Below are 57,671 nucleotides of genomic sequence, written 5' to 3' on the forward strand. Positions count from 1 at the left end.
CACTGGCTCGAACGTGCCGGCCCGGTCCCGGGGCACGGCCAGCCGCATCGGGCCCACTCCGGTCTGCACGGTCTTGTCGATCTTGCCGTTGCGAGAGTTGCCCGTCCCGTTGCCGGCCGGATCGTGCTTGCCATAGCCCAGATGCGTTGACAGCTCGACCTCCAAGGCCCGCTCCAGCACCGCCTTGACCAGCTCGCCCAGCATGGAGCCCTCAGGGGTCAGCCGCAGCCCGCCCGCCCCGTCTCGCGAGCGTTCCAGTATCAGGTCCAGCACCTGGTCGCCGAGCAGCTCGCGCAGCAGCGCCGCGCCATCGGGATGGGGGGATCTTTCCCCACCATGATGAGCAGCCCGTGCCAGGCTTCCCGTCTGCTCGTGGTTGTGGGCGAAACTGGTGGTCAGAGTCGATGTTCCCGTGTGCTCGACATGATGGACGCTCCCCCGAAGCGTTAAGATGATCTACCTACGCCCATTTACCCATAGCGATTATTTCCACACTTAGAGTGACACTCTCCCGCCAAGTGCTGTGAGATCGATGCGGAGGTTTCGGAGGTGCGCTGTCCTGATGGGAGCTGTCTTCTCGCGGGCCAGCTCATTCAACGGCTCCCTCATTGATCATCGCCTGCCAACGTTTTGTCGGTGGTCCCGTCTACGCTTCTCATGGTCGCGTGACTTCCAACGGTTCGGGCGGGTGGTCTGGGTGTCGGGTGGTGCGGTCTCTCCGGAGGCGACGGGCGGGGCTGGTGTGATCTTCGAGTACCGGCTCGCGGCCGTGCTGCTGAGCCGAATGTTGCGGGGGGCGCATGTCCCGATCGGCATCCAACTGCCCATCCAGCGCGTCGCCCTGCAGCAGAGGGTCGCCGGTCACGCCTTCGACGACATAGTGGTGGGAACGGACACGGCAGGCCAGGGTCCCACCATCGAGATACAGGTCAAGAAGCGCCTGTCGGTTACCGGCGGCAACCCGGAGTTCGTCAAGGTCATGTCGACCGCGATCGAGGCGTGCCGCTCCCATACGGAGGAGTTGAAGGACGGCCGCCTGCTCCTGGGCCTGGCGGCCGGTGACCCTGTTGGCGACTTGGAAGCCCTCGCCGAGCTGACCACCATGGCCCGCGCCCATCCAGACACGGTCTCCTTCGGCCGACTGCTAAGCGAAGGGGTCACCCGCGCCAGCCTGCGAAGCCGTCACGACCATGTCGTGACGGCCGTGACCACTGCAGCGGCGACCGGTAGCCGCTTTGAGGCCGAGGCCCTGACCCACCAGGTCCTCTCCGCCCTGCACGTGTGGCCCGTGCAGGTGGGTCGCGACGGCCGCGACTGGCGCGCGGAACTCGACCTGATCCCCAACCTTGCCTCTGCCGCGGGTCTACCGGCGGACGCCGTCCTCGGACGCCTCTACGATCTCGCCCAGGAGGCCGGACCCCGAGCGGGCGACCTTGACCAGCACATGATCTGCGCCGAACTACTGCGAAGGTACGGGCTCGATCTCACACACGCGGTCGGAAGTTCCCCGGAGACCAGAACCACGACCATCAACATCACCAATTCCGGATCTGGAACGGTCTTCTCCACCGCCGGAAATCAGGTGTTCAATGACCTGCGCATCGGTCGGTGACGTCGCCGTTCATTCGAATTGCCGAGGTTAGAACCGATGACGACGCTGGAAGTATCTGTCAGCGACACAGCCACGGCATTCGTGGCCGGGGTCCAGCACTTCAACAACTACGGCGAGGACCTGGTCGAGGTCCGTGCGATTACGGACGGCGAGCTTGCGGTCTGCGGTGACGATCGCTTCGTCGCTCCCGACAGTGAGGAATGGGACCGCTTCGGCCCTCTACTGCGTGAGCACCACGTCGTGGTCCTGCTCGGCGACGCCGGTACGGGACGCCACACCGCCGCCTTGCGGCAATTGCTGGACCGTTCTCCGCGCGAGAAACTCCACGAGCTCGAACCCACCTGGTCGCGGCCCCAACGCCGTCTCCTGCCTCCGGCAGAGGCTGGACATGGCTACGTCCTCGATCTGTCCAACGCGACGGAGGAGCCCGCAGAGGACTTCGGCAAGGGGTTGCTGTCCTGGCCGCGGGAGAGCGCAGCCTTCATCGTCGTGCTGGTGACCGGCCGTGTCTGGGCCGGGCCGTGGACCCAGCACCTCAAACACCTGCTCGTGCCGCTACCGTCCCCGGACGCCCACGACCTTGTGGAACAGCAGCTTGTCGCCTTCGGCCTCAAGGACCGTGCTCACCTGCTCGACGAGGAGCCCCTGGCCAAGATCTTCGGCTCGTCGCCCCGGGCCGAGGACGCTGCCCGGCTCGCCGAGATCATCGGGAAGTCCACCAGCCTGAAGGCGGAGGACATCGCCGACGAGTACAGCGGTTGGGAGAGCTGGCTGGAGAAGAAGTTCCCCCGACCGCTCGGAACTCGTACCCTCCTCTGGTCCGCGGCGCTCTGCGATGGCGGACGCACGCTGTCGATCCTGCAGATGTCCGAGGCCCTGCGCGTAAAACTGGGCGACAATCGGGGGCCGGCGGCGGTACTGGCCGACACCATCGCTTCGAAGCGGCTGGAGGAGGCCCACATCATCCGGCGCGGGGACAGGGCCTACCTGGCACCCAACCATCATGGCCTCGCCACCGCCGCGCGCCGGCATCTGTGGGACGAGTTCCAGCTGTACCGGGAACTGCTGACCGAGTGGGCCGTGCAGCAGGCGGCAGAGCTGCCGCCCGACGACGCTGCCAGAGTCATCGACGCGCTGCTGGATCTGGCGCTGCACTTCCGGGACGGCGAGATCATCAAGCGGCTGCGGCACGTGCTCCTCGCGAACAATCGGTCGTTCCTGGCCCAGGCTCTCTCCAACGCAGCCATCGACCCGAGGTTCGGACCGTACATTCGCGCACGCCTGTACACCTGGCTGGCCTACAACCCGCCACAACAGCTGGTCGAACTGGTCGCCGAAGTGTGCGGCGGCGTCTTCGGCAAGAAGGAGCCCACAATGGCTCTCGTACGTCTCCAGCGGGCCGCTCTCAAGACCAAGGAAGTGGACAGCGAGATCCTCGCAAAGGCGTTCACCTCACTGGGTGGAAAGCACCGTCAAATCGTCTTCGACACGGTGATCGGTGGATGGTTCGACAAGCCGGTGACCGAGCGTGCGGGCATCGTGGCCGTCTTGGGGCTCGCGTCCACCGACGAGGGCATCATCGCCCTATGCGGCCCAGACGGAGCCGACATCTCCGACCCACGCGACCGGTTCGGGCTCATTGCCACCTTCAGGCGGGCACTGGATCGTGAGGACACCCGAGAAGCGGCTGTCCGAGTCATCGGAACGTGGAAAGGCGTGGCCGAGCGAGGGCTGCTACCGGAAGACCTTGTCATAGAGGTCCTTGGAGCGTCACTCGCGCCCACTCTTGAGGACAACATCATGCAGCGCTACCTGGAGACCGGCGCGCTGGACGTCAGGACGTTCTGGGGCAAGGTCTTCCTCAAGGCGGCGCAGTGCCTCGCGGAGCAGGAGAAGTATCAGACGGTCTGAGGCGGCCCTTCTTGCACCCGTAGGTGCCAGAGGTCGCAACCATTCTCGCTCCATCGCTCCGATTTTCGGCACGGAAGGCAAAAAGATCGTGTCGACATGAAAGAAGTCGACGGCCAGCAGCCCTTGCGCTTGGGCGCGCAGGAAGGTCCTCCATGAGGTGTCGGCATCTCGTGGAGCCGGGCCAACCCTCCGGCTCCGCAGGATTCAAACCCGGGCGGTAAGAGCCGGGACAGCGCGGCCAAGATCGCTCGATCGGCCCCGTCCGGCTTCGGCCGGGTGACTGCCTCCGCAGTAACGCCACTTCATGACGCAGCACCATGATCTCGACATCCTTCGTCGCCTCGTCTCGGCCCAGCAGCACCAGCCAGCCGAACAACCGAATTATGATCAAATACAGGAGACGGACCGACACAAGAACCGATCTTGCCCGTACCGCCGCATCAGGTCGACTTGCCGGTCAAGCGCCCTGCCATGACTTTTGAAGCGGTACAGCAGCGTGCGGCCAGTACTGGCCGCCTGTGGGGTGCCGGTTGCGGCGGATCTCCCGGCTGATGGTCGAGGGTGCACGACCCAGCTCGCGCGATCTCCCGGATCGACGCCTTCTCCCGCACTCGGTCGGCGATGTAGATCCGCTCGTCGTCCCGCAGGTATCGGGACGCGTCCGAAGGGGGCACCGTCGGTCGTCCGGTCGGCGGTGCCCCCTTCTCTTTTGCCTTGTTCGGTGCCGAGCCGTTCCGCCACCGCTTCCCGGTCCTGATGTTGATCCCCACGATCCGGCACGCTTCGCGGCTGCTGAATCCTTGATCCATAGGCCGGAAGTATGCCTCCCGCTCACAGGTCAGCTTCTTCGGGCCTTGCCGCTCCCGGCTTGCCCTGATCTCGAAGTCCATCGCACTCCCCAAGCTGGGGGTTGCGACGACCGCTAGAAGGGAGGAAAAGGAGCGCTGTGTAACCGCGATCACGCGGCGGTCCGCCCGCTCCCGGCTCGGAGCGGGCGGTGGTGCGGCTAGGCGCAGTTGAAGCCGATGATCTCGCTCGGGATCCTGCTGGCGCAGCCGGGGCCCTTGTTGGGGCCAGCCAAAGGTGAGCCCAAAGTCATGCAACGGTCGTACTGACCACCTAGGCGACGGAGAGTCGAGAGGTCATCCGCAGGGGGCGGTGGTGACGGCGGAGGTGTTCGGGTCCGCGGTCAGACACTGGCTGAGCCCATTGCTCCGGGTCCAGATCTTTCCTTGCGGTACGCCGTCGAACTCCATGAACCAGTACTGCCCCGGGGTGCTGTTGCCACACGGGGCGGTGGTGACGGCGGAGGTGTTCGGGACCGCGGTCAGACACTGGCTGAGCCCACTGCTCCGCGTCCAGATCTTTCCATGCGGCACGCCGTCGAACTCCATGAACCAGTACTGCCCCGGGGTGTTGTTGCCGCACGGGGCGGTAACGGAGGTGTTCGCGGTCAGACACTGGCTGTGCCCGCTGCTCCGCGTCCAGATCTTTCCATGCGGCACGCCGTCGAACTCCATGAACCACTGCTGCTCCGGCGTTTGGGCCGCGGCAAGCGATGGGTTGACGAGAGCCAACCCAACCGTCGCCGCGGTGACGGCCAGGGTCAGACCGGCCAGCGAAAGCTTGATCACGAGGGTGCCCCTTTTCGGGTCTCGGAAGTGGTGACTTCTCAGAACTATCACTCTTTGTAGTCGATCAACTGCATATCGTTATCTAGTCGTCTCCGAGCCTCGCTGGTGGCGCCGAAGCCATCGCCAAGGTCACCGTGGTCTTGGCAGCCCGTCGCCGTTCCCATTGATCAACTGAGTGGCGGCTTGCCGGAGCCATAGGAGTTCCGGGCTCTCTTGATGAAGGTCTTCTGCTGGTGCTTGAGGCCTGCTGCCTGGCTGCCACCACTGGGTCGTCGGCGTTGTACAGCCAGTCGCGTAGGTGGAGGCGTCCTAGAAGAAGTGGTAGACGCGATCATGTGCCTCGTCGCTATCGATAAGGTGGGCCGCCGCGCGGAATTCAGAACCGCTCTACCCCTCCACGTGATCCCCGAGATGGGGCGCCAGGGGAGACCGTGGGGGGACCTGCACTCTCACGCGACCCCGATTCAGGGCGGAAACCCCGACACGACCGCCCGCGAAAGCCTCGCTCCGACCAGCGGAACCCTTGATCCCGCGACACATCCCGACACCGCGTGCCACGCAAAACCACGGCCTCATAAGCCGTGGGTCGTGGTCTTGTGATGGGGACGTCACCCGGCCGAGAGAGGCGAGGTGCTTTTCGTCACGCCGAGAACGACCCGGAGGAGCATCGCGCCGACGTGGCCATCGTGTCCCCTCACCAGGAAGATAACGTGCGCCGCTACGGCGACTACATCCACGACCTGCACGCGTCGCTCGACGGCATAGAGGTCCACCGCGACCTCGGTGAGGAGGCCCCGAGCCGGGCTCCGCGCAGCGGGTGGGCGCCGGTCAATTCCTCGCTGCCCTCGATGACGAGGGGGCTGCTTCAGCCCGATGCCTTCTGTATTCGGCGGAAGGCGCCGGGGGTGGTGTGGGTGTGGCGGGCGAAAAACTTGCCGAAGTTGGGGGGTCGGTGAAGCCGAGGCGGCGGCCGATGTCGGCGACGGGGACCTCGGTGTAGGCGAGCAGGCGTTTGGCCTCAAGGACGACGCGGGCGTCGATGAGGTGTTTGGCGGGGTGGCCGGCGGCGGCGACGCACGCGCGCGTGAGGTGTTTGACGGTGTAGCCCAGGCGGGCGGCGTAGTGCTCGGCGGAGCGGGTGAGGGCGTAGGAGCGTTCGAGCTCGGCGTGGAATCGGCCGAAGAGTTCGGCGGCGGCGGAGTCGACGCGGCGGTCGTCCTCGGTCGGCAGCCGATCGATCCGCAGGAGCAGGACGGCCAGCAGGTGGCGGAGCAGGGCGACGGGCATCGCGTGGACGGACGCGGCGCGTTCAGCGGCGATCTGGTCGATCGCGGTGGAGATAGCGGTGAGGTCGGGTCCGGCCGGGGTCCAGCGGGGAGCGGCGAGCCAGCCGGTGAGCCGCGGCCCTGCGCTGTCGAGATCGGGTGGGAAGTCGGCGGTGAACAGGACCACCTTGCCGTCGAGGCTGCCGGGGTGGTGGAAGCGGTGGGCCTGTCCCGGCCGTATCCACAGCAGGGTGCCAGGCGAGCAGGGGTGGGAAGCGAAGTCGATCTCATGTCGGCCTTCGCCTGCGGTGATCAGGATGAGGATGTGGAAGTCGGCGCGGTGAGGTGAGGCCAGGGCGTGGGCCGGGATCCGGCCCGCGATGGGCGACGACCTCATCAGCCGCCTGCTCACCGAGCGGGTCGCCACGGGCGAGCTCAGCCGCGAAGAAGCCGCCATGAACGGCATGATCCTGCTGTTCGCCGGACACGAGACCACGGCCAACATGATCGGCCTGGGCACGCTGGCGCTGCTGCAGAACCCGGACCGGCCGCTCGGATCCGCGACACCGACGACCCCGCCGTGGTGGCCAACGCCGTCGAGGAGCTGCTGCGTTATCTGTCCATCGCCCAGGACATGATCGTACGGGTGGCCACCGAGGACCTCACCATCGGCGGGCAACTCGTCCGGGCCGGCGAAGCGGTGACCGTCAACCTGCCCGCCGCCAACCGGGACACGGCGTTCCTCGACCAGCCCGACACCGTGGACCTCGGCCGCAACACCCGCGGCCATCTGGCCTTCGGCTACGGCATCCACCAGTGCCTCGGGCAGAACCTGGCGCGCGTGGAACTGCAGGTCGCGCTACCCGCACTGCTACGCAGGCTGCCGGGGCTGCGCCTGGCCGTGCCGCTGGAGGAAGTGAAGTTCCGGCACGACATGTCCGCCTACGGCGTCCACGAACTGCCGGTCGCCTGGTGACACCCGACAGCCCTTCCGCTGCCGGCAGGAAGTCAGAACCGATGGATGCGCTGAACGGCAAGGCCGTCGTCGTGACCAACGCGGGCACAGCTCTGGGACGGGCCCTCCCCATCCGGGCTGCGGCAGCAGGAGCCGGAGTCACGGCGAACAGGCTCGCGCCCGGCGCCGCCGCGCAGATCGACGCCGGGGCGCACGTGTACGTCTGCGGCGACGCGACCGGCATGGGCCCGGCCGTCGAAGAGGCACTCGGCCGCATCGGCGCCACGATCTCGGACGACCAGGACGGCGACGGATGGCTGCGGGAGATGCGAGCGGCGGGACGCTATGCGACGGACGTGTACTGACGCGCCATCAGGTTGACCGGCACGGAATCCGGCCCCGCTCGGGCCGGTGCGGGACGCCTTGAGGTTCACCCACGCAGGGGATGGGGCTCCGTCACGGTAGAGTCCTGGGGGACTTTTATCAAGGTGGACGGCATGTGTGAGTAAGGCCAATGAGCTGATCGGCGCGGCGATGGAGGCGCTTGCCCGCGAGGATCAGGCGTCCTTCGACTCCGCCGCCGCCTTCCTGGCCGACCGGGACGACGCCGATCGCGTGCTGGTGGAGGTTGTGACCTGTGCGATCTCGGGGTTGTGGCGCAACGGCTGGCAGCCCGCCGACGTGGTCAGGATCGCGGCCAGGCGGCTGACCGACTGGCACGGGCGGGCGGCGGCTGACCTCATCGCCTGGGAGATGCGGGCCTACGCGCCGGCCATGGTGGATGAGCGCTGGCGCGACCAACTCGCCGGCCTGCAGGCCGCGGTGTGGTGGAAGGGCGGCTACCTGGCGGCGCGGCAGGCGCGCGGCGGGGCCGGCCGTCTGATGACCGTCTCCGGCGTGCTGGAACTGCTGGGGTTGCTGACCGGGCTGCCCCGGCTGGAGTCGTTGAGCCCGCCGCCCGGGGCCGCTCGCCGTACGGTCCAGGCACGCTCGCACGCGGTCAGCGAGAAGACGCTCGCGCGGGTGCGGGCGCTGCTCGCCAAGGCGGAGTCGACGACGTACGAGGCGGAGGCGGAGACGTTCACGTCGGCGGCGCAGAGCTTGATGGCGAAGTACAGCATCGACGCGGCGATGCTGGACGCGCGACCAGGCGGAGGCGAGGCCCCGGCGGGCATCCGGGTCGGCATCGACGCGCCGTACGAGCAGCCCAAGGCCGTGCTGCTCAACCTCATCGCCGAGGCCAACAGGTGCCGGGTGATCTGGTCGAAGGAGCTGGGGTTCGCCACCGTGCTGGGGTTCTGGGCGGACCTGTCCTGGGTGGAGATGCTGTTCACCTCGCTGCTGGTGCAGGCGCAGACCGCGCTGGTGAACTCGGGCACCAGAAAGCACGGCACCGGCCGATCGAGGAACAAGACATTCCGCCAGTCGTTCCTGTCGGCGTTCGCCTCCAGGATCGGGGAGCGGCTCGCCGAGGCCACGGCGGCCGCGGTCTCGCAGGAGAGCGCCAGCCGGGGCACCGACCTGGTGCCGGTGCTGGCGGCCCGTGAGCAAGAGGTGGAGCAGGCGGTCGAGCGCATGTTCCCGAACCTGATCTCGCACGCGATCCGCACGTCCTGGGACCGGGAGGGCTGGGCGGCCGGCCGTACCGCCGCCGATCAGGCCAGCCTCGGGGCGCGAGACCGATAGCGCTCCGGGTATGGTCGATGCCTCTATCGGTCCTCCGAGGAACTCGCACGAGAGGGATCGGGAATGGCGGCAGGCGAAGCGCAGGCCGGTTCCCGCATTGACCCCGGTCCTCCAAGAAAGGTACCGCCGAGGGGAAGCGTTCCTCGGTGCCGGATCGTGCCCGCTCCTGCCGAAGGGTTGGTCATGACGAGACGACGTACATCGCGGTTGGCTCGGGTGACGACGGCTCTCGCCGGCGCGATCGTATTGATCGCCACGGACCCTTGCTGCCGTGCTGAGCTGCCCGGCATCGAGCAACGCTCTGAGGGGGCATCGCGCCGAGGTCGATCCTCGTCCCGGTCTCGGCGTGCAGGAGGTCGGTAGACGATCGCCACAACTGGGCGCTGCGGCTAGTCAGACTCCGTTGCAAGCCGGCCTCGTGGCGCATGTGCTGTCGGCTTTCCGGGTACCCACACATCAATCCCCGGCCGGGGTCGGGCGAAAGACGATCTCCCCCGTCGCGCGGGCGGGGAGAATAGTGTGAGGTAATGGATCGACGCATCTTCGGTCTGGAGAACGAGTACGGCGTCACGTGCACCTTTCGGGGTCAGCGCAGGCTGTCTCCGGACGAGGTGGCGCGCTACCTGTTCCGGCGGGTCGTGTCCTGGGGCCGATCGAGCAACGTCTTCCTGCCCAACGGCGCCCGGCTGTATCTGGACGTGGGCAGCCATCCCGAGTACGCCACTCCCGAGTGCGACAACGTCGTGGAGCTGGTCACCCATGACAAGGCCGGTGAGCGGATCCTGGAGGGGCTGCTGGTCGACGCTGAGAAGCGGTTGCGCGAAGAGGGCATCGCCGGCGACATCTACCTTTTCAAGAACAACACCGACTCGGCCGGCAACTCCTACGGCTGCCATGAGAACTACTGTGTGGGCCGGCACGGGGAGTTCGGGCGGCTGGCCGATGTGCTGATCCCGTTCCTGGTCACCCGGCAGATCATCTGCGGCGCGGGCAAGGTGCTGCAGACGCCGCGCGGCGCGGTCTACTGCGTGTCGCAGCGCGCCGAGCACATCTGGGAGGGGGTGTCGTCGGCGACGACCCGGTCTCGGCCGATCATCAACACCCGGGACGAGCCGCACGGCGACGCCGAGCGGTTCCGCCGCCTGCACGTCATCGTCGGCGACTCGAACATGAGCGAGACCACGATGTTGCTCAAGGTCGGCGCGACCGACCTGGTGCTGCGCATGGTGGAGGCTGGGATTGTGATGCGCGACATGAGCCTGGAGAACCCGATTCGGGCGATCCGCGAGGTCTCGCATGACATGACCGGGCGGCGGCGGGTCCGGCTGGCCAACGGGCGTGAGGCGTCGGCGCTGGAGATCCAGCAGGAGTACCTGGGCAAGGCCAAGGACTTCGTGGACCAGCGGGGCGGCGACGTGATCGCGCGGAGGGTGCTGGAGTTGTGGGAGCGCACCCTGCGGGCGGTGGATACCGGCGACCTGGACACGGTGTCCCGGGAGATCGACTGGGTCATCAAGTACCAGCTCATCGAGCGGTATCGGAAGAAGTACGACCTGCCGCTGTCCTCGCCCCGGGTGGCCCAGCTCGACCTGGCCTACCACGACGTGCACCGCAAGCGCGGGCTGTTCTACCTGCTGCAGCGGCGCGGCGCAGTGGAGCGGGTGGCCTCCGACATCAAGATCTTCGAGGCCAAGTCGGTGCCGCCGCAGACCACCCGGGCGCGGCTGCGCGGCGAGTTCATCCGCAAGGCGCAAGAGAAGCGGCGCGACTTCACCGTCGACTGGGTGCACCTGAAGCTCAACGACCAGGCGCAGCGCACCGTGCTGTGCAAGGACCCGTTCCGCAGCGTCGACGAGCGGGTGGACAAACTCATCGCCGGCATGTGACCGAGTGGAGCCAAGGTTGGACGGGATTTCGTCTTTCCAGGGTCTGGAAGCCGCCGACGGCGGTTCGGGCGGCGCTGCCCCCGCCATGCCGCCCAGGCCGATCGCTTGCCCCCGCGACACGTCCGGCTCCAGACAGCCGGACGCGAAGCTGAGGAGACGTCAGGAGATGGTGAGCGTGCCGTTCGCGTTACGGGCGCACGTGACGATCGCGCGGGGCGCCGCGGTGAAAGCGCCGGTCAGGCACTGGCCGAGGACCGTGTGGCCCGCGGCGTTGGGGTGCCACGACTCCTGGCAGGTCTGGAAGTAGGTGACGCAGGTGTTCGCCGCCCGCTGGATGCCGATCTTGTCCCAGCCGGACAGGCTGGTGATGAACGTGCCGGACGGCCCGTCCTGTATCCGGATCGGCGTCGCGAGCGCGCCCTCCGGGCTGTCGGGGTTCTCGCAGAGCCTGGCCCCGTCGAAAGCCCTCTGGACATCCAGTACGCGCAGGTCGGCCGCCGGGCGTTCGGCGGCCAGGGTGGCCTGCACGTTCTTGACCAGGGAGCCGAGGTTCTCGGAGAACACGTGCCCAGGGGCGAGGCTCGCACGGTGAATCGGGCACCCGGCGGCGTAGCGCTCGGCGCCCAGGGCGCGGAACTTGTCGCGGGTGTCGGTGCGGCCGTCCTCGTCGTAGTACTGCGGGGCGATGTCGGGCGGCAGCGGGTTGGTGTAGGTCTGCAGGATCACCTCGTGGGTGCCGTCGGCGTCGATCTGGGCGAGGGTGTCGAGGATCTGGCGCAGGGCCGCGGTGGTCTCGGTGGTGGCGGCGGCGACCTCGGCGTCGGTGGCCAGGTCCGAGGCGCTGCAGGGTCTCTGCGGCACCTCGCCCTTCAGATAGGCCCAGAACTCCCACCAGCCTGTCCAGGCGTCGGCGATGAAGCGGTTAGCGCACAGCGTGGCCACGTCACCGAAGGTGAACTGGGTGTTGTTGGAGCCGAGGCCGACGAGGACGACGTCGATGTCGTGCGTCTGGGCGAGGGCGCGCAGCTGATCGAGTTGCGAGGCGACGGCGCGGCCCTCGGCGCGGGCGCTTGAGGGGGTGGCGATGTCGGCGGGCTGGGCGCCGGAGCACGCGAGGTTGAAACGTTGCTGAATGCCCGGGAGCGACGCCGTGAACACCGAGGCGTTCGCCGAGCGGTGACAGAAGTAGGCGTTGCTGTTGGGCGCCGACCAGCCGGGGAAGGCTTGTGCCGTACCGGAGGTGTCGACGACGGGCTGGTAGTCCCCCGCGCCCTCCCCGCTGACAAAGCTGTCGCCGAGGGCGACGGCGGCGGTGGGCAGAGCCGCCTGCGCCGGTCCACTCTGCACGACCTGGATGCCCGCCGCGCTCACCAGGAGCATGACAGCTGCGGCGGCACGCTGGAGGAACCTCATGGCCACCTTATTTCCTACTAAATAAGTACGAAATACGCATGTGTGGATCACAACATGCCGCACCAGCGGCGTCAACATGCCCGCCTCGTTGAGGTCGGCCACATCCCGGTGAGGCTGGTGTCGCGGTGTCCGGGGCCGTTGGTGCCGGGACTGGTGTGGCCGGTGCCCGTTGTAGTGGATCAGGCACTCGCGCAGCATGAGCGTCAGATGGCGTTCATCCTGGGCGTCCGCGGCAGGGTGGTGATGGCCTGAAGCCCTTCGGCTGTGCGGACCTCCCGCCATGCGGAGGTGAAGAGCCAATCGTGATCAGATCAGTGTCAGTGGGAAGCTTCATGGTCGTCCGCGCATCAGAAGGCCGGGAAGGCCCAGCCCGAGGGATGGAACGGCTCGCGTTCGCCACGGAAGGCGAGGGAGGCGGCGGTAACCGCGCCGCCGCGCAGTTCCTCGACCCGGCCGACGGCCGCCAGGGACGACAGGGTGGTGCCGCCCAAGTAGGCCGCACCCAGTTCGGCGGAGGTCAGCCGCAGGTCGGCCCGGGCGCGGGTGCGTTCGCAGGTGACGGACTCGCCGTCGGCCCCCAGGTGGTAGCGCCCCGCGTTCCATGGACAGAACGTGTCCTGGACCTCCAGAACCAGGTCCAGCGGGGTCGAGTAGCGGCGTACCGCCAGCGCCCGGTCGACGTCCGCCAGGCGGACCCAGAGGTTGTCGATCACGGTGGCGCGGGCCGCACGCGGGTCTGCCAGCAGGTGCTTCAGCGGCTCGTCGATGGCGCCGTCGTAGCTGAGGTGGGTGTGAGCGTCGAGGTCGATGAGGAAGCGCCACAGGGCGGCGTACGACTGCCTGGTGGTGGCCGCGACCTCGATGACGTGCGCCGATCCCGGCTTGGAGCGGTAGAAGGCGTAGCCGCTGGCCTCGCCGCCGGGCTCCAGGTGGACGGCGCAGCGCAGTGCTGTCCCACCGTCGCGCACGCGCTCGCCGTCGGCCAGCCGGGCCTGCCAGAACTTCTCCGTGCGGTCGACCCAGCCGACCGCCGTACGGCGGGCGGTGTCGTAGATCTTCTCCAGCAGCGGCCGCGCCTTCTGACCGCTGAGCAGGCGGATCGTTCCGTCGCCGAAGTCGATGCCGGGTCGCAGGGCCATGAACCTTTTGTCCGCCTGGATCTCGGCCACATGGCTGGCGACGCCGTACCCGAAGCGGCCATAGATGGTGGCCTCGGCGGCGTTGAGCGCGGCGATCGGCTCGCCACCCGATTCATGCAGGTCGGTGAGCTGCTTGCGCATCATCGCGGTGAGGATGCCGCGGCGCCGGTGCGTGGGCAGGACCGCGACCAGCGTGACGCCGGCGACAGGTGTGGCCGCGCCGGGGACCGTCATGATGCGGCCGTAGATCGACGCGCCGCCGACGATCTCCTCCCCGTCGTAGGCGGCGATCGTGCGTTCGGGCTCGATGGAAGAGGCGGCGTTCCTGAGGCCGCCCTCGTACCAGTCCTGGCCGTAGGTCGTGGTGACCATGCGAGCCCACGCGTCGAGCTCATGGGCGCCGATGGTGCGCAGCGGGTAGGTGGCTGTCATGCTTCGAGCGTGGCCGGATAAACACACATGACGCATCGGGTGATCTGTGTATTTATATGCTGGCGCCGTGGTGGCGGAGCGCGTGGTCAGTCCGGTGTTCGTCGGCCGGGGCGAGGAGTTGTCGGCGCTGGCGGCGGCCCTGGACATGGCGGTGGAGCAAGGGCCGGCGGTTGCGCTGGTCGCCGGGGAGGCCGGGATCGGCAAGTCACGGCTGCTCGCCGAGTTCGCGCGGTCCCTGGGCCCGGAGGTACGGGTGGTCGAGGGCGCCTGCGCGGAACTGGGCAGTGACGGCCTGCCGTACGCGCCGTTCGTGACGGTGCTGCGCAGGCTGATCCGGGTCGAAGGGGTCCTGCCAGGGCCCTACCGCCAGATCGCCCGCTGGTTCCCCGAGCTCGGCGAGGCGGGTGAGGCGGAAGGCGGTAAACACCGGCTGTACGAGGAGGTCCTGACGCTGGTCGAGCGGGTGGCCGCGGATCGGCCGGTCGTCGTCTCGATCGAGGACCTGCACTGGGCGGACGCCGCAACCCGCGAGCTGCTCGGTTTCCTGGCCAGGAACCTGGCGCAGGCCGGCGTGCTCCTGTTGATCACCTACCGGCCGCCGGGGAACGGCGACGGACTGCTCGGGCCGCTGCTGTCCGAGGTCTCCCGCCGCCCGCGCACCACCACACTGCGGCTGGATCGCCTGGATCGGCAGGAGGTGGGCCGCCAACTGGCCGCGATTCTCGGCGCGGAGCCGGACGCGGCCACCGTACGCCGCGTGCACGAACGCAGCGACGGCAATCCGCTGTTCGTCGAGGCGCTCGCCCGTGCCGGTGAGCGGACCCCGGACAGCCTGCGCGACCTGCTGCTGTATGGCCCGCGGTCGCTGCCGGGCCCGGCTCGCGAGCTGTTGCGCATCGCTTCGGTGGCGGGCGGCCGGATCGGCCATCGGCTGCTGGCGCGGGTGGCCGGGCAGGACGGGGCCGGGCTGGACGTCCTGCTGCGGGAACTCGTCGATCGCGGCCTGCTCGTCACGGCAGGCGACGGATACGACTTTCGCCATGCCCTGATCCGGCAGGCGGTGTATGAGGATCTGCTGCCCGGCGAGCGGGCGCGCCTGCACGCGCGCTACGCCGCGGCCCTGAGCGACTGGGGCGCCCACGCGGAACTGGCCGCGCACGCCTACGCCGCCGGGGATCGCGGGCTGGCCCTGTCCGCCGCTTACCTGGCCGCGGGCCAGGCACGCGGGTCCTACGCCTACGAGGAGCAGGTCCGCATGCTCGACCAGGTCCTCGAACTGTGGGACCCGGAGGCACGACTGGGCGCCGACAGGATCGACGTCCTGACCGGCGCGGCCGAGGCGTGCATGCTCAGCGGCGACTACGCCCGCGGTATCGACTACGCCACCGCCGGGCTGGCCGCGGTGGATGAGCGGCGCGAGCCCGAGCGGGCCGCCCAGCTGCTGGAGCATCGGGGCAGGCTGCGGCACCGGCTGAACGCGACCGGCGTTTGCGACTGGCGACGCGCCCTGAGCCTGCTCCCTGCCGACCCCCGCAGTCTTCAGCGGGGGCGGCTGCTCGGGGTGCTGGCCATGGGCCTGCTGCCGGAGGTGGGCAAGGCTCGCGAGCCGTTCGAGGAGGCGCTCGGCATCGGCCGGCGCACTGGCGATGCCATGGTCACCGTCCGCGGGCTGCTGGGCGTCGGGTCCATGACGGGCGACCTCGGGATGCTGGCGCAGGCCCGTACGCTCGCCGAACGGCTCGACAGCCACGACCTGCTCATGACCGTCCCGATGTACGAGGCCACATTGCACACCAAGGCCGGCGACCAGCGGCGCGCCATCGAGGCGGCCTGCGACGGCATCCGCCACGCCCGCCGGTACGGACTGGGCCGCAGCCGTGGCGCGGAGCTCGCTCGCTACGCCGGGCGCGGCCTGATCCTCGCCGGGCGGTGGGACGAGGCGGCCGCCGTGCTGGCCGAGTGCCTGCGGGAGGATCCACCACCGCTGTCGCGGCAGGCCGTGCGCGCCCTGGCCGGCTACCTGTCGCTGCTGCGCGGGGACCTGGCCGCGGCGGCCGCCGCGGCGGCCGCCGTGGAGCACGCCGACAGCGCAACCCTGTTCCCCCGCCATCAGCTGCTCTGCCTGCTCGCCGTCGCCCAGGGCGACCTTGTGCGTGCCGATCTGCTCCTGAGCCGGGCGCTGGCCGATCCGGCGCTCTCCCAGGTCTACAGCAGCGATGCCCGGCCGGTCCTGGTCGCCGGCGCGCTGGCGCAGCGCGTACGGCTCGCCCAGGGCACCGGTGCGGACCTACGGCAGCGGGTCGCGGCACGGCAGGCCGAACTCGCCGCGGCTGATGCGGCGCTCGGCGTGGACGGGCCGCTCGACCGGGCCTGGCAGATCATGCTGCACGCGCTGATCGAGGACGACGGCTGGGACCCCGCGGCGGCTGCCTGGCGGGAACTGAGGCAGCCGTACGAGCTGGCGCTGAGCCTGTTCCACGGCGCGCGAGCCGCGCTGGCCGCGGGCGACCGGCCCGGCGCGACGGCCCGCCTCAGGGAAGCCGCGCAACTGGCCGAAACCCTGGGCGCCGCGCCGCTTGCTCGGGAGATCGCCCTGCTCGGGCGGCCCCGACCGGCCCAGGACGGGCTCACCGAGCGCGAGCGTGACGTGCTCCGGTTGATCGCCGAGGGCCTGAGCAACCGGCAGATCGCCGCCCGGCTGCACATCTCACCGAGTACTGCCGGCGTGCACGTCTCCCATATCCTGACGAAACTGGGCGCGGCCACCCGTACCGAGGCGGCGGTCATCGCCTTCCATGACGGGCTGGCGAGGCCAACCACCATAAAGGTGCCGGTCCGGTGGCGATGACCTTTACGCCATCCGGCGGAGGGGACGGATGATTCACCTAACGATCAACGCTCAGCCCCGTGGCCCTTTCTGGGGTGTTTCGGCCGCCTCCCGAATCCCGATCGTCGGTGAATGACGCCACTCCGGCGAGTTCGGTGCGGTTGGCGACACCGAGCTTGGCGTAGATATGGGAGAGGTGGGTCTTGACGGTGCTTCGGCTCATGAAGAGTCGTGCTCCGATCTGCGGGTTGTTGAGGCCGGTGGCCGCCAGCCGTGCCACGCTCAGCTCGGTCGGGGTGAGGCTGTCCCAACCGGCGGCCGGCCGGTCGCGGGTACCCCGGCTACGGCGGACGTAAGCGACCGCGTCGTCGAGGGACAGCTCCGCGCCCGCCGCCCATGCCGTCGCGAACTGTTCACCGAGCGTCTGCCTGAGCCGGGCGAGCAGTTCGTCGTACTCACGTCGTTCGGCCACGCGCCGTGGATATTCCAGGGCCGCGCGTGCCGTGGTGCTCGCGGCCAGCGTCCGCACCGCGTTAGGCGGGGCCAGCCAGGCGGCGATCGCGTCCAGGCTGTCCACCCAGAACGTGCGCAGTCCGTGGGCGACGCGAATGGTCAGCGCCTCGTGATGCAGGTCGGGGTCACCGGTGAGAAGGGCCTGTTGCTGCAGCACGTCCGCGAGGACGCGTGGCATGCCGAGTTCGCCGGCGATGGCCGCCGCTCGGTCGAGCTCACCGCGGGCGTCTTCGTACCGGCCGGCACGCCGTAGGGCCTCCGCGTAGCCGGCGTGCACCTGCGCCGCGAGGTAGGTCGGCGCGACGTGCTCGGCCTGGCGCACATCGTGCTCGAACCAGCGCAGCGCCCCGTCGAGATCGCCGCCGGCCACCAGCACTTGTGCGAGTGCCGACCCCATGCCGGGCACGAAGACGGCTGCTTCGGCGTTCTCCATGAGCAGTAGCAGGGGCCGCATCGCCTCCAGCGCCGCGCTCACGTCTCCGGACGCGGTGTGCGCCGCGGCCAGGGCACCGCGTGCCATGCCGACGCGCAGGTAGTCGCCGAGCGGCTCGGCGAGTTCGAGCGACTGCTCGGCCAGGCGGCGGGCCTCGGCCGGCCGACCGCTCGCGAGCGCTCCGCTCGACAGGTACGCCAGCGTGGTCGACGCTATCCCGCGGTGACGGTGGCGCAGGCCGTCGAGTGCCGCCTCCAGCAGCGGGCGGGCCTCGTCGTGCCGGTCCTGCAGCTGTCTGATCATGCCCTGCAGCGCCAGCTGAGAATGCTTGAACAACTGGTCGCCCGCGAGGTCGGCGGAGCGGATCGCCTCGACGGTCAGGTCCCAGGCGGCGGTGAAGTCGGTGTAGAACCGGCCGACCGCTGCCAGGGAAAGACACTGGCCGCGCAGGCTCTCGTCACCGTGGGCGGTGGCCAGTTCGAGCGCCTGCCGTGCCACGTCGTATTCCATGTCCAGCGGGCTCGTGGTGTCCGCGACCAGCGCTAACCCGGTGAGCAGCCGCGCCTGCAGCAGCGATCGGTCCGCCGGCACGCGGTCGATGGCGCGGCGCAGGAACGCGATGCCCTCGTGCCCGTGTCGATGCAAATGCCACAACCACGACAGCTCGGCGGCGAGGCGGCGTCCCCTGTCGGGATCGGTGGCGGCCAGCCCCCATTCCAGGGCGGCACGCAGGTTGTCGTACTCACCCTCGAGCCGGGCGCGCCAGGCGTCGAGATCGGCGGCCCGCTCGGGCCCGCCGGCGCCGAAGGCCAGGAAGTGGCCGAGATGGCGGTCGCGGACGAGGTGGACCTCCCCGGCCTCACGCAGCCGATCGGCGGCGTAGTCGCGGATGGTCTCCAGCAGCAGGAAGCGGGCCACGCCGCCGCGGGTCTCCGCGACCACCAGCGACTTGTCCACCAGCCGGCCGATGCTGGCGAGGACGTCGTCGCGAGCGACCTCTCCGCCCGCGCAGACCGTCCGTACGGCGTCCAGGTCGAACCCGGAAGGAAACACCGCGAGGCGGCGGAACACCGCACGGTCCGGCTCGTCGAGCAGGTCGTGGCTCCAGGCGATGGACGCCGCCAGGGTCTGCTGGCGCGCGGCGACGCCACGCGGGCTGCGGACGAGCAGGCCGAACCGGTCGTCCAGGCCGCGCTCGATCTGTTGCGGAGTGAGTGAGCCCAACCATGCGGCCGCGAGCTCGATGGCGAGCGGGATGCCGTCGAGCCGGGAGCACAGCACCCGTGCGGCGGCCTCACCCTCCTGGTCCAGGCCGAACAGCTGCCGCACCTGGCGGCCCCGCTCGACGAACAGCCGCAACGCCTCGTCCGGGGCCAGCGGTGGCACCCGCCAGACCACCTCGCCCGGCACGGCCAGCGGCTCGCGGCTGGTGATCAGCACCGACAGCTCCGGGCACGACGACAGCAGCGCGGCGGTCAGCTCGGCGGCGCCGTCGATGACATGCTCGCAGTTGTCCAGGCAGAGCAGCGCGCGGCGGCCGCGCAACTGCGCCGTCATCGACCGTACGGGGCCTTGGAGGGGTTCGACGAGCACGCCGAGCCTCGCCGCGACCAGCTCGGCGAGCCGCGCCTGGTCGCTGACGGCCGCCAGCTCGACCCACCAGACACCGTCCGGCCGGCGCGCGACCTCGGCGGCGGCGATCCGCGCGGCGAGCTGGGTCTTGCCCACGCCGCCGGTGCCGGTCAGCGTCACCAGCCGCCCGGTGTCCAGCAGCGCGCGCACCGCGGCCAGCTCGGACCGCCTGCCTACGAAGGTGGCGAGCTGGACGGGCAGGTCAGGGGGCATTGCGGACGTCATGGCAGGGCTCAGTCTGCCATCGAAGAGCGGAAATCGGCCACCGGAGAGTCCTGGCCTCGGCCACCTGGCCGATGTTCTGTTCAGCCGCCGAAGGCAGGCTTGCCGCGAACAGCCGAACTAGACGACCAGGGAGCGACGTGATGGGGTCCGTCATCTCGTGCTGGGCACCCCGGCGGTCATCGAGGGCAAGGGCGTCACGCACCTGCGCTACCCGATCCACCACTGACACAGCCGCAACTCGAACGGAGACATCATGTCGGATATATCGACATACCGGGATCGGATGCCCGGCCCGCTGGAAGTTGCCGCGGACAACCCGCGCTACTTCACCGTACGTTCGGACAACCGGGCGGTGTATCTCACCGGCTCGCACATCTGGAACAACTTCCACGACGGCATGGGGCCCGGCGCGACCGCACCGGCCGAGCCCGAGAAGATGGACTACAGCGCCTACCTGGACTTCCTCGCCGCTCGCGGGCACAACTTCATCCGGCTGTGGCGCTGGGAACAGTTCCAGTCGCAGGCCGCCGGCGGCGCATACCACCTGAACATGAGCCCGCAGCCATGGCCGCGCACGGGGCAAGGTACGGCCAAGGACGGCGATGCGAAGTTCGACCTGTCCCAGTTCGACCCGGCCTATTTCCAGCGGCTGCGCGAGCGGGTCACCGCCGCCGGCCAGCGCGGCATGTACGTGGCGGTGATGCTGTTCGACGGCTGGGCACTGCACCTCAGCCCGGTGCCGGACAACGTCGAGGGCCATCCCTTCCACGCCGGCAACAACGTCAACGGCATCGCCATCACCTCGATCCTCGACCACCAGGTCCTGCCCCTCGACCCCGCCGTACAGGCGCTGCAGGAGGCCTACATCCAGCAGGTCGTCGACACCGTGCACGACCTGCCTAACGTCCTGTACGAGGTCTCCAACGAATCGTCCGGAGGTGGCGCGGTCAGCCCGGAGATGGCCGACGTGCTCGGCGTACCGCTGGAGACCGAGTGGGGTGACTCGACCGGCTGGCAGTACTGGGTGATCAATTTCGTTCGGCAGTACCAGCGGCAGCAGGGATATGACCCGCGCCCGATCGGCATGACCATGCAATTCCCGGTGGCCGACCAGACCCTGGTCAACGCGCCCCTGTTCGACGGACCCGCCGACTGGATCTCGCCTGGCTACGACGACGAGATCTACCGCGAGGGCGGTCACCCGTCCGCCCCGGGCGGCACACCGTCGCGATGGCTGGACAACCCGCCGCCCGCCGACGGCCGCAAGGTCCTGCTCAGCGACACCGACCACTTCGCCCCTGGCCAGGGCGACGCCCTCTGGGTGTGGAAGGCGTTCCTGCGCGGCCATAACCCGATCTTGATGGACTACGGCCTCATCGACGGTGTCCCCTCGGCACAGGACGCCTTCGAACCGGCCCGCCAGGCGATGGGCGACACCCGGCGCTACGCCGAGCGGATCGACCTCATCGGCATGCCCCCTCGCGGCGACCTCACCTCCACCGGCTACGCGCTGGCACACCCCGGCAAGGAGTACCTCATCCTGCGGCCGGCCGGGACCAGCGAGGTGTTCACCGCCGAGTTGTCGGCCGGCGGCTACACAGCCGACTGGTACGCCATCGACGAACGGACATCCCTGCCCGGCGACGAGATCACGGTGCCGAGCGACGGCCTGGTGAAGTTCACCGTACCGTCCACGATCCACGGCCCGGCCGTGCTGCATCTGGCGGCCACCACCATCCGAGACCAGTGACCGGCATGTGGGAACTGGTTCCCCGGCTGCTCGCCGAGCTATCCCGTCACACGTCTCGTCCGGCTCTCTCGCCACCTCCAGAGCTCAGGTGCCGAACCAGTGCGTCGAGAACCACCAGGTCTTCCCCCGGCTCGATCGTCTGCGGGTTCAGCGCGATCGCGTCGTCGGGTACGCCGAACACGCCGACCGCGATCCGCGGGTCTCCGTCCCACAAAGCCCGCACCAACCCGTCCCGGGTCCAGCCGCTGGTGGTCAGCAATCGGACAACCGCTCGCCCGTGCGGCTGGCCCGCCTCACTCGGGTACCCACGCTCGGCGACGACACCCGGCACTCCGCGCAAGCCGACGATCCACCGGTCGACAATCTGCTCATAGCTCGCGAGCAGTGCCTCCTCGTCCTGCTCCAGCGTCCACTCGACCGCGGCGTACAGCCCGAGCAGCTCTTCCTTCCCGACCTTCATCCCGCGCCCGATCTGCTGATTCGGCGACGCGTGCGCCCGGCACCTGTCGACGATCCACCGTTTCCCCAGCACGAGCCCGCTGGACTGCGGTCCGCGCAGCCCTTTCCCGCCGCTGAAGATCACGGCATCCGCGCCGAGCTCCGTGGTGAATCTCCACAGCGAGGAGACGGGTGGAATCTGGGCCGCCGCATCCACGATCACCGGCACAGCCGGTGGACCGGCGAGTTCCCCGGCGACTCGGATCACGTCCTCGATCGGCAGAGCATCCGCCGCGTAGTGGGCGCCAGCGAACCACAGTACGCAGGCGGGGCGTCGTACCAGGGCGGCTCGGAGCTCCTCGATCGACGGACCGACTTCTACGATGCGGGCGCCGGTCAGGCGGGCCGCGTAGTCGTAGCCGTTGCGCTGGCCGGTGAACATGACGACCTCGGCATCGGCCGGGAACGCCTGCGCGGGCTCACCGACACACGACGCGACCGTCAGGGTGATCGCCGCCGCGGCGCCGGACGTCACGCAGGCCGCCTCGTTGCGGGTGAGCGCGGCCAGGCGCTCGCCGACGCGGTCGTGGAGTTCGGGCAGGTCGACGAAGTGGGCTGCCGCCTCCGTCATCGCCTTCAGCGCCGAGGGCGGCATCAGCGAGCCGCCCAGTGCGGTGAGTGTCGCGGAGGCGTTGATGACCGGCCGGACCCCGAACGGATTGGTCATGCGAGGAATCTCGACATCGGTGGTACGCCGGAGAGTTCGGCCAGCCAGGCATCCAGGAAGTCGTTGTCGGTGCCGTCGAAGTGGGTCAGCTTGTAGACACTCGCGGCAGGCAAGGCCCCGATCAGTGCGGCGCACCAGTCGGGGTCGTCGACGGCGAGCAACGTCCGAGCGGTCACCGCGGACGCGTGCCGGACCGGGTCGAAGTAGGCAAGAGTTTCGTCAATGATCCGCGCCGACGAGCCGGCGCGGAGGTGATCGTTGAGCTCCTCGAGCGGATAGCGGCTCGACTTCAGCCGTGCCTCTGCCGCCCGGTAGAACAGCAGCTCCGAGAGCAGGACCGCGCTGAACCCGGGCCGCCGCGCGGCCGTCAGCAGCGCCAGATCGTCCCCGCTCACGGCCACCCGCGCCGGATCGACCTCCTCCAGGCTCATCAGGAACTCCGCGGCCCGCAGGCAGTCCGCCGCGATCCCGCGATAGACGTACGACGCCGGGTCGTCGATGCCCATCGTCAGCAATCCCGGGTACGCCGCCGAGAACCCTTCGTCGGCCAGCCGCTGACCACGGTGCATCAGGGCGAACACGACGTACCGGCTGCGATCGTTCGGGTGCGGCACGAGGTTGACGCTCCCGTGGCGCGGCGTCCGCAGGAGCGCGGGGAAGGGCCCGTCACCGGCCGGGATGCTGAGATGACCGAAGACGCGGTACGGCCCGGTGCTGGTGAGCCGCACGGTGTAGCTGGTCGCCTCGTCCGTGCTCTGCGCCGGCACCAGGTCGAGCCCGGGCCGAGCGGAGATCGCGGCCAACTCCTCGTCGACGCCGGACCAGTAGCTGTCGAAGTCCATCGGTTCACCGTCCCGGCGTGAGGTGTTCGGCAAGGAAGTCCTCCACGATCCGCATCACGCCCGGCAGCCCGGCGTGGTGCGCGCAGTGCGGGTAGGCGTGCAGGGTGGTCTCACAGGTCAGCACCCGCCGCAGCGCGAACCCGGTCTCCGGCGGGCACACGTCGTCCTCGAGCCCGAGGTACAGCAGCGTCGGCGCCCGCACTTTCGGCGCGAAGTTGAGCCCGTCGTAGTACGCGACCGTCTCCCGCACCCGGTCGACGTCCTTCGGGTGCACCCGCAAGTACTCGTTGATCTCCTCGTACGGATACGACCGGGTCAGTGTCGGCGCGGTCATGATCCCGCACAGGTACGGCGCTCCCGCCGCGACGCACCGGATCACGTCCGGCATGAGCGCGGCCGTCGAGATCCCGAGGCCACCGCCCTGACTCGACCCCTGCAGTCCGATCCGCAGATCATCGACTTCCGGTCGATCGAGCAGGACCTCGACCGCCCGCACCACGTCGAGGTAGAACCCGCGATACCCGTAGGTGTTGTGGTCGATGATGTTGTGCGTCAGCAATCCCGGGTAGCCCGGGTTGAACACGTCGTTCGAGCGCAGCTTTCCGCGCGGCGCGACCGCGAGCGCGGCGTACCCGAGCTCGGACCATTCCTTCGGGATCGTCGGCTCGGAGATGTAGCCGGGGATCGTCACCAACGCCGGGTGCGGGGCCGGCCGATCGCGCGGGACGGTGTACCAGCCCGCGATCCGCAGACCGCCGTAGCTGGTGTAGCGCAGATCGTGGACGATCACCTTGTCCGTGGACAGCGATGGCATTTCGGTGAGGACCGGGTCCAGCGGGTACGACGCGCAGTCCGCCAGGCCGGCCGCCCAGAAGTCGTCGAAGTCGTCCGGCAACTCGACCTCGACGATCGCGTTCTCGGGGTCTCTCAAGAGTGTTCCTCTCGATGGGGGGCGTGCAGGGCGGTGCCGTCGGAGGCCTTGAACAAATGCAGGCGGTTCTGGTTGAAGCCGACGTACACCGTGCTGTCATGGCCCAGCCGGAACGGCACCGGGACGCGGGCCTTCAGCAGCTCGCCGTCGATCCGGACCGTGACGAGCACGTCCGGACCGAGCGGCTCGGACACGAACACCTTCCCGGGCAGATAGCCCGCGACCGGGGTCGGCGACAACGTCACGTCCTCCGGCCGGACGCCCAGGATGACGGCCGGGTCCTCCGGCGAAACGTCGTACCGGCCCAGCTCCTGGCTCAACGCGCCGCTGCGGAAGGTACGGACGCCCTCGACGTCGGCCAGTTCACCGGTGACGAAGTTCATCGGCGGCGAGCCCATGAACGACGCGACGAACCGGTTCGCGGGCCGTTCGTAGATCTCCCCCGGCGTCGCGCACTGCTGGACGACGCCGTCGCGCATCACCGCGATCCGGTCCGACATCGTCATCGCCTCGACCTGGTCGTGGGTGACGTAGATGAACGTCCGGGCGACGTCCACGTGCAGCCGCTTGATCTCCGCGCGCATCAGCACCCGGAGCTGCGCGTCCAGGTTGGACAGCGGCTCGTCGAGCAGATACGCGCCGGCGTCCCGTACGATCGCGCGACCGAGCGCGACCCGTTGCCGTTGACCACCGGACAGCTCGCGCGGCTTGCGATCCAGCAGGTCCTCGATGTCCAGCGTCCGGGCCGCCCGCAGCACCTGCTCCTCGATCGTCGCCTTGGGCACCCGCATCATCTTCAGCGCGAACCCGATGTTCTGCCGGACCGTCTTGTGCGGGTAGAGCGCGTAGCTCTGGAACACCATCGCGACGTCGCGCTTGTTGGCCGGCAGCCAGGTGACCGGCTTGCCGTCGAAGAAGATGTTGCCCTCGGAGGCCCGTTCGAGGCCGCAGATCATGCGCAGGGTCGTCGACTTTCCACAACCGGACGGGCCGACCAGGGTGAGGAACTCCTGATCCTCGATGGTCAGATTCAGGTCCTTCACCACCGTCTTGCCGCCGAACGACTTGGTGACGCTTTCGAGTCGAACCTCTGCCATCTGTCAGCCCTTCACGGATCCGGCGGCCATGCCCTGGACCAGCTTGCGCTGGAAGAGCAGGGCCAGTGCCAGGGGTGGGACGACCGCGAGCACGCCGGCCGCGGCCATCACGGTGAACTGGGTGTTGAAGTCGGTGGCGAAGTTCGCCGCCACCACCGGGATCGTCTTCGCCGCCTTCGTGCTGGTCAGGAACAACGCGAACATGAACTCGTTCCACGCGGTCATGAACGCGAACACCGCGGCCGCGACCAGCCCCGGCGCCGCGACCGGCAGGAACACCGACCACATGGTCCGGAACCAGCCGCACCGATCCACCCGGGCCGCCTCCTCCAGCTCGCGCGGCACCGAGCGGAAGAAGTCCTTCAGGATCCAGATCGTGATCGGCAGCGCGAACGTCGTGTACGAAAGGATCAGCGCCAGGTAGGTGTCCAGCAGCCCGAACGTCCGCATCAGCAGGTAGAACGGGATGATGATCGCGATCCCCGGCACCATCCGGGTGAGCAGGTAGAGCATGAGCAGCACCTGGCTGCCACGGAACTTCAACCGCGAGAACGAGTACGCCGCGAACGTGGCCAGCGCGAGATTCAGGATCGCCGTCGAGGTGGCGACGATCAGGCTGTTGCGCAAGGAGTACGGCGTCTCGTCGATCGCCCGGCCGCCGACGAGTTGCTGGGCCTCACTCGGATGAATGAAACCGAGATAGTTCTCCAGCGTCGGGCGGGCCGGAATCCAGTGCGGCGGAACGGAGATCGCGTCCACCTCGTGCATGAAGCTCATCGCGACGATCCAGTAGAACGGCAACACCAGATACAGCGCGAACACGACCGCCAGCACGTACAGGACGATCTTCTTCCAGGGGATCCGGTAGCGCAGGGGAACCTTCACCACGGTGCTCATACCTCGAAGTTCCCCTTCCGGTAGAGCAGGCCGATGTAGGCGACCGAGATCAGCAGGGTGATCGCGGTGATCACCCAGGCGTAGGCGCTGCCCAGGCCGAAGTCGGTGAAGGTCAGGACGGTCTGCACGTTGAGCAGGGCGATGGTGGTGGTCGCGTCACCCGGTCCGCCGCCGGTCAGTACGTAGATGGTGTCGAAGGCACGGAAGGCGTTCATCGTCTCGAGGATCAGCACGATCAGCAGCGGGTGCAGCAACCACGGCAACGTCACCTGGACGAACCGCTGCACCGCACCCGCTCGGTCGACGGTGGCGGCGTCGTACAGCTCTGAAGGGATCGTCGACAATCCGGCGAGCAGAATGATGACCGAGAACGGGAGCGTGTTCCACACCTGGGCCAGCGCGGTGAACAGGAACGCGCCGGTCGCGGACGTCAGCCAGGCGTGATAGTCGTCGATCAGTCCGAGCTGCGTCAGCAGCCCGTTCAGGGCGCCGGTCTTCGCGTCGAAGATGGTCCGCCACATCAGGCCGTTCACCACCCCCGGCATCGCCCAGGGCAACAAGGCCAGGCTGAGCAGCAGACCGCGGCCGCGGAACCGCTCGTTCAGCACCAGCGCCAGGATCAGCGCGAGTACGACGGTCAGCCCGAGCACCACGACGACGAACAGGGCCGACACCTTCAGCGCGGACAGGAAAGCCTGATCGCTGAGCAGGTCCTGGTAGTTGTCGAAGCCGATGAAACTCTTCGCCCGCGGGCGCTTCAGGTTGTTGCGTTGCAGGCTGACCCAGAACGAGTACGCGATCGGGTAGGCGACCAGCAGGGCGATCACGATCATGGCCGGCGCGTTCAGCGCCCAGGCCTTGGCATTGTCGCCCAGCGGCCGGCGTTCGGCTTGGACGGCCATCCTCAGCTGTACTTCTTCTTCAGCGTGGCAGCGGACTGCGCCAAGCTCGCCACCGCCGCGGCCGGCTGCGTCTGATTGCTCAGCACGCCCTGAACGACCTTGTGCATCTCGGTTTCGAACTCGGTGTACCACGGCACGCCGAGCACGTTGCGCGGCTTGGCGATCTCGCCCAGGTGGGCGTAGATCGCCGGGTCGGCGAACTTCTTCAGCGACGCGGTGATCTCCGGGTCGGTCGCCATCGACCGGTAGGCGAACCCGAGACCACGCTGCAGGAACCAGAACTTCGCGGTGTGAGGCTGCTTGTTCGCGTCGAGTCCGCCCAGGTAGGTGAGCAGCTTGAACGCGTTGTCCTTCACCTCGGTGTCCTTGGCCAGCGCATAGAGCCGGGTGTTGCTGACCGTCCCGTGCACCTGACCGTCGAGGCTCGGGATCAGCGCCATCCGGATCTTGCCCGCGGCCTTGGACTTGGTCGCGTCGTTGTAGTCGCGGCTGGCGTACCGCGCGCCGATCGTGTACGCGTACCGGTTCGCCTTCATCGCGTTGTCGATCGGGACCGCCAGCAGTTGCAGGCAGGCCGGGTCGATCACCTTCGACTTGTTCGCCGCCTGCTGCAGCCAGGCGAAGACGTCCTTCACCACCGTGTCGGTGGTGTTCATGATCGGCGCCTGCTGGTCGTCGAACATGTTGCCGCCGCTGCCGAAGACCAGCGCCCACACCCAGGACCACCAGGTGTCGGACAGTTGCGCCGGTACGCCGATCGGGTACTTCAGGAGGCCGGCGTTCTTGATCTTGACCGCCTGCGCTTCCAGTTCCTCCAGGCTGGCAGGGGGTTTCGTGATCCCGGCCTTGGCGAGGATGTCGGCGTTGTAGGTCAGGCAGTTGGAGTCGGTGTAGTACGGCAGGCCGTAGCGCTTGCCCTGGTACGTCATCGCGGAGGCGTTGCCCGGGTAGATCGCGGCGTACACTTCGTCGACGCCGGCCATGCCGTCGAGCGGCTGCAGGTAGTCCCCCTCGACCCAGCCCGCGAGGGAATCGTCGTACACGTAAAGGGCGTCCGGGCCGCCGCCGCCGGTGAACTCGGCGACTACTTTCTGAACGTACTGCGCACTCGTGACCGGGGTGTAGTTGACCTTGATGTTGGTGGTCTTGGTGAAGTTGTCGAGGTTCTGCTGGACGAGCGCGGCCTCGTAGTCCCAGCCCTCGAACTTCACGCTGCCGTCGCCGGAGCCCGCGGACTTGTCGTTGGAGCAGGCGGACAGCAGGGGCGATGCGGCGGGCAGGGCCAGCCCGAGACCCGCGTACTTCAGAATCTGGCGGCGGTTGAGCTCCATGGTTGTCCCTTCAACGCGATGAGCGCAGTAACGCTTGGGCGATGCGTAGCCGGTACAGACGCGTCGGGCGTCCTTTCGGATGGCGCTGAGCAGTGCCTTCGACGCTCACCAGGCCCCCAGCGTCAAGTGTGCGGATCAGCCGGCGGCCGCTCTGGTCCGTGATGCCGAGATGGTCGGCGAGCTCACCGGGCGAGACCGCGCGACCTTCCAGTTCGTGCTCCAGTGCCGCCAGGCGGGAGACGGTCGCGGCGCTGAGGCCGACGGACTTCGCGAGCTGTTCGACGTCGTCGCCGTGCTCGCGGTAGGAGTAGCTGAGCGCCACCCGGACCGGACCCATCGGGCCGATGATCACGCCGCTGTCCTCGATCAGGTAGGCGCATGGCTCACTCTCCCGCTCGGCCCGGGCGGCCGCTTGTTCGGCCAGAGCCACACAGCCGCGGGCGGACGCGCCGACGCCGAACCCGGCCGAGACCTGCGCACCGAGCGCCGCGGCCGCCTCGGCGAGCGCGGGTACGGCGACCCAGTTGCGGGTGATGCGCTCGAACAAGGCCTTGTGGGCGAAGACGACGACACCGCGCCGGCCGCGGTCCTCGATCCACGCGCCGGCGAACTCGGGGGTGTTGAGCAACAGATTCATCAGGCCGATCCGGGCCCGTTCCTCGTCCTGCGAATGCGAGATCAGGAAGACTCCGGCGGCGAAGCGTTGTGCGCTGGCTCGCTCGGACTCGATCCGGAGCGCGAGCTCGTGCAACTCGGTCCGGATCGTCGCCGGCACCGGCATACCGCTCATGATCGGAATCTCGCCGGACAGTCGCTCGCGGACGGCGGCGCGGACGCTGATCACGTAGCTGCGCTCGCCGAAGCGGTGGTAGGCGGAACGGTGGAACTCGACGATGTCCTCCACGGATTGCGTGGGGGCGTACGGCAGGCAGTCGATGGCGTCGGCGTCGAGCTCGAGCGCGAGGGCGACCGCCTCGACCGCCTCGGCGGGAAAGGTGTCGATGCTGACCGGGGTGCGACCCCAGCCACGCTCCTGGGCGCGATAGAGCGCGAGGGTCAGGTCGAGCGCCGACGAGCGGATCACGCCGACCGGGAGGCCGGGTGGGAGGAGTTCGCGGCTGGCCGTGTACGGGACCGGGCCGGCCAGGAAGCCGTCGAGCCGGGTCGTGCTCAGGAACTCGGCGACCTTGGCGCGGATCTCGTCCTCGTGGTCGTAGCTGACCCACTCCAGGTCGACTCCACCGAGCGTGTTCGCGGCTTCCCGGAACAACTCCCCGTGCATGGAGTGGGTCACCACTCCGATCACCATCGCCACGACACCCCTTTACGAACTAGGTTCGTAAATGACTCGTAATTCCGATTCTGACCAAACTCTCCCCTCCCGGGGGTCCAGGTCAAGGGATCAGTCAAAAGAAATCCCCCGGCGACAAGCCAGTCGCCGGGGCCGATGGTGTACCGAAGGTGCGCCTCTCAACGCAACGGACTACGCCGTCATGCGGGTGCGACCCAGGAGTTGGGGATCTCCTCCGGACCGTGATCAATCTGGTCCTGCCCAGGAACATGGGCCCGACGACCACTGGCCGGCCAGCTCCCGGCGTTCCTTGCTCCTTCAGGCAGGCTTCGCCAGGGCATGCAGACCGGCGGCGGCCAGCGGCGCGACCGCCTGACCGACGGATTCGAACCCCGATCCCCGCGTCATGCCCTGCTGGAAGCGGGTGTGGATCCCTTCGGCGATCACTGCGATCTTGAAGTAGCCGAGGCCGAGATAGAAGTCGAGCCGGCCGAGGTCGCGGCCACTGATCGTGGCGTATCGCTGGGCGAGTTCGGCCGGCGGGGGCAGGCGGTCGCTGGTGGAGGCCGCTGAGCCGCCGATGACGGGGGCGAACGCCGGATCCGCGTACACCAGGTGCAGTCCCAGGTCGGCCAGCGGGTCGCCGAGCGTGGCCATCTCCCAGTCCACCACCGCCCGCACCTGGGCGGGATCGTGCCGGTCGAGGATGGCATTGTCGATGCGATAGTCGCCGTGGACGATCGAGGTACCGCTCTCCTCGGGACACGCCTCGGCCAGCCGCGCGTGCAGCCGCTCGATGTCGGCCAGGGGGCGGGTCCGGACCCGTTGCCACTGGTCGTGCCAGCGCCGCACCTGCCTGGCGAGGTAGCCGTGGGGACGGCCGAACGTCCCCAGCCCGACGGCATCGGCATCGACCGCGTGCAGGCGGGCCAGCACCTCGAGCAGGCTGTACGCGCAACGGGCGATATCGCCCTTGGACAGCGTGAGCAACTGGTCCGTGGTCCGGATCACGGCCCCTTCGACGTGCTCGACCACGGAGAAGGGCACGCCCAGCACCTCGGCGCCGGCCAGGGCGACCGCGCGTGCGACCGGGACCTGGCTGTCGGCAAGGGCCTCGACGACCCGGTACTCGCGGCCCATGTCGTGTGCCGACGGGGTGAGGCCGCCCAGCGGCGGACGGCGCAGCACCCACTTGTGCCGGCCGTCGCCGAGCAGGTACGTCAGGTTCGACCGCCCGCCATGGAGCAACTCGGCGCTGAGGCGACCGGCGAAGCCGGGCACGCGCTCGGCGAAGAACCTTTCGAGCGCGGGAAGATCCAGGCCGTCGAGCGCGGACCGGTCAGTGTCCGTCATCGCGCCGCCTCCGCGTCACGCCGGTCATCGCGCCACCTCCACGTCACGCCGGTCATCGCGCCGTCGCCGCGTCGTGGCGGCGCAGGACGCGCCTGGCGATGGCCCAGCGGTGGGTCTCCGACGACCCGTCATAGATCCTGAACGGGCGCACCTCCCGCAGGTAGCGGCTCAGCAGAACGTCGCCCGAGACGCCGAGGGCGCCGCAGATCTGCACGGCACGATCGACGACGCGCCAGATCGCCTCCGCGCAGAAGGTCTTGGCGACAGCGGTGGACTGTGCCGCGCTGTCGCCTTGATCGAGCTCCCAGCACGCCCGCAGGATGAGGCCGCGGGACGCGGCGATGTCGATCTCGTTGTCGGCGATCATCTGCTGGACCATGCCGAGCTCGCCAAGCCGCGACCCGAACAGCCGCCGCTCCGCGGCCCGCGCCACCGCGATGTCCTGCGCCCGTCGCGCGATACCCAGCCAGCGCATGCAGTGCGTCATGCGGGCCGGGCCGAGCCTGACCTGGGCGTAGCGGAACCCCTCGTCGACCTCGCCGAGTATCGCCTCCTCCCCCACCACGCAGTCGTCGAAGACCAGCTCGACGTGACCTCCGTACAGGCTCTCGTCGAGGGTGTCGATGTGCCGGACCGTCTTCATGCCGGGGTTGTCGCCGTTGACCAGGAACATCGTCGCGCCGCCCGCTTCGCCCGGCTGCCCGGAGGTCCTGGCCATGCAGATCGCGAAGGCCGCCCCGTCCGCACCGGTGATGAACCACTTGTGGCCGTCGATACGCCATCCGTCAGCCGTTCGCGTGGCACGCGTGGTGAGGGCGCTCGGGTCCGAGCCCGCGCCCGGGGCGGGCTCGGTCATCGCGAAGCACGAGCGGACCTCGCCCGCGGCGAGTGGCCGCAGGTAACGTTCCTTCTGCTCGTCAGTGGCGATGGCCTCGAGCATGTGCATGTTTCCCTCGTCGGGCGCCGCGATGTTCAGCGCGAGCGGTCCGAGCAGGGAGTAGCCGGCCTCCTCGAACACGGCGGCCCGGCCGCGCATGTCGAGCCCGAGCCCGCCGTACTCCCGCGCGACGTGCGGGGCGAAGACACCGGCCTCCTTCGCGGCCTGCTGCAGCGTCCTGCGGACCTCCTCCGACCGCGCGAGGCCGTGTTGTGCCTCCTCGACGGGAATCACCGCCTCGCGGATGAACGTCGCGGTGCGCCGGGCGACGTCGGCGACATCTGGATCGGGGGCGAGGTCGACGGCCATGGGGTCTCCCATCTGGCTAATGAGCGTTAGCCGAACCGTAGCCTCCGGCGGTGGCAATGCGCCATCATTGCAGCTAATTGATGTTAGCCGAGGAGTCGATGTGGATCGGGTCGAGCACATTCGTTCGGTCGCGCTGGAGCTGTTCGCCGGGAAGGGGTACGAGGCCACCACGATGGCCGACATCGGTGAAGCGGTGGGAATGCGCGCGCCCAGCCTGTACAAGCACGTCGCCTCCAAGCAGGAGTTGCTCGCCCAGATCATGGAGGCGACGATGCGCGAACTGCTCGCCGCCAACCGCGCGGCGGTCGCGACCACTACCGACCCCGTCGAGCGCCTGCGGCGGGCGACCGAGGCTCACGTCCGCTATCACGCCCGGCACCGGCTTGAGGCGTTCGTCGGCAACCGGGAGATCCGCAGTCTCACCGAACCGCATCGCGGCCGTGTGCTGGAGCTGCGCGCCGAGTACGAGAGCCGGTTTCGTGATCTCGTACAGGCGGGATCGCGACAGGGGGTTTTCGCCGTGGCATCGGCGCGGTTGGCGTCGTACGCGATCCTCGACCTCGGCATGGGCCTGGCGGCCTGGTATCGCGAAGACGGCGAGCACGGCGAGGACGCCGTCGTGTGGCAGTACAGCGAGTTCGCGCTGCGCCTCGTCGGCGCCAGAGGACCAGCACTTGAATTGAATTGAGTTTGGTCTAAAGTGGCACGCGGGACGCCCGCAGGCCCGCTGATCAGCGGGTACCGATGGAGGAGAGTCGCGTGCGCGCAGAAGCGGAAGCCGTCGATCTGCTGACCATCGGCGCCGGCATGGCTGGGCTGACGGCTGGTGCGCGAGCCGTGCGCGACGGTCTGTCGGTGTTGATCGTCGAGATCGGCGGCGACGTCGGCGGATCGGCGCGCTTCGCCGGCTACGCGTGGACCGCTCCCAGCCACGAGATCATGGATCAGCACAATCCGCGCGGAGAGGCCGCGCTGAAACGCGCCCTGGTGGACCGGTTCGCCGACGGCGTCTCATGGATCCGCTCCATCGGCGTCGAGGCCGGGGACGAGCAGGGAATTCTCAGTTTCGGCCGCGGGCATCGGTTCGACACCAACCATTACCTCGACACCTGCCGCCGGCTCATCCTCCAAGGCGGCGGCGAGCTGCTGCTCGACACCGGCACCGAACGTCTGGTGACGGAGAACGGAGTCGTGGCCGGGGCGGAGCTGAGGTCGGCCGACGGCACGCGTAGAACGGTGCGGGCTCGCTCGACGCTCATCGCGACCGGCGGATTCCAGGGCGACCTCGCACTCCGTACCGCCCACGTGCACCCGCGGGCCGACCGTATGGAGCTGCGCTCGAATCCGCACAGCCGTGGTGGCGGCTACCGCCTGGCCACCCAGGTGGGCGCGGCCACCGGTCACGAGGACGCCGGCTTCTACGGTCACCTCATCCCCAGCGGCATCTCCTTCGCCGATCCGGCGGACTTCGTCGACCTGTCGCTGTACTACAGCGAGCACGCGCTCCTGTTCAACCTGAACAACGAACGGTTCACGGACGAGACGCTGGGCGATCACCTCACCACCATGGCGTTGCTGGAGCAGCCCGGAAGCCGCGGGCTGCTCGTCGCCGACGCCCGGGTGTTCAGTGACTGGATCGTCGGCTCCTATGTCGAGGGCGCCGTCGCCGTCGACAAGTTCGCCCTGGCGAGCAGGCGAGGCGGTCGCGTCGGGCTCGCCCAGGACCTGGACGAGCTGGCCTTCCTGCCCGAGGAATGGGGCTATCACGGCAAGGCCGTCCGCGACGGCGTCGAGCTCTTCAACCAGCGCGCCTCGGCGGGGCTCGACCTGCGGCCCGGCCGCGAGCTGGACCGGCTGCCGCTCGACGAGCCGCCGTATTACGTCATCGAGGCGGTGCCGGCCATCACGTTCCCGTTCCACGGCGTGCGCGTCGACGACCGCGCCCGCGTCCTGGGCGAGGACGGCGAACCGATCGGCGGGCTGCTCGCGGCGGGGTCGGACGTCGGCGGTCTGTGGAACCGGGCGTACGCGGGCGGCATCGCCGCGGCTCTCGTCTTCGGTCTGACCGCCGCCGACACGGCCACCGAGACAACCGGCGAAACCGCCTCCGGTACGGCCACCAACACCACCGCCGACGCCTAGAAGACGCCAGGAAGACGCCTAGAAGGAGCCCCATGACCACCGACACCCCCCTGCTCGACGCGTGGTTCGCCACGATGGACTCCGACGAGCCCGAACGCGTGCTCACGAAGATCACTGACGACTTCGAGATGTCCGTGGTGTTCTCCAAGGGCGGCGGGCAGACCGCCGAGTTCCGTGGCGACCGTGAGGGCCTGGTCGGCTATCTCGCGCAGCGCGAGAAGAACGCGCTGGTCCATCACCTGGTCCGGGCCACGGCCGTCGGCGACGTCGAGCTGGGGTTGGGGACGGTGACGCGGGACGGACGGTTCGAGGCGTCGTTCAACGTGACCGCGCTCGTGGACCCCGCCTCCGGCAGGTGCCGTCGGCTGCTGATCTGTCGTACGCCGGAAATCGCCTTTCCCTTGAGCGACCAGTGAGTGACTCGGCCAGGTTCGAGGGGGCGGTCGCGCTGGTCACCGGAGGCGGGTCCGGGATAGGCGCCGCGGTCGTGCGGCAGCTCGATCGCGAGCGGTGCGCCGCGGTCTACGTGGCCGACATCAACGAGGTCGGAGCGCGTACGGTGGCCGCGACGACCAGGTCCGGCCGCCCGGCCGCCCTGGACGTCACCGTCGCCGCCGACGTGGAGGCGCAGGTCGAACGGATCGTCGCGGCACACGGCCGGCTGGACGTCGTCGTGAACACCGCGGGGGTCGACGATCCACGCGCCAAGGAGCGGATCCTGGCCGCCCAGCAGTCAGGCGAGCCCCTTGACGTGTTCCGGCACCTGGAGGACGAACAGTGGCGCCGGGTCATGGCGATCAATCTCGACGGGTCGTTCCATGTCCTGCGGGCGGCGGTACGGGCGATGATCCCGGCCGGTCGCGGCGCCGTCGTCATGGTGGGGTCGTCGGCGGCCTTCGACACGCTGGCGGGCTACGCCCACTACGCCGCGTCCAAGGCGGGCGTGCACGCGCTCGCGCAGTCGGTGGCCAAGGAGGCGGCGGCGTTCGGCGTACGGGTCAATGTCGTCGCGCCGGGTCCCGTGGACACCCCCATGGCGGCTCGCACCCCGGCGGCCGTCCGGCAGGCACTGGCGGCCTCCGGGCCGATCGGGTACGCCTCACCCGAGGAACTGGCGGACAACATCCTGTACCTCGCCTCCCCCGCCGCGTCGAACGTGGTGGGCGCCGTACTGCTCAGCAACGGCGGCCGGTTCACGGTCTGAGGCAGTTGCGCATTGAGATCGACAGAGGAGATCGCCGTGAAAGCTCGACTGTCCGGCCGCGTGGCCCTGGTGACCGGCGCGACCGGCGGGATCGGGGAGGCCGTCGTCCGGCGCTTCGCCGAGGAGGACGCGACGGTCGTGATCACCGACGTGGACGCGGAACGCTGTGCGGAGGCCGCCGAACAGCTCACCAAGGCTGGTAAGCGGGCCATCGGCCTCGGCCTCGACGTCACCGACGAGGGTGTCTGGGAAGCGGTCGTGAACGAGGTGGCCGAACGGCTCGGCGGCATCTCCGTGCTGGTCAACAACGCCGGCATCGCCAAGATGACGGATGTGGAGACGGAGACGCTGGAGACGTGGGAAGCCGTCGTCGCGGTCACCCAGCGCGGGGTCTGGCTCGGGATGAAGCACGCCGGCCCGGTGATCGAGCGTTCCGGCGGGGGGTCGATCGTCAACGTCTCGTCGATCTTCGGCACTGTCGGCGGATTCGGCGGCCAGTTCTCCTACCACGCCGCCAAGGGCGCGGTCCGGCTGATGACCAAGAACGCGGCGCTGCACTGGGCTAAGCGTGGGGTCAGGGTCAACTCGCTGCATCCGGGATTCATCGAGACCCCGCTGTCACGCAAGCTCTGGCGGGGTACTCCCAGGCTCGACCTGATGCTCGACAACACGCCGATGGGGCGGCTGGGCCGTACCGACGAGGTGGCGAACGCCGCGCTCTTCCTGGCCGGCGACGAGTCGAGCTTCGTCACCGGCTCCGAGCTGTACGTCGACGGCGGCTACACCGCCCGCTGAGCTCCGGGACCGCACAGCAGCGCAACACCCGCGATGTCCCGGGACCGCACGGCGGCGCGGTCGATCACTCCGCGCCGCCGTCCACGCGCGTGTACTCGCTCACGCCGCCATCGACCGTGACAATCACCTGTCCGCGCGCCGCGAGAACGTCGAGGTGCGCGGCCGTCTCGTTGACCGCGAGCATCTGGTTGAAGTCGTCCAGGCTCGCGAACGGCGTCTCGCGCCGGGTCCAGGTCAGCCGCCGCGCGACGGCGTAGGCGTCCAGGGTCCGGCCGCCAAGGGCCCGCAGCGCCTGCGCCAGCCGTACATCGTGGTGGGTCAGCAGTTCGGCGACGCGAGCGTGCGCGCTCCCGGTGACCGGGCCGTGCGCGGGCAGCAGTCGCGCGTCGGGGAAGCAGGTCATCAGCCGTAGCGAGGCGAGATAGTCCGCCAGCGGAAACCCTGGGTCGCCGAGCTCGAAGCCGATGGACGGCGTGATGTGCGGCAGCACGTGGTCACCGGAGAACAGCAGGCCGGCCGCCTCATCCAGGTACACCACGTGCCCTCTGGTGTGGCCGGGCGTGGGGATGACGCGCAGGCTCCTGCGGCCGAGGTCGAGGAGGCCCGCGCCGATCCAGCCGTCCGGCGCCTCCCAGTCGCTTTCGGTGAAGCGGCCGAAGTCCAGGCGGGAGAGCCGGTCGGCGAGGTCGCCCGCGCCGCCGTGGCGGAGCACTTCCAGGGAGGTGACCGGCACGTTGCTGCGCACCTCGCCCAGCGCGTCCAGGCCGGGTCGCTCGCCGGCGCCGAGATACACCCGCGACCCCAGGAGCCGGCGCAACGCCACCGCCTGCGTGTAGTGGTCGCGATGGATGTGGGTGACGAAGATCTTCGTGATCCGGCCGAGGTCGTGGCCCAGCGACGCCATGGCCTGTTCAAGGACCCGACGGGACTGGGGCAGCGCCCAGCCGCCGTCGATCATGACGATGCCGTCGTCCTCTTCGAGCAGGTAGACGTTGACGGCGCGCAGACCGTCTCCGGGGAGCGGCAGCGGGACGCGGTGCACGCCGGGCCGGATCGTCTCCGCTCCGGCCTCGGCCCACTGGCCGCTCCGGGCCGGCGCCGTCACGCCTCCGCCTTGCCCGCCGGGCTGGGCAGGCGGGCGAGCAGGTCACGCGCCAAGTCGCGGGCGCCTGCCCGGGAGATCTTGCCGACCGTGGTCTGCGGCAGCGCGTCGACGGCGAACACCAGCTCGGGCCACTTGGTCTTGGAGAGTCCGACGCTCCGCAGATGCCGGGTGATCTCGTCGAGCCCGATCCCGCCTCCGTCAGTGAGGGTCACCAGCGCGGCCACCCGTTCGCCGAGGATCTCGTCGGGGACCGGCACCACGCAGACCTGCCAAACGCCGGGATGGGTCGCGACGGCGCGCTCCACTTCGGTGACGTCGATGTTGCGGCCGCCACGGATGATCACGTCCTTCTCGCGGCCCATGACGCTGACGGTCCCGTCGTCGTTGGCCATCATGAGGTCACCGGTGGGGAAGAACCCGTCCGCGGTGAGCGCCGGGGGCTCCGGCCTGCCCTCGTGCGCGTACCCGAGGAACAGCGACGGCCCGCGCACCTGGGCCCGGCCGACCTCGCCCCGTGACACCTGGCGACCGTCGGGGCCGACCATCCGCAGCTCGGTGCCGGGGAACGGGCGCCCGTCACGGCCGAGCCGGATCTCCACCGGTTCGTCCGGCGACGGCGAGGTGTGGCCCAGGCACTCCGACATCCCGAACACCCGCAGGATCCTGGTGCCCAGCGACTCCTCGGCACGGGCGAGGGCCCCGACGTCCATCGGACCGCCGCCGACAGTCATCGAACGCACGCCCTGGAGCGCCCGCGAACCGGCGGCGGTGGCGCCGAGCTGGAGTGCCATGGTCGGCACGCACATGGTCCACCGCGCCCGCGTCGCGGCCATCCGGGTCAGCACCGCGGCGGGGTCCCACTTGCTCCACAACACCAGCGGGCCCGCCAGCGTCAAAGCCATGAAGACGCCGAAGCAGTACGCCGCGGTCGACGACAGCGGTACGAGCGCCGCGACCGCGTCCCCTTGGCGCAGGCCGTTGACGGCGATGGTGCGCGAGCAGGCGTAGCGCAGGGCGTCCTCGGACTGGACCACTCCCTTGGGCCGCCCCGTCGAGCCGGAGGTCAGCCCGATCAGCGAGCCACCGGACCACCGCGAGACGTCCCGCGGCCCGTCGCCCGACCACACCCCCCAGCCGTCCCAGCCGCCCCCGGCCGCGTGCACGGACCACTCCGCGAGAGCGGACGGTTCGGCCACCACGGCGTCGGGCCGGATGTCCTCGAAGGCCGCGGCGAACTCGGCGGCGGTCGTGTGGCGATTGACCACCGCCAGCACGCCACCGTTCATCCCCACGGCCAGGCTCGCCGCGACGGTCCGCCAGGAGTTGTCGGCCTGCAGGAGGACGGTCCCGGCGCCGCCGCCCAGGGGTTCGGCGAGCCGCGCGGCGCGGGCGAGCAGCTCCCGCGCCGTGTGCTCGCCCGAGTCGTCGATGACGGCGACGAAGTCCGACTCCTCGGCCCGACGCCGGAACTCACTCACCAGGTGCCGCATACGGCCCCCTCCACCCTCAGCTCGTGAACATCTCCAGCTCGGTCCCCATCACCGCGATCCGGCGGCCCCTCATGTCGCCGACCTGGGCGACCGCCGCCGCCCACTCGGGGCTGTCCAGAGCCTTCCGGAGATCTTCCGGGCTGTCGAAGCTCAGCACCGACATCCCGTCCCAGCCTTCGGACCGGCTTTCCAGCGCCGCCTCTATCTCGGTGTGCCGCCATGCCCGCAGACCCGGCAGCCGACGGGTGAGCTCCGCGTGCTCACCCCGCCACCAGGCGATGAACCGGTCGTGGGTCCACTCCGGCGGTCGCGCGGCCAGAAGCACGAGGTTGTACATGTCATCCCTCCGATCCGGGCGCCGCCGGCCAGTCCAGCAGCTCGAACGAGGTCGTGAAGAACGACTGGTAGCGCAGCATCCGCCCGTTGGCCGACACCACGGCGGCGGAGTGGAATGCCCCGGTGGGCCTGCCGGACTCGGTCACCACCCCGTAAACCATCTCAACATTCCCATCGACCGCCGAACACAGGACGTTGTGCACTCGTTCGACCGCTTCGCGGCCGGTGATGTACCGGGCGAAGTCCTCCCTGGACTGCCCGCTCACCTGCCCGCCGGGAAGGGCGAGCAGGAAACGGAAGTCCGGCTCCACGTACTCGAGCGCCTTCTCCGGGTTCTGGCCGTCCATGCGGGCCATGTACTCAAGCAGCACCATATGTACATCCTTCCTGGTGTCAGCGGTCCGGCGGGGTGAAGAAGTCGCCCTCGGAGACGAACTGGCCGCCCTTCACGACCACTTTCTGCACCGCGCGGGTGCCCAGGTGGTTGGCCGCGCTGAAGTTCATGACGGGCGCGACACCGGGGTCGATGTTGCCCGCCTTCTCGTAGGCCGCGACGAGCGACTGCGAAGTGACCGGACCCTGGATGGTCTGCGCGATCTGGACGAACACCTTGGCGGCGGTCCACCCCCACAGGGCGATGAAGTCCGCGGGCTGTTTCGGCTCGTACTTGGCCATCGCGTCGCGGAATTCCTTGACGGCCGGATCCTCGTCGCTGGGCACCTTGACCAGTTGCACCGCCTTGAAGCCCTCGGCGGCGTCCCCCGCGAGGGTGAGCGTGGAGGCCGCGGCGGTGGGCGCGTACCCGTACATAGGCACCGACAGGCCCTGCAGCTTGGCCTCCTTGAGGAAGGCCGCGGCCTCCGGCGAGGCGAGGATGACGATCACCGCGTCGGGTTTCTTGGCCTTCACCTGCGTGATCGTCGGGCTCCAGTCGGTGGACTGGAACTTCACCGACAGCAGTTCGGTGGTGCTGCCCGGGCTGACCTTCTGCAGGACGGGCCCCACCTGCTTGGCCACGTTGACGAACGCGGCGGGGTCGCTGTGCACCACCAGCACCTTCTTCGCGCCGTCCTCCCCTGCCCAGGCCGCCAGGGCCGCCGCCTGGTCCTCATAGAGGGTCTGGGTGCCGAACAGGCCGGGACGCGGCGGCGTGTACCAGGTGGCGGCCCCGCCCAGCTCGTTGAGGATCGGCACCTTCGACTGCTGCAGGACGAACGGGAAGCTCGCCTCGCCCTGCGCGGTGCCGTTGGCGGCGACGATGGCCACGACCTTGTCCTGGCCGATCAGTTCCCGGGCGATCTGGACGGTCTGCTGCGGGTCGAAGGCGTTGTCCTTGACGATCCAGTTGATCTTGCGGCCGTTGACGCCGCCCTTGTCGTTGATCATCTTGAAGTACGCGTCGGCGCCCGCGCGCTGCGGGACGCCGGAGGCCGCCACGGCACCCGTGAGGGGATACCAGGCGCCGATCTTGATCTCTTTGTCGCTCGCGGCGCTGGAGCCGCCCCCGCCGCAGGCGCCCACGGCAAGGACGAGGGCCGCGACGCAGGTGGTGAGAAGGTGTGTGGAACGGAGGCGCATGACGTTCTCCCACAACTGAGTTCAGTTCAGTTTACGAGACTGTATCGTCGCGCTCACCATGGGGCAATAGCGGAATGCCCGGAAAAGGAAACATCGGGCGCGCGGCTCGCGCCAGGCCCGGAACAGAGCGACCGGCACGACCTTCGGCGCAGGTCGTGCCGGTCATTGCGGCCAGCGCTACGGCGCGACCATCCGCACGCAGCAGTCTTCGGTCAGCTCGCTCACGGAGGACAACGTCACCAGGCCCTTGGGGCGATACCAGCGCCAGACGCTCACGATCATGCCGAGCATGTTCAGGGCCAGCGTGTGCGCGTCACGACGGGCGAAGACCCCCTCAGCCATCCCGCGCTCCAGCAGCTCGGTCCAGGCCGCCTCGATGCCGTGCACGAGTTCGCGGGCCGCGAGCCGCTCGGCCTCTTCCTTCTTGGAGTTGCGGGGCACCGCGAGAATGGCCAGGTTGTTCTGCAGGATCCGCATCTGCAGCACATTCTGCTCGGACACCGCGTACGCCGAGCGCACCGCCGCCCGCAGTGCCTCCATCGGGTCGGGCTGGTCGGCGGTCGCCTTCGTGAACATCTCCAGCGAACGCTGGAGCTCAAGCCGCATGATCGTGAGCAGGCAATGCGCCTTCGACTCGAAGTAGTGATAGAGCGCGGTCTGCCCGATCCCCACCTGATCGGCGACGACCGACCACTTGGTGGCCTCGTAGCCGGTCTTACCGAAGTTCTTGACCGCGGCCGCCAGGATCGCCCGCCGCTTGGAACGGGGGCTTTCGTCCGGCTCGACGATCTTCGCCGCCTTCATCACCGCACCCCCCACTTTTGCGCCTGGAAAACGTCGCGGCCCGGCCGGCCTCTGCCGCCGACCTGACTTGAACTCGGTTCTAGTTTCATTCCCCGTCATCTTACCCATCGAAGGTGCTCGCACGTCCCGGTTGTCGGTCAAGCGACCGGGACAGCCGCCATGCGCCTAGCGCTGACAAGGGTGGCCCGGCCGTTCGGCAGACCAGTCCATGGGCTGGGAGAGGCCGCCGCTCGTCGGGGTGACCGCACTGGCTGCCGTGCGGAAGCATCCTGCGGGCAGGAGCGGCAGGCTCACCGAGGACGACCCCCGTCGCACCTGGTAGACGCCACCGGGCACCGCGGCCTCAGGCACCGCCCTGTACGCCAGAGCTGAATTCAATTAGGGTTCGCTGGTAGTCATCCACGAGGAGGCCTCCCATGCCGTTCGTACTCATCCATGGCGCCGGCTTCGGCGCGAACTGCTGGGACGAGCTGATCCCCCATCTGACCGCCGAGGCGCTGGCCGTCGACCTTCCCGGCCGTGGCACGCGCGCCGGAGCCGACCTGCGCGCGGTCACCCTCGCCGACTGCGCCGAAGCCGTCCGCGAGGACGTCGAGGCGAAGGACCTGCGCGACGTCGTGCTGGTCGGTCACTCCTTCGCCGGGGTCACCGTGCCACGCGTGCTGGACCTCATGCCGGAGCGGATCCGGCACGTCGTTCTCGTGTCGGCCGTGGTGCCTCCCGACAGCTCACGGGTGCTCGACCAGATCGATCCGGGCGTACGGGACATGGTCGAGCAGTCCATCGCCGGTGGCGTCTACCACCAGACCCGCGAGGGGGCCGCCGCGATGCTGTGCGACGACATGGACGAGGCGACCACCACGGCGACCCTGGATCGGCTGATCGACGACTCGGCCGCGCTGCTGAGCGAGGTCGTGGACCTGAGCGGCTACCAGCGCGCGATCCCGCGCACGTACGTGCACCTCACCCGGGACCTGTGCTACGTCGAGGAGCTGCAGCAACGGTCCATCGCGCTGCTCGGCCCGGAGGTCGTCGACCTCGACACCGGGCACATGGCGATGATCAGCGCGCCGGAGAGGCTCGCCGCCATCCTCAACACCGTCCACGGCTGATCACATCCGTTCGATGATCGTGGCGTTGGCCATGCCGCCTCCCTCGCACATCGTCTGCAGGCCGTACCGTCCCCCGGTGCGCCGCAGCTGGTGCACCAGGGTGGTCATCAGCCGCGCCCCGGTGGCGCCCAGCGGGTGGCCGAGCGCGATCGCTCCCCCGAACGCGTTGGTCCGCTCGGGCGCCGCCCCGATCTCCTTGCGCCAGGCCAGCACCACCGACGCGAACGCCTCATTGATCTCGATCAGATCGATGTCGCCGATGGACAGACCAGAACGATCCAGGATCTTCTCGGTGGCCGGGATGGGCCCGGTGAGCATGTAGATCGGGTCCGAGCCGACGACGGCCATGCTGTGGACTCGGGCCAGCGGCGTGAGCCCGTGGCGGCGCACCGCCTCCTGCGAGGCGACGAGCAACGCGGCGGCGCCGTCCGAGATCTGGCTCGACACCGCGGCGGTCAGCCGACCGCCCTCGCTGAGGGTCCTGAGCCCCGCCATCTTCGCCAAGCCGGTGTCGGCCCGCGGACCCTCGTCGGCCGCCAGGCCGAACGCGGGCACGACCTCTTCGCCGAACACCCCGTCCGACCATGCCGCGACCGCGCGCCGATGGCTGTCCAGGGCGAACCGCTCCATGTCCAGCCGCGAAACGTCCCACTTTCGCGCGATCAGCTCGGCGCCGCGGAACTGCGACACCTCCTCCTCGCCGAAGCGAGCCCGCCAGCCCTCCCCGTCGTACGGCGCGCCCATGCCCTCACGCTCCCCCAGGACGGCCGGGCTTGAGATGGGCACCAGACTCATAACCTCGACGCCGCCGGCGACGACGAGGTCGGCGGTGCCGGACATGACGGCCTGGGCGGCGAAGTGGACGGCCTGCTGCGACGAGCCGCACTGCCGGTCGATGGTGGTGCCGGGCACGTGCTGGGGCAGCCCGGCGGCCAGCCATGACGTACGGGCGACGTTGCCCGTCTGCGCGCCGATCTGGCCGACGCAGCCGAAGAAGACGTCATCGACGGCCCCGGGGTCGATCCCGGTGCGGGCGATGAGCGAACGCAGCACGTGGGCGCCCAGGTCGGCGGGGTGAACCCCGCTCAGCGCCCCGTTGCGACGGCCGACAGGGGTACGGACGGCATCGACGATGAAGGCTTCAGCCACGGTGATCCACTCCGGTCGGTCGATAAGGGAGATAAGGGAAAGGTCTGGCGGCTCGGGTCACAAGCCGCGCAGCGCGGGTCACAAGCCGCGCTGCTCAGGTCACAAGCCGCGCTGCTCGGTGCCGCCCGGGAAGCGAGCGGGGCGCTTGCCCAGAAAGGCGGCCACGCCCTCCTCCCCTTCGGGGGAGGTCGCCGCCGAGGCGAGAGCGCGGGCCTCACGGTCCAGGTACGTGTCGAGGTCGCTGGACAGCGCGTCGGACACCAGCCGCCGAGTCGCGCCGAAGGCCCTAGTCGCCCCCCGCGCGAGCGTGGCGGCCACCCGCCGCGCTTCCGCCGGCAGCCGCTCGGCGCTCACCACGGTCGTCACGAGCCCCATGTCGGCCGCTTCCCGCGCGGCGATCCGGCGGTTGGTGAGCAGCAGTTCCAGCGCCCGCTTGGGACCGACCAGCCGGGGCAGCGACCAGGTCACACCGGCGTCGGGCGAGTAGCCGATACCGGTGTAGGCGAGCGTGAACGTCGCGTCGTCCGCCGCTATGGTGAGGTCCGCGGCGGCGGCCAGTCCGACTCCGGCGCCCGCGACCGCCCCCTGCACCTGCGCGACGAGCGGCGCGTCCATCGTGGCGAAGATCCGCAACGCTCCGTGCAGCGCGTCCGTCACCTCGATCAGGTGCTCCTCCAGCGCTCTCCCCCGCAGACCGGAGAATTCGCGCAGGTCGCCGCCGACGCAGAAGGATCGCCCCGCGCCGCGCAGCAGGACTGCCCGGACGTTCTCGCTCAGGCAGTCCTGGGCGGCGTCCCGCAGCTCGCGCGCCAGATCCAGAGAGATGGCGTTGCCCCGCTCGCCCCGGCACAGGACGATGTCCGCCACCCCGTCCAGGACCTCCACCGTGACACTCTTCTCACCGACACTCTTCTCACCAACGCTCTTCTCACCAACGCTCCTCTCACCAACGCTCCTCTCACCAACGCTCCTCTCACCAACGCTCCTCTCGCCGACGCTCATCTCGCCGTCCAGCCGCCGTCGACGACCAGGACCTGTCCGGTGCAGTACGACGAGGCGTCCGAGGCGAGGAAGAGCAGGGCGCCGTCGAGCTCGGCGGGATCCCCGCCACGGCCCAGCATCGTGTTCTTCTCGACCCACCGACTGGACCGGGCGTCGGCGAACAGCTCCTCGGTCATCTCGGATCGGAACCAGCCCGGCGCCAGCGCGTTGACCCGCACACCGGCCTGACCCCACTGGCCGGCCAGCTCACGGGTCAGTCCCACCAGCCCCGCTTTGGAGGCCGCGTAGCTCGCGCCGCCCATCGGGGCCGCCGACACCAGGCCCAGGATGGAGGCGACGTTCACGATGCTGCGGCCGGTGCCGGACGTCGCGGCCATGAGGCGGGCCAGATGGAACGGAGCGACCAGGTTCACGGCGAGAACGTCAGCGAAGTCCTGTGAGCTCTCGTCCTCGGCGCGGGTGCCGCCCGCGACGCCGGCGTTGTTGATCAGGACGTCGAAACGGCCGGTCTCCGCCACGGCGGTCGCGACCAGCCGTTCGCGATCGTCCTCACGGCTGACGTCACAGGCCACCGGGTGGATACGGGAATCACCGGCCGCCAGCTCCGCCAGCCGGTCGGCCCGCCTGGCCGCCGCGAACACGGTCGCCCCGGAGGCGGCCAGGACCGCCGCGAAGCGGGCCCCGAGTCCGGAGGAGGCCCCGGTGACCACAGCCGTCCGCCCGCTCAGGGAGAACAGGTGCTCGATCACTCGTCGACCCCGATCGGCAGGGCCAGCGCGCCGCCGTCGATGACGAGAGTCTGGCCGGTGATCCAGGACGAGGCGTCCGAGGCCAGGAACAGCGCCGCGCTCGCCACGTCCTCGGGTGTGCCCAGCCGCCGCAGCGGCAGCTTCGCGGTGAGGATGGGCTCGCGCGCCTCCCAGACGGCCCGCGCCAGCTCGGTCTTGATCAGTCCCGGCGCGATGGCGTTGACGCGCGCCTTGGGGCCGAGCTCGTAGGCCAGCTGCCGGGTCATATGGATCATGGCGGCCTTGGTGGCGTTGTAGTAGCCGATGTGCGGGTCGACGATCAGCCCGCCCACCGACGCGATGTTGATGACGGCGCCGCCGTGCTCGGCCATCGAGGCGTTCCAGACGCAACGGGTCCAGGCGATCATCCCGTACTGGTTGACCCGCACCGTCTTCTCCGCGCGAGGCAGGTCGAGGTCGAGCAGGTCGCCGTGGTAGGGGTTGGTGGCGGCGTTGTTGACCAGGACGTCCACCCGGCCGAAGCGCTCCATCGTCTCGTCGATGCAGCGCTGTGCCTGCTCCGGCTCCCCGGCATTGGCCACGACCGTGTGCACACCCCCGCCCGCCTCGGTGCGCAGCAACTCGGCACGTGCGCCGGCCAGCCCCTCCGCCTTGCGCGCGGCGATGACCACGTGCGCTCCCGCGGCCCGGTAGGCGTGCGCGATGGCCAGCCCGATGCCGCGGGACCCACCGGTGATCACCGCTGTCCGGCCGTCGAGCACGTTCATGCCGCCCCCTTGTTTCGGTACTTGGCCAGTTCCTGGCGGGCGACGGTACGCAGGTGGACCTCGTCGGGCCCGTCGGCGATGCGCAGCGCCCTGGTGATCGCGAACAACCGGGCCAGAACGGTGTCGTCGCTGACCCCGGCCGCGCCGAACGCCTGGACGGCCCGGTCCACCACCCGGTGCGCCGTCTCCAGAGCCGCCACCTTGATAGCCGCGACCTCCATGCGGGCCGCGGAGTTGCCGACGGTGTCCATCAGCCACGCGGACTTGAGCACCAGCAGCCGCACCTGTTCGACCTCGATGCGGCTGCGCCCGATCCATTCCCGTACGACGCCCTGGTCGGCCAGCGGGCCGCCGAACGCCTCGCGGTCGAGCACGCGACGGCACATGAGCGCGAGGGCGCGTTCGGCGAACCCGACCGCGCGCATGGCGTAGTGCATCCGCCCTGGTCCGAGCCGCCCTTGGGCGAGCGCGAAGCCGTCGCCCTCGCCGCCGAGCAGGTTGGCGGCGGGTACGCGTACGTCCTCGAAGAGCACGTCGCCGTGCCCGAGCCGGTCGGTGTAGCCGAACATGGGCAGGTCCCGCAGCACCGTGATGCCGGGGGTGTCCCGGGGGACGAGCAACATGCTCTGGCGCCGGTACGGGTCGGCGTCCGGGTCGGTCACCCCCATGAGGATGATCAGCTTGCAGTCCGAGTCGAGGATGCCGGAGGTGTACCACTTGTGGCCGTTGACCAGGTAGCTGTCGCCGTCGCGGGTGATCCTGGTGCGCAGGTTCCGGGGGTCGGAGCTGGCCACGTCGGGCTCGGTCATGGCGAAGCACGAGCGTATCTCGGCCGCCAGCAGCGGGCGCAGCCACCGCTCCTGCTGCTCGGGGGTGCCGAACAGGGCCAGCAGCTCCATGTTCCCGGTGTCCGGGGCGGAGCAGTTGAACACCTCCGGCCCGAAGACGCACCCGCCGGCCAGTTCGGCGAGCGGCGCGTACTCCAGGTTCGTCAGGTTGGCGCCCCAGTCGCCGTGGGACATGAACAGGTTCCACAGGCCCTCGGCGCGCGCCTTCTCCTTGAGTTCGAGCATCACGGGGGGCAGGGCGTGCGGGTCGCCGGCGGTGGCGAGTTGCCGGTCGTAGACGGGTTCGGCGGGGTAGACGTGCTGCTCCATGAAGGACCGCATCCGGGTCTGGAGCTCGCGTGCGCGGGGCGAGTCGGCGAAATCCACTTATGTCCCTAGAAAGTCGTGCGCTGTGCGGATCATGGCGGCGATGGTCGGCGGCAGGCGTTCCTGGTCGGGGTCGTGGATCCGGCCCTCGCGGTGCCGCCGCAGGTTGTGGCCCATGATCGCGGCCATCTTCATCCGGCCGAGCGCGCGGAACCAGTCGAAGCGGGGCAGCGGCGCGGCGCCCGCGAGGTAGGCGTCCAGCAGCTCCGCCTCGGTGGGCAACCCGGGCAGTTCCCTGCCCAGCGCGGGGAAGTTGCGGTGGTCGGCGAACAGCAGGAACCAGGCCAGGTCCGTACGCGGGTCGCCGACGCTCCAGATCTCCCAGTCGACCACGGCCGCCGCCTCCCGCGCCCGGTACAGGACGTTGCCGAGCCGGAAGTCGCCGTGCACCAGGACCGGCGGCAGATCGGCGGGCACGTCCTGGGCGAGCCGGTGGAGCAGGTCGTCGGATCCGGGGCGCAGCTCGGCGGGAACGGCGCGCATCGTGCGGCTCCACTGGCCGAGCTCGGCGACCGCGTCGCGAGGCGGTGGCGCGTCCAGCGTCAGGGAGGCGACGTCGAGATCGTGCAGCCGCCGCAGGACACGGGCGGCTTCCAGCATGCGGGCGCGGGCCAGCTCCGGAGTGAGATCGTGCTCGTCGAGCACCGGTTCCGCGGCCTCACCGGCGACGAACTCCATCGCGAACCAGGCCGGTTGCCGCTCGTCGATCGCCACCACCTCCGGGACGGGCACCGCCGTGCCGGCCAGCGCCTGGAGCACCCGGGCCTGGCGGAGCATGTCGTTGCGGCCCACCGGCCGTTCGGCGGGCGGCACCGCCTTGACGACGTGCTTGCGCTCCCCCACCGTGACCACGTACGTGAGTCCGGAGTGGCCGCCGGCGAGCGTCTCCAGCGGGCCCACCCGCTGCCCGGGGAACGCGCCGGCGACCCGGTCGGCCAGGTCTGGCGAAGCGAGGTCGGCGGTCATCCCACGGGCTCCTTGGGCAGGCCGAGCACCCGCTCGGACAGGATGGTGCGCTGGATCTCGTCGGTTCCGCCGGCGATGCTGTAGCCGGGCGCGCCCAGCAGGTGTTCGGTCCAGGCGAAGGTGCCCCACTCTCCGGTGTCGGCGACCAGGCGCGGCCCGAGGAGCTGCAGGACCAGGTCGCTGGTGCGGCGCATGGTCTCGGTGGCGTAGAGCTTGCCCACCGACGCCTCGGCTCCCGGTTCGCGGCCGGAGACCAGCGCCGCGGTCACGCGCAGGCCGATGAGGCGCTGGACGAGCGTGCGTACGTACAGGTCGGCCGCGAGGTTCCGCTCGTGGCCGGTGAGTGGCCGCGGCAGGTGCCGGGCCAGCTCGACGGCGCGGTCGGCGTTGTCCAGGCCGAGGGCGCCGGAGTCGAGCCGTTCGGCGGCCAGCACTGTCAGGGTGACCCGCCATCCCTCGCCGACGGGGCCCAGCCGATCGGTGTCGGGGATGACGACGCCGTCGAGGTAGACCTCGTTGAAGCTGATCCCGCCGGTCATCTGCCGGATGGGGCGAATGGTGACGCCCGGGGCGTCCATCGGAACCATGAACACCGTGATGCCCGCGTGTTTGCGCACGTCCGGGTCGGTACGGCAGACGGCCACGCCCCAGGACGCGACCGTCGCCCCCGAGGTCCACACCTTGTGCCCGTCGAGCACCCAGTTGTCGCCGTCGCGAACCGCCCGCGTACGGACGGCGGCCAGATCGGACCCGGCCTCGGTCTCGGAGAACAGCTGGCAGGCCAGCTCGTCAGCGCGCAGCATCGGCCTGATCCAGCGTTCCCGCTGCTCCGGCGTGCCCCAGATCCGGACGGCCGGGGCCACCAGCTGCTGGGTGACCGGGAAGATCTCGGTGCGGCGCGGGACGTCGAAGGCGGCCTCCTCCTGCCGGTAGAGCTGCTCGTAGAACACGGGCAGTCCGCGTCCGCCGAACTCCGCCGGCCAGCTCAGCGCGCCCCAGCCCGCCTCGAACCGGGTCACCTCCCAGGCCCGGATCCGTTCGGTGTGCTCGCGCTCCTCCTGTTCGGACCAGTTCTCGAAGACCGCGACCGAGTCGTCACCGGTGCCCCAGGCACCGTTCGCCTGCCGCGGCCGGGCGACCGACGCGAGCCAGTCGCGTGCCTCTGCCCTGAACTTCTCAGGTGCCGGACTATCGCTCATCAGTTCCTCTATCGGGGTCCTCTATCGGGACAGCACCGTGCAGGCGCTTACGCCCGGGGCGCCGTACACGTGGGTGAATCCGACTCTCGGCCGGCCGGGCACCTGCCGCTCTCCGGCCTGTCCGCGCAGTTGCCGGACCACCTCGCAGACCTGGCGCAGACCCGACGCGCCGATGGGCTCACCGTTGGCGATGCAGCCGCCGTCGGTGTTGACCGGCAACGAGCCGCCGATCTCGGTGGCGCGCGAGGCGATCAGCTTCTCCTGCTCACCGTCCTCGCAGAACCCGCACTCGGCCATGTGCATCACCTCGGCACCGCTCTCGGTGTCCTGCAGCTGGCACACATCGACGTCGCCGGGAGCGACCCCGGCCGCTTCGAACGCCGCCGCCGCGGCGTCCCTGGTCACGCTGCTCAGCTCGCCGCCGGCGAGCCACGGGCTGAAGACCTCGAACGAGCCGAAGCGACGAGACCGCACGACCGCCGATCGCAGGGTGACCGGGACGCTCGTCAGTTTCCCGGCCACCGAGGCGCTGCACAACACCAACGCGGCCGCGCCTTCTCCCGGGGAGCAGAACATGTAGCGGGTCAGCGGGTCACTGACCATGCCAGAGGCGAGGATCTCGTCGGCGGTCATCGGCGTGCGCCGCCAGGCGTTGGGGTTGCGGGCGCCGTTGCGGTAGGCCTTCTCCGCGACCAGCGCGAGCGTACGGGAGCTGATCCCGTGCTCGTGCATGTAGCGGCGGATCTTCATGCCGAAGAACTGGGTGGTGACCATCAGCCCGTCGCGCCCGTAGGCCTCGTCCAGCCCCCAGTCGGCCGGCATCGGGTCGAAGGCGCCCCGTGGGTGCTTGTCGAACCCGACGGCCAGCACCACGTCGGCCATACCGCCGCGGATGGCGTTCACCGCCGACACCAGGGCGCTGCCGCCCGTCGCGCAGCCGTTCTTGACGTTGACGAACGGCAAGCCGGTCAGACCTAGCTGGGCCACCAAGGTGTCGGCCAGCCCGGCGGCGTCGCTGCCGCCGAACGCCGCTCCCACCCGTGACCAGGCGATCCCGGCGTCGGCGAGCGCGGCGTTCACCGCGTGCACGGCATGCTCGCGGCCGGTCGTGTGCTCGGTGCGCCCGAAGGGCGACATGCCGGCACCGGCGATCAGGACGTCCGTCATCGGGCGCCTTCGATCGGGACAGCGCCCGGCGCTCCAGCGGCGGGCTCGATCCGGACGGCGCGCGGCACTCCGGTGGCGGGCTCGATCCGCAGCGGCATGCCGATCCGGATCGAGTCGAGGTCGCCGACGTCGAGCACCGCCGCGACGCGGACACCCTCCGGCAGCTCCACATACCCCACGGCGAAAGGCCGGAAGCCCTGTGGCGGCGGCGCGTACGGGGGAGATTTCGGGGCGAACCGCTGAACCGTCCACGTCCATAGCTCCCCCACCGAGGACAGCGTCACCTCGGACGTCGCCCGCCCGCACCGCGGACAGGCGCCGTCGGCCGGGTAGACCGTCACCGCGCACTCACCGCACCGCGAGCCCCGCAGACCGGCCTGCGCCATCGTCGACACCGGTCAGCGACCCTTCCACTTCGGCTCGCGCTTCTCCAGGAACGCGGCCACGCCCTCGGCGGCGTCCTCGGAGTTGAGCGTCACGCCGACGGCCAGGTGCTCCATCACCATCAGCGACTGGATGTCGGCCTCCAGGCTGCGGTCGATGGTCATCTTGGTGATCCGCATCTGGAAGGGGCTCTTGTCGGTCAGGTGGCTGATGAACTCATCGACCGTGGCATCGAGCTCCTCCGCTGGCGCCGACTTGTTGATCAGGTCGAAGTCGGCCGCCTCGACACCGGTCAACAGCTTGCCGGTGAGCATCAGCTCCTTGGTCTTGCGGATGCCGATCATGCGAGGCACCCGGTAGATCGGCCCCGCGCCGCCGAACAGGCCTCGGCGGATGTGGAAGTCCCCGATCTTGGCATCGTCCGCGGCGATGGCGAAGTCACAGGAGATCATCAGCTCGAACCCGCCGGCCGTGACATGACCCTCCAGCACCGCCACCGAGGGGGTGCTCATCGAGTACAGCCGGTCGCAGACCTTCGCCGAGATGACCGCCACGTCCATGGCCGTGCTGCTGCCGATGTAGTCGGCCTGCAACTCGTCGAGATCGAAGCCCGAGCAGAACGTGCCGCCCCGGCCGCGCAGCACCAGGACGCGCAGTTCGGGGTCGGCGTCGACCTCGGTGATGATCTCGTCGAGCCGCTTGAGTATCGGCAGGGTTACACAGTTCTTCTTCCACGGGCGATTGAGCCAGACTCTCGCGACGTTGCCATCGCGCTCGAACTGGATCTCTTCCTCTACCGTCAACGTTCCTCCTTGAACTGAATTCAGTACAGTTCTATGGGCCGACTGCTGCCCTGTCAATAGCGGGCATTGTGCGAAATATCGCCTGTCAGAGCCCGTTCAGGCCGAGCAGACCGCCCAGTCGCGCCCGGTGGTCACCGGCCGTGCCGAACAACACTTCCGCCGCTCGGGCGCGGCGTAGATATAGGTGGGCGGGGTGCTCCCAGGTGAACCCGATCCCGCCGTGCAGTTGCACGTATTCGGCCGTCGCCCGGCTGTACACGCCGGAGCAGACCACCTTCGCCGTACTGGCCGCCACCGGCAGATCCGGCGACGAGGCGGTGACGCACGCCACCGCGTAGACCGCGGCCGACCGTGCCGCCTCGATCTCGACCAGCAGGTCGGCCAGCCGATGCTTGATCGCCTGGAACGAGCCGATCTGCCGGCCGAACTGACGGCGCTGCAGCACGTACGACACGCTCGCGTCGAGCGCGTGCGCGCTCCCGCCGACCTGCTCGGCGGCCAGCGCGGCCCGTCCGATGTCGAGCACCCGCCCGGTGGTCGCGGCGGTGTTCCCCGGCTGCCCGATCGGTATGAGCGGAGTGTCCGCGAAGGTGATCAGGGCCTGGGGCCGGGCACCGTCCAGAACCGTCCGGGCCGTCCGGGTGACGCCTTCCCCACCAGGCTCGCACGCGAAGAGACCGGCTCCATCAGCGGTCCGCGCCGCGACGATGATCAGGTCGGCCCCGCAGCCGTCGAGCACGAAGTCGGCCGTCCCGCTGCCGGTCCACCCGCCCTTCCCCGGCGTGGCTCGTATCCCGCCGCCGTCGTCGTCGAAGCCCGCGACCGTCGCGGTGAGGGTGCCCGCGGCGATGCCGGGAAGGTAGCGGGCGCAGGCTTCGCGATCTCCGCTGAGCAACAGGGCGTAGGTAGCGAGCACGGTGGTGGAGAGCAAGGGGGCGCTCAGCAGCGCCCGCCCCGCCTCCTCGAAGACCACCGCGAGCTCCGCGAACGAGAAGCCCGACCCGCCGTACTCCTCCGGTATCGCCAGGCCCTGGACGCCGAGCTCCGTGGCCATCCGCGCCCACAGTGCCGCGTCGTGTGCGCGGCCGGTCGCCAGGTGCTCGCGTACGCCTTCCGACGCGGCGGCCTCGGTGAAGAAGTCGCGCAGGACCTCCCGTAGCTGCTTGCGTTCATCGGTGTCGCCGAGCAGCGCCGGATCGACGTCGAGCATCAGGCCTCCAGTTCGTTCACATCGCTTAGCTTGAGCTCACTTAGCTTGAGCTCACTTAGCTTGAGCAAGGTCGCGGCCTCCCCACCGAAGTAGGCCAGCTCCGCGGTCTCGGCGAACGAGGGGTCCGACGCGTCTCCGCGCGCGGCCACCCGGCCCTCGTGCAGCACCACCACCTCATGACAGGAGGTGAGCGCCCTGCTGAGCAGTTGCTCCAGGAGCACGATCGTCATCCCCTCGCGGGCAAGCTGGTTGATCCGGGCGTAGACCTCGTCGACCAGGGCCGGCGCCAGCCCCAGCGCGGGCTCGTCGAGGATCAGCACGTCCGGCCGGGCCATGAGGGCCCGTGCGATGGCCAGGATCTGCTGCTCTCCTCCGCTCAGCCCGGCCGCGGCCACCGACAGGCGGCCGCGCAGCCGCTCCGGCAGCCACGTGGCGGTCTCGTCGAGGCGGGTGCGCAGGGCCGATCCATGGACGCCTGCGGCGTAACCGGCCACTTCGAGGTTCTCCCGCAACGACAAGGTCTTGAAGAGGGCACGACCTTCGGGGACCAGGCTGCCGCGAACCGGGCGCGCACCAGGCTCGCCGATCCGCACCTGCCCCGACGACGGGCGCAGCGAGCCGTGAATGATCTTGCCGAGGGTGCTCTTGCCCGCGCCGTTCGCCCCGACGATGCCGATGACCGCGCCCTTGCCGATGTCGAGGTGGACGTCGTGCAGGGCGGAGACACCACCGTAGTGGTGGCTGACGTCGCGCAGGGCGATGGCGACGCTCTCGTCGGCGCGGGCCGGCAACTCGGCGCGCGTGGCGGTCAGGCCGAGGTACGACGAGCGCACTTTCGGGTCCGCCAGAATGGCGCCCGGCTCGCCGGAACCGATCGGCTTGCCGAAGTCGAAGGCGACCACCCGGTCGGCGACGGCGAAGAGGTCGTCCAGAACGTGATCGATGATCACGACGGCGGCGCCCCGCGCCCGCAGGCGGACGATCTGCTGGGCGGCCAGTTGCCGCTCTGTGGCGTCCAGGCCGCCGAACGGTTCGTCCAGGATCAGCAGCTTCGGCTCCTCGGCGATCGCCCGGGCCAGGTCCAGGCGCTTCTGCAGCCCGAACGGCAGTTCGGCCGGGTAACGGTCGGCCACGTCGGCCAGTCCGGTGCGGGCGAGCAGCTCATCGGCCCGGGCGCGGTCCGCCGTGCCGACCCAGCGCTTGGTGCACAGCACGTTCTCCGCGACCGTGAGCTCCGAGAAGGTCTCCGCGTGCTGGAAGGTGCGGGCGATTCCCAGCCTGCGCCGTGCGGTGGCCCTCGTCCCCATCAGGTTCGCACCCGCGTAGTCGACCGCGCCGCTGATCCGCGCGCCGCCGATGAGCCCAGAGACGGCGTTGAGCAGCGTGGTCTTGCCGGCGCCGTTCGGGCCGATGATGGCAAGCACCTCGCCGGGCCGTACGTCGAGCGACGCGCTCTCAAGGGCGTTGAGACCGCCGAATCGCACGGACAGGCCATCGACGACCAGCAACGGCGCCACGTCGTCCGCGGCCGGCCGGTCCCTGGCCGGGGTGGCGGGAGCGCCGTCCCCGCTGTCGGCGGCCGTCGCGCTGACGTGGTGCTCGCCGTCGGGAAGGCCGGGGCCTCGCCTGCCCAGCGCCCTTCGTACCAGCGAGCCCAGGAACGGGACCACTCCACCGGGGAGGAAGATCAGCGCGGCGATCAGCAGCACGCCCTGCACCACCGGCTGCGGCACCGACACGGCGTCGGCCACCGTCGGAACCCATACCAGGTAGACCCCGCCCACCACAGCGCCGAACACCGAGCCGACGCCGCCGAGCACGCAGGCCGCGATGATGGTGACACCGAAGTTCAGCGAGAACGTATCAGGGCTGACGAAGCCGGTGATCAAGCCCAGCAGCACGCCGGCCAGGCCGGTGAACGCCGCGCTGACCGCGAACGACAGAGCGGTCTGCGCCTCCGGCACGATGCCCACGGAACGGGCGACCAGCGGGTGTGCCTTCGCGGCGACCAGTCGCATGCGCAGCGCGGTCGACCTGGCGAGGACCGCGACCGCGAACACCACGCCCGCCACGAGGACCGCGAGATGCTGGGCCTCGCTGCCGCCACTCGGGACCGCGCCGAACACACCGTCAAGCGGGGCCACCGCCACGCCCTGGTCGCCGCCGGTCACGCTGGTCCACCGGTTGATCACCTCAAGGGACACCAGGCTGAACGCCAACGTCAGCAGGGCGATGTAGAGCACCGAGAACCTGGCGCCGGCGTACCCGAGGAAGGCGCCCATCAGCGCGCACGACCCGATCGCCCCCACGATCACCCACTCCAGCGGCCACTGATGCGCACCGCCGTACGCCGCGAAGTAGGCGCCCACCGCGACGAACGCGGGATGACCCACGGACCACACCCCCGACCAGCCGGCCAGCAGGCCGACCGAGAGGACGACGATCGCGTAGACCGCGGCGAGCCCGACCGAATAGGCCTGATAGGCCGGTATCGCCCCGGACTGCATCAGCGCGACGAGGGCCAGCCCGGCGACCGGCCCGAGCGCGGCCCGCAAGAGATTCGAGCGGGTGAATACCATGTGCTGCTCCTCAGACCCGCTGGAAGGTGCGTGTGCCGAACAGGCCCTGCGGGCGGATCAGCAACACGAGGACGGTGAAGGAGAACACGAAGGTGTCGCGGAAGCTGGCCGAGACGTAGCTGGCCGCGAGGTTCTCCAGTACCCCGACGGTCAGACCTCCGATGACGGCTCCGTACATGCTCGTGAGCCCGCCGAGGAAGATCCCGGCGAACGCGCGGAACAGTGGCGCGGCCAGCACCGTGGGCACCAGCCCCGACCTGGGCGCGTAGAGGCAGGCGGCGAGGGCGGCCAGAGCGAGGCCGAGTGCCCAGGCGATCCGCGCGACGCGTTGCGCGCTGATGCCGATGAGCTGGGCGATGTCGGCGGACTCGGCGACGGCCCGCATCGCCGACCCCAGTGTGGTGCGCCCGAACAGGAAGGCGACGGCCGCCATCGCCACCGCCGCGATGCCGATGGTCACCAGGCTCTGCGCCGGCAGCGCCGCGTCACCCCATCGAACGGTGCCGTCCACCAGGCTGGGAAAGGTCTTCGGCTGGGTGCCCCAGATCGAGTCCACCACGCTCTCGACGATGAGCGAGACACCCATCGTCACCACGAGCGCGGAGAACAACTGCCCCTGACCCAGCGGCCGGATCACCACCTCCCGGACGACCACCCCGGCCAGCGCGGTCACGGCGACCGCGGCGAGCACGCACAGGAGCATCGCGACGCCACTGTCACGGAAGGTGATCGCCGCGTAGAGTCCCAGCGTGGCCAGGGCGGCGAGGGCGAAGTTCACCACGTCCGTCGCCCGGTAGATGATCACCAGGCCGAGGCCCATCAACCCGTAGATCGCGCCGCTGGCGACGCCGCTTACCAGGACGAGCAGGAATTGATCCATTCCGACCGTCACTCTCTCGCAGGGCGGCTCACGCGCTCCGCGCCCTGTAACCCAAAATGAACTCAGTTCGAGAACTTTAGACGACGAGCCGCCGTCCAGCAAGCCTCTCGGCAGGCTTCGATACTGAACCAACTTCAGTTTGCTACTGTGTCGCCATGCTGGTGCCGACCATGACAAAAGCCGAGGTCCGCCTCCCTGCGCATCGGACGACGCGGTGAGAGCGCTCCGGCTGCCGGGCTGGGGCCGGCCGCCCGTCCTCACCGACGTCGACCAGCCGGCCCCGCGAGACTTCGAGGTCCTCCTGCGCGTGGAAGCCGCCGGACTCTGCCACTCCGACCTGCACGTTCTCGACGCGGGTCCGGGTGACATGCCCTTCCCTGCGCCGTTCACCCTCGGCCACGAGGTCGCCGGCCGGGTGGCGGCGGTGGGCTCGGCCGTCACCGGGATCACCGTCGGCGATCGGTACGTGGTGTACGGCCCCTGGGGCTGCGGCGACTGCCGGCGCTGCGTGGCGGGCCGGGAGAACTACTGCGACCGCCGAGCGGAACTGCCGTGGGCCGGGATGGGGCTGGGCCGCGACGGCGGGATGGCCGACTACGTCCTCGTGCCGGCGGCCCGCCACCTCCAGCCGATCGGCGAATTGGATCCTGTGCAGGCCGCCCCGCTGT

At 69.6% G+C, this 57,671-nt stretch carries 52 protein-coding genes (2 of these 52 cut by a window edge); 16 read left to right on the top strand and 36 right to left on the bottom strand.

The features are described from left to right. Nucleotides 1–273: the 5' portion of a transposase gene (locus ACIBO2_RS09455; RefSeq protein ID WP_397296215.1), read on the bottom strand. The gene continues 141 nt to the left of window position 1, outside the view; 273 of the gene's 414 nt are visible here — the first part of the coding sequence; the start codon lies at nt 271–273; the stop codon falls past the left edge of the window. 289 nt (nt 274–562) lie between these two features. Here ACIBO2_RS09455 and ACIBO2_RS09460 point away from each other — a divergent pair, with 289 nt between their 5' ends. Next, entirely contained in the window at nt 563–1,612 is a 1,050-nt protein-coding gene (locus ACIBO2_RS09460) for a hypothetical protein (protein ID WP_358550969.1), read from the top strand. A 36-nt stretch (nt 1,613–1,648) separates the two neighbouring features. After that, the gene (locus tag ACIBO2_RS09465; protein WP_358550967.1) at nt 1,649–3,523 is read left to right on the top strand and encodes a hypothetical protein; all 1,875 of its coding nucleotides are present in this window, start codon (nt 1,649–1,651) and stop codon (nt 3,521–3,523) included. Nucleotides 3,524–3,963: 440 nt separating this feature from the next. On the opposite strand, the gene ACIBO2_RS09470 is transcribed toward ACIBO2_RS09465, so the two are convergent. The 3 genes from ACIBO2_RS09470 to ACIBO2_RS09480 form a co-directional block, all read right to left on the bottom strand. After that, a complete protein-coding gene (locus ACIBO2_RS09470; protein WP_358550965.1) occupies nt 3,964–4,413 on the bottom strand; it encodes a hypothetical protein in 450 nt (149 codons plus the stop codon). A 252-nt stretch (nt 4,414–4,665) separates the two neighbouring features. Further along, nucleotides 4,666–5,157, bottom strand: a complete 492-nt coding sequence (locus ACIBO2_RS09475; protein ID WP_358550963.1) for a hypothetical protein — start codon at nt 5,155–5,157, stop codon at nt 4,666–4,668. An 828-nt stretch (nt 5,158–5,985) separates the two neighbouring features. Further along, a complete protein-coding gene (locus ACIBO2_RS09480) occupies nt 5,986–6,819 on the bottom strand; it encodes a helix-turn-helix transcriptional regulator (protein WP_358550961.1) in 834 nt (277 codons plus the stop codon). On the opposite strand from ACIBO2_RS09480, the gene ACIBO2_RS09485 reads away from it, so the two are divergent. The 5 genes from ACIBO2_RS09485 to pafA all read left to right on the top strand — a co-directional run bounded on the left by ACIBO2_RS09485 (nt 6,803) and on the right by pafA (nt 10,949). Then, nucleotides 6,803–7,060 (top strand): cytochrome P450, encoded by a 258-nt coding sequence (locus tag ACIBO2_RS09485; protein ID WP_358550959.1) that lies wholly within the window; start codon nt 6,803–6,805, stop codon nt 7,058–7,060. The two genes, ACIBO2_RS09480 and ACIBO2_RS09485, sit on opposite strands and share 17 nt — an antisense overlap. After that, the gene (locus ACIBO2_RS09490) at nt 7,003–7,398 is read left to right on the top strand and encodes a cytochrome P450 (protein WP_358550957.1); all 396 of its coding nucleotides are present in this window, start codon (nt 7,003–7,005) and stop codon (nt 7,396–7,398) included. Before ACIBO2_RS09485 ends, ACIBO2_RS09490 begins: the two co-directional genes overlap by 58 nt. A 41-nt stretch (nt 7,399–7,439) precedes the next feature. Beyond that, nucleotides 7,440–7,742 (top strand): hypothetical protein, encoded by a 303-nt coding sequence (locus ACIBO2_RS09495; RefSeq protein ID WP_358550955.1) that lies wholly within the window; start codon nt 7,440–7,442, stop codon nt 7,740–7,742. Between the two features lie 136 nt (nt 7,743–7,878). After that, nucleotides 7,879–9,063 (top strand): DUF2786 domain-containing protein, encoded by a 1,185-nt coding sequence (locus tag ACIBO2_RS09500; protein ID WP_397296219.1) that lies wholly within the window; start codon nt 7,879–7,881, stop codon nt 9,061–9,063. Nucleotides 9,064–9,590: 527 nt separating this feature from the next. After that, nucleotides 9,591–10,949, top strand: coding sequence for a Pup--protein ligase (pafA, locus tag ACIBO2_RS09505; protein WP_358552666.1), 1,359 nt, complete (start codon nt 9,591–9,593; stop codon nt 10,947–10,949). Nucleotides 10,950–11,108: 159 nt separating this feature from the next. On the opposite strand, the gene ACIBO2_RS09510 is transcribed toward pafA, so the two are convergent. Both ACIBO2_RS09510 and ACIBO2_RS09515 read right to left on the bottom strand, forming a co-directional pair. After that, nucleotides 11,109–12,362 carry a hypothetical protein gene (locus ACIBO2_RS09510; protein ID WP_397296221.1) on the bottom strand — a complete coding sequence of 418 codons (1,254 nt, stop codon included), beginning with the start codon at nt 12,360–12,362 and terminating at the stop codon, nt 11,109–11,111. 347 nt (nt 12,363–12,709) lie between these two features. Then, nucleotides 12,710–13,933, bottom strand: coding sequence for a GNAT family N-acetyltransferase (locus ACIBO2_RS09515; protein WP_397296223.1), 1,224 nt, complete (start codon nt 13,931–13,933; stop codon nt 12,710–12,712). Between the two features lie 67 nt (nt 13,934–14,000). Here ACIBO2_RS09515 and ACIBO2_RS09520 point away from each other — a divergent pair, with 67 nt between their 5' ends. Next, nucleotides 14,001–16,781: a helix-turn-helix transcriptional regulator gene (locus tag ACIBO2_RS09520; RefSeq protein ID WP_397296225.1), complete on the top strand. Its 2,781-nt coding sequence runs from the start codon at nt 14,001–14,003 to the stop codon at nt 16,779–16,781. Between the two features lie 37 nt (nt 16,782–16,818). On the opposite strand, the gene ACIBO2_RS09525 is transcribed toward ACIBO2_RS09520, so the two are convergent. Then, nucleotides 16,819–19,563: a LuxR C-terminal-related transcriptional regulator gene (locus ACIBO2_RS09525; protein WP_358552658.1), complete on the bottom strand. Its 2,745-nt coding sequence runs from the start codon at nt 19,561–19,563 to the stop codon at nt 16,819–16,821. A gap of 253 nt (nt 19,564–19,816) precedes the next feature. Between ACIBO2_RS09525 and ACIBO2_RS09530 the strand changes: the two genes are divergently transcribed. Next, a complete protein-coding gene (locus ACIBO2_RS09530) occupies nt 19,817–21,313 on the top strand; it encodes a hypothetical protein (protein WP_358552656.1) in 1,497 nt (498 codons plus the stop codon). Nucleotides 21,314–21,359: 46 nt separating this feature from the next. Here the strand turns inward: ACIBO2_RS09530 and ACIBO2_RS09535 are convergent, their stop codons facing one another. The 10 genes from ACIBO2_RS09535 to ACIBO2_RS09580 all read right to left on the bottom strand — a co-directional run bounded on the left by ACIBO2_RS09535 (nt 21,360) and on the right by ACIBO2_RS09580 (nt 32,368). Next, nucleotides 21,360–22,478: a hypothetical protein gene (locus ACIBO2_RS09535; protein WP_358552654.1), complete on the bottom strand. Its 1,119-nt coding sequence runs from the start codon at nt 22,476–22,478 to the stop codon at nt 21,360–21,362. Beyond that, nucleotides 22,475–23,320 carry an acetylxylan esterase gene (locus ACIBO2_RS09540; RefSeq protein WP_358552652.1) on the bottom strand — a complete coding sequence of 282 codons (846 nt, stop codon included), beginning with the start codon at nt 23,318–23,320 and terminating at the stop codon, nt 22,475–22,477. The genes ACIBO2_RS09535 and ACIBO2_RS09540 overlap by 4 nt, the downstream gene beginning before the upstream one ends. Before the next feature lie 4 nt (nt 23,321–23,324). Further along, complete coding sequence (locus ACIBO2_RS09545) at nt 23,325–24,251, bottom strand: acetylxylan esterase (RefSeq protein ID WP_397296228.1); 927 nt, start codon at nt 24,249–24,251, stop codon at nt 23,325–23,327. Further along, nucleotides 24,248–25,348, bottom strand: coding sequence for an ABC transporter ATP-binding protein (locus tag ACIBO2_RS09550; protein WP_397296230.1), 1,101 nt, complete (start codon nt 25,346–25,348; stop codon nt 24,248–24,250). Before ACIBO2_RS09550 ends, ACIBO2_RS09545 begins: the two co-directional genes overlap by 4 nt. A gap of 3 nt (nt 25,349–25,351) precedes the next feature. Next, nucleotides 25,352–26,245, bottom strand: coding sequence for a carbohydrate ABC transporter permease (locus ACIBO2_RS09555; RefSeq protein ID WP_358190028.1), 894 nt, complete (start codon nt 26,243–26,245; stop codon nt 25,352–25,354). Further along, the gene (locus ACIBO2_RS09560) at nt 26,242–27,147 is read right to left on the bottom strand and encodes a sugar ABC transporter permease (protein ID WP_358552646.1); all 906 of its coding nucleotides are present in this window, start codon (nt 27,145–27,147) and stop codon (nt 26,242–26,244) included. Before ACIBO2_RS09560 ends, ACIBO2_RS09555 begins: the two co-directional genes overlap by 4 nt. A 2-nt stretch (nt 27,148–27,149) precedes the next feature. Beyond that, nucleotides 27,150–28,478: an extracellular solute-binding protein gene (locus ACIBO2_RS09565; protein WP_358552644.1), complete on the bottom strand. Its 1,329-nt coding sequence runs from the start codon at nt 28,476–28,478 to the stop codon at nt 27,150–27,152. 10 nt (nt 28,479–28,488) lie between these two features. Then, a complete protein-coding gene (locus ACIBO2_RS09570; RefSeq protein WP_358552642.1) occupies nt 28,489–29,793 on the bottom strand; it encodes a hypothetical protein in 1,305 nt (434 codons plus the stop codon). Nucleotides 29,794–30,087: 294 nt separating this feature from the next. Continuing rightward, a complete protein-coding gene (locus tag ACIBO2_RS09575) occupies nt 30,088–31,122 on the bottom strand; it encodes a phosphotransferase family protein (RefSeq protein WP_397296234.1) in 1,035 nt (344 codons plus the stop codon). Nucleotides 31,123–31,174: 52 nt separating this feature from the next. Then, nucleotides 31,175–32,368, bottom strand: coding sequence for an acyl-CoA dehydrogenase family protein (locus ACIBO2_RS09580; RefSeq protein WP_358552639.1), 1,194 nt, complete (start codon nt 32,366–32,368; stop codon nt 31,175–31,177). A gap of 100 nt (nt 32,369–32,468) precedes the next feature. On the opposite strand from ACIBO2_RS09580, the gene ACIBO2_RS09585 reads away from it, so the two are divergent. The 5 genes from ACIBO2_RS09585 (at nt 32,469) to ACIBO2_RS09605 (ending at nt 36,509) form a co-directional block, all read left to right on the top strand. After that, on the top strand, nt 32,469–33,056 hold the full coding sequence (locus ACIBO2_RS09585) for a TetR/AcrR family transcriptional regulator (protein WP_358552637.1): 588 nt from the start codon (nt 32,469–32,471) through the stop codon (nt 33,054–33,056). Between the two features lie 71 nt (nt 33,057–33,127). After that, the gene (locus ACIBO2_RS09590; protein ID WP_397296236.1) at nt 33,128–34,510 is read left to right on the top strand and encodes an FAD-binding protein; all 1,383 of its coding nucleotides are present in this window, start codon (nt 33,128–33,130) and stop codon (nt 34,508–34,510) included. A gap of 32 nt (nt 34,511–34,542) precedes the next feature. Next, on the top strand, nt 34,543–34,926 hold the full coding sequence (locus tag ACIBO2_RS09595; RefSeq protein ID WP_358552633.1) for a hypothetical protein: 384 nt from the start codon (nt 34,543–34,545) through the stop codon (nt 34,924–34,926). Then, on the top strand, nt 34,923–35,714 hold the full coding sequence (locus ACIBO2_RS09600; protein ID WP_358552631.1) for an SDR family NAD(P)-dependent oxidoreductase: 792 nt from the start codon (nt 34,923–34,925) through the stop codon (nt 35,712–35,714). Before ACIBO2_RS09595 ends, ACIBO2_RS09600 begins: the two co-directional genes overlap by 4 nt. A gap of 36 nt (nt 35,715–35,750) precedes the next feature. Continuing rightward, nucleotides 35,751–36,509 (top strand): SDR family NAD(P)-dependent oxidoreductase, encoded by a 759-nt coding sequence (locus ACIBO2_RS09605; protein ID WP_358552629.1) that lies wholly within the window; start codon nt 35,751–35,753, stop codon nt 36,507–36,509. Nucleotides 36,510–36,573: 64 nt separating this feature from the next. On the opposite strand, the gene ACIBO2_RS09610 is transcribed toward ACIBO2_RS09605, so the two are convergent. The 6 genes from ACIBO2_RS09610 to ACIBO2_RS09635 all read right to left on the bottom strand — a co-directional run bounded on the left by ACIBO2_RS09610 (nt 36,574) and on the right by ACIBO2_RS09635 (nt 41,822). After that, a complete protein-coding gene (locus tag ACIBO2_RS09610) occupies nt 36,574–37,614 on the bottom strand; it encodes an MBL fold metallo-hydrolase (protein WP_397296239.1) in 1,041 nt (346 codons plus the stop codon). Further along, entirely contained in the window at nt 37,611–39,092 is a 1,482-nt protein-coding gene (locus ACIBO2_RS09615; RefSeq protein WP_397296241.1) for a class I adenylate-forming enzyme family protein, read from the bottom strand. The genes ACIBO2_RS09610 and ACIBO2_RS09615 overlap by 4 nt, the downstream gene beginning before the upstream one ends. Nucleotides 39,093–39,120: 28 nt before the next feature. Next, entirely contained in the window at nt 39,121–39,441 is a 321-nt protein-coding gene (locus ACIBO2_RS09620; RefSeq protein ID WP_358552623.1) for an EthD family reductase, read from the bottom strand. Nucleotide 39,442: 1 nt separating this feature from the next. Continuing rightward, entirely contained in the window at nt 39,443–39,814 is a 372-nt protein-coding gene (locus tag ACIBO2_RS09625; protein ID WP_397296243.1) for a hypothetical protein, read from the bottom strand. 19 nt (nt 39,815–39,833) lie between these two features. Further along, a complete protein-coding gene (locus ACIBO2_RS09630) occupies nt 39,834–41,018 on the bottom strand; it encodes an ABC transporter substrate-binding protein (protein ID WP_358552619.1) in 1,185 nt (394 codons plus the stop codon). A 177-nt stretch (nt 41,019–41,195) separates the two neighbouring features. After that, entirely contained in the window at nt 41,196–41,822 is a 627-nt protein-coding gene (locus ACIBO2_RS09635; RefSeq protein WP_358552617.1) for a TetR/AcrR family transcriptional regulator, read from the bottom strand. 416 nt (nt 41,823–42,238) lie between these two features. On the opposite strand from ACIBO2_RS09635, the gene ACIBO2_RS09640 reads away from it, so the two are divergent. Further along, entirely contained in the window at nt 42,239–42,934 is a 696-nt protein-coding gene (locus ACIBO2_RS09640) for an alpha/beta fold hydrolase (protein ID WP_358552615.1), read from the top strand. Here the strand turns inward: ACIBO2_RS09640 and ACIBO2_RS09645 are convergent, their stop codons facing one another. The 13 genes from ACIBO2_RS09645 to ACIBO2_RS09705 form a co-directional block, all read right to left on the bottom strand. Beyond that, on the bottom strand, nt 42,935–44,083 hold the full coding sequence (locus tag ACIBO2_RS09645) for an acetyl-CoA C-acetyltransferase (RefSeq protein WP_358552613.1): 1,149 nt from the start codon (nt 44,081–44,083) through the stop codon (nt 42,935–42,937). It lies immediately after the preceding gene. 99 nt (nt 44,084–44,182) lie between these two features. Further along, nucleotides 44,183–44,968, bottom strand: a complete 786-nt coding sequence (locus ACIBO2_RS09650) for an enoyl-CoA hydratase/isomerase family protein (protein ID WP_397296247.1) — start codon at nt 44,966–44,968, stop codon at nt 44,183–44,185. A gap of 113 nt (nt 44,969–45,081) precedes the next feature. After that, entirely contained in the window at nt 45,082–45,834 is a 753-nt protein-coding gene (locus ACIBO2_RS09655; RefSeq protein ID WP_358552609.1) for an SDR family oxidoreductase, read from the bottom strand. Further along, nucleotides 45,831–46,601 carry an SDR family oxidoreductase gene (locus ACIBO2_RS09660; protein WP_358552607.1) on the bottom strand — a complete coding sequence of 257 codons (771 nt, stop codon included), beginning with the start codon at nt 46,599–46,601 and terminating at the stop codon, nt 45,831–45,833. The genes ACIBO2_RS09655 and ACIBO2_RS09660 overlap by 4 nt, the downstream gene beginning before the upstream one ends. Next, complete coding sequence (locus ACIBO2_RS09665) at nt 46,598–47,815, bottom strand: acyl-CoA dehydrogenase family protein (RefSeq protein WP_397296250.1); 1,218 nt, start codon at nt 47,813–47,815, stop codon at nt 46,598–46,600. Before ACIBO2_RS09665 ends, ACIBO2_RS09660 begins: the two co-directional genes overlap by 4 nt. Beyond that, nucleotides 47,816–48,781, bottom strand: coding sequence for a phosphotransferase family protein (locus ACIBO2_RS09670; protein ID WP_397296252.1), 966 nt, complete (start codon nt 48,779–48,781; stop codon nt 47,816–47,818). Continuing rightward, entirely contained in the window at nt 48,778–49,980 is a 1,203-nt protein-coding gene (locus ACIBO2_RS09675) for an acyl-CoA dehydrogenase family protein (protein WP_358552601.1), read from the bottom strand. Before ACIBO2_RS09675 ends, ACIBO2_RS09670 begins: the two co-directional genes overlap by 4 nt. 21 nt (nt 49,981–50,001) lie before the next feature. Then, a complete protein-coding gene (locus ACIBO2_RS09680) occupies nt 50,002–51,147 on the bottom strand; it encodes a thiolase family protein (protein ID WP_358552599.1) in 1,146 nt (381 codons plus the stop codon). Further along, complete coding sequence (locus ACIBO2_RS09685; RefSeq protein WP_358552670.1) at nt 51,144–51,533, bottom strand: OB-fold domain-containing protein; 390 nt, start codon at nt 51,531–51,533, stop codon at nt 51,144–51,146. Before ACIBO2_RS09685 ends, ACIBO2_RS09680 begins: the two co-directional genes overlap by 4 nt. Nucleotides 51,534–51,545: 12 nt before the next feature. Continuing rightward, a complete protein-coding gene (locus ACIBO2_RS09690; RefSeq protein ID WP_358552597.1) occupies nt 51,546–52,334 on the bottom strand; it encodes an enoyl-CoA hydratase/isomerase family protein in 789 nt (262 codons plus the stop codon). Nucleotides 52,335–52,419: 85 nt separating this feature from the next. Then, nucleotides 52,420–53,544 carry an acyl-CoA dehydrogenase family protein gene (locus tag ACIBO2_RS09695; RefSeq protein WP_397296255.1) on the bottom strand — a complete coding sequence of 375 codons (1,125 nt, stop codon included), beginning with the start codon at nt 53,542–53,544 and terminating at the stop codon, nt 52,420–52,422. Next, nucleotides 53,544–56,123, bottom strand: coding sequence for an ATP-binding cassette domain-containing protein (locus tag ACIBO2_RS09700; RefSeq protein WP_358552593.1), 2,580 nt, complete (start codon nt 56,121–56,123; stop codon nt 53,544–53,546). The genes ACIBO2_RS09695 and ACIBO2_RS09700 overlap by 1 nt, the downstream gene beginning before the upstream one ends. A gap of 10 nt (nt 56,124–56,133) precedes the next feature. After that, nucleotides 56,134–57,003, bottom strand: a complete 870-nt coding sequence (locus ACIBO2_RS09705; protein ID WP_397296257.1) for a branched-chain amino acid ABC transporter permease — start codon at nt 57,001–57,003, stop codon at nt 56,134–56,136. Nucleotides 57,004–57,217: 214 nt separating this feature from the next. Between ACIBO2_RS09705 and ACIBO2_RS09710 the strand changes: the two genes are divergently transcribed. After that, nucleotides 57,218–57,671, top strand: the 5' end (the start) of a protein-coding gene (locus ACIBO2_RS09710) for an NAD(P)-dependent alcohol dehydrogenase (protein ID WP_358552589.1). It continues 587 nt past the right edge of the window; 454 of the gene's 1,041 nt are visible here — the first part of the coding sequence; it begins with the start codon at nt 57,218–57,220; its stop codon lies beyond the right edge, outside the window.

This window comes from Nonomuraea sp. NPDC050022 (assembly GCF_044460705.1).
Taxonomy (GTDB): Bacteria; Actinomycetota; Actinomycetes; order Streptosporangiales; family Streptosporangiaceae; genus Nonomuraea.

Bases quoted from the DNA above. Each gene is read 5' to 3' on its own strand.
- ACIBO2_RS09460 (WP_358550969.1), top strand. From the start codon at position 563: ATGGGAGCTGTCTTCTCGCGGGCCAGCTCATTCAACGGCTCCCTCATT.
- ACIBO2_RS09465 (WP_358550967.1), top strand. From the start codon at position 1,649: ATGACGACGCTGGAAGTATCTGTCAGCGACACAGCCACGGCATTCGTG.
- ACIBO2_RS09470 (WP_358550965.1), bottom strand. From the start codon at position 4,413: ATGGACTTCGAGATCAGGGCAAGCCGGGAGCGGCAAGGCCCGAAGAAG.
- ACIBO2_RS09485 (WP_358550959.1), top strand. From the start codon at position 6,803: ATGGGCGACGACCTCATCAGCCGCCTGCTCACCGAGCGGGTCGCCACG.
- ACIBO2_RS09480 (WP_358550961.1), bottom strand. From the start codon at position 6,819: ATGAGGTCGTCGCCCATCGCGGGCCGGATCCCGGCCCACGCCCTGGCC.
- ACIBO2_RS09495 (WP_358550955.1), top strand. From the start codon at position 7,440: ATGGATGCGCTGAACGGCAAGGCCGTCGTCGTGACCAACGCGGGCACA.
- pafA (WP_358552666.1), top strand. From the start codon at position 9,591: ATGGATCGACGCATCTTCGGTCTGGAGAACGAGTACGGCGTCACGTGC.
- ACIBO2_RS09510 (WP_397296221.1), bottom strand. From the start codon at position 12,362: ATGAGGTTCCTCCAGCGTGCCGCCGCAGCTGTCATGCTCCTGGTGAGC.
- ACIBO2_RS09515 (WP_397296223.1), bottom strand. From the start codon at position 13,933: ATGACAGCCACCTACCCGCTGCGCACCATCGGCGCCCATGAGCTCGAC.
- ACIBO2_RS09525 (WP_358552658.1), bottom strand. From the start codon at position 19,563: ATGACGTCCGCAATGCCCCCTGACCTGCCCGTCCAGCTCGCCACCTTC.
- ACIBO2_RS09530 (WP_358552656.1), top strand. From the start codon at position 19,817: ATGTCGGATATATCGACATACCGGGATCGGATGCCCGGCCCGCTGGAA.
- ACIBO2_RS09535 (WP_358552654.1), bottom strand. From the start codon at position 22,478: ATGACCAATCCGTTCGGGGTCCGGCCGGTCATCAACGCCTCCGCGACA.
- ACIBO2_RS09540 (WP_358552652.1), bottom strand. From the start codon at position 23,320: ATGGACTTCGACAGCTACTGGTCCGGCGTCGACGAGGAGTTGGCCGCG.
- ACIBO2_RS09550 (WP_397296230.1), bottom strand. From the start codon at position 25,348: ATGGCAGAGGTTCGACTCGAAAGCGTCACCAAGTCGTTCGGCGGCAAG.
- ACIBO2_RS09555 (WP_358190028.1), bottom strand. From the start codon at position 26,245: ATGAGCACCGTGGTGAAGGTTCCCCTGCGCTACCGGATCCCCTGGAAG.
- ACIBO2_RS09560 (WP_358552646.1), bottom strand. From the start codon at position 27,147: ATGGCCGTCCAAGCCGAACGCCGGCCGCTGGGCGACAATGCCAAGGCC.
- ACIBO2_RS09565 (WP_358552644.1), bottom strand. From the start codon at position 28,478: ATGGAGCTCAACCGCCGCCAGATTCTGAAGTACGCGGGTCTCGGGCTG.
- ACIBO2_RS09575 (WP_397296234.1), bottom strand. From the start codon at position 31,122: ATGACGGACACTGACCGGTCCGCGCTCGACGGCCTGGATCTTCCCGCG.
- ACIBO2_RS09580 (WP_358552639.1), bottom strand. From the start codon at position 32,368: ATGGCCGTCGACCTCGCCCCCGATCCAGATGTCGCCGACGTCGCCCGG.
- ACIBO2_RS09595 (WP_358552633.1), top strand. From the start codon at position 34,543: ATGACCACCGACACCCCCCTGCTCGACGCGTGGTTCGCCACGATGGAC.
- ACIBO2_RS09620 (WP_358552623.1), bottom strand. From the start codon at position 39,441: ATGTACAACCTCGTGCTTCTGGCCGCGCGACCGCCGGAGTGGACCCAC.
- ACIBO2_RS09625 (WP_397296243.1), bottom strand. From the start codon at position 39,814: ATGGTGCTGCTTGAGTACATGGCCCGCATGGACGGCCAGAACCCGGAG.
- ACIBO2_RS09630 (WP_358552619.1), bottom strand. From the start codon at position 41,018: ATGCGCCTCCGTTCCACACACCTTCTCACCACCTGCGTCGCGGCCCTC.
- ACIBO2_RS09635 (WP_358552617.1), bottom strand. From the start codon at position 41,822: ATGAAGGCGGCGAAGATCGTCGAGCCGGACGAAAGCCCCCGTTCCAAG.
- ACIBO2_RS09640 (WP_358552615.1), top strand. From the start codon at position 42,239: ATGCCGTTCGTACTCATCCATGGCGCCGGCTTCGGCGCGAACTGCTGG.
- ACIBO2_RS09660 (WP_358552607.1), bottom strand. From the start codon at position 46,601: ATGAACGTGCTCGACGGCCGGACAGCGGTGATCACCGGTGGGTCCCGC.
- ACIBO2_RS09670 (WP_397296252.1), bottom strand. From the start codon at position 48,781: ATGACCGCCGACCTCGCTTCGCCAGACCTGGCCGACCGGGTCGCCGGC.
- ACIBO2_RS09675 (WP_358552601.1), bottom strand. From the start codon at position 49,980: ATGAGCGATAGTCCGGCACCTGAGAAGTTCAGGGCAGAGGCACGCGAC.
- ACIBO2_RS09680 (WP_358552599.1), bottom strand. From the start codon at position 51,147: ATGACGGACGTCCTGATCGCCGGTGCCGGCATGTCGCCCTTCGGGCGC.
- ACIBO2_RS09685 (WP_358552670.1), bottom strand. From the start codon at position 51,533: ATGGCGCAGGCCGGTCTGCGGGGCTCGCGGTGCGGTGAGTGCGCGGTG.
- ACIBO2_RS09695 (WP_397296255.1), bottom strand. From the start codon at position 53,544: ATGCTCGACGTCGATCCGGCGCTGCTCGGCGACACCGATGAACGCAAG.
- ACIBO2_RS09700 (WP_358552593.1), bottom strand. From the start codon at position 56,123: ATGGTATTCACCCGCTCGAATCTCTTGCGGGCCGCGCTCGGGCCGGTC.
- ACIBO2_RS09705 (WP_397296257.1), bottom strand. From the start codon at position 57,003: ATGGATCAATTCCTGCTCGTCCTGGTAAGCGGCGTCGCCAGCGGCGCG.